This is a genomic window from Streptomyces flavidovirens DSM 40150, assembly GCF_000429085.1.
Lineage (GTDB): Bacteria > Actinomycetota > Actinomycetes > Streptomycetales > Streptomycetaceae > Streptomyces > Streptomyces flavidovirens.
On record NZ_AUBE01000017.1, the window covers coordinates 1 to 57,359 of the forward strand.

Here is a 57,359-nt window from a genome sequence, read left to right on the forward strand (position 1 = left end):
AGATCGGACCGGAATATGGTCCGCTGTTCTCAGCGTCCTCGCTGTGTTCGCCCGGGCCGTCACACGTGACGACCCAGGACTTTTCAAAGGAACCACCAACCCATCAAAGATGGGTCGGGGTATCAACATATCTGGCGTTGACTTTTGGCACGCTGTTGAGTTCTCAAGGAACGGACGCTTCCTTTGTACTCACCCACAGAACATCGTCTGGGGCTTTCCTCCGGGCTTTCGTTCGGTATTTCGTGTTTCCGACTCTATCAGACTCTTTCGTGTCCGACTTCCTCGGCGCTTTCCAGTTCTTCGCTTTCGCGTTTCCCTTTCCGGCGATTCCGACTCTATCAGTCCTTTTCCGTTTCCCTGACCAACGTTCTGCGGGCACGCTGAACATCGGATCCGAGATAAGGTCTGGACTTGACGGAAGCTGCCGACCCACGACCCACGATGGAGTGCGTGGTGGTCTCAGGCAGGACTACGAGAGTACATCGCTCCCGGAGACGAGGCAAACCGTTGCCGGTGCACCCCTAGGTCCGCCAAGCAGCAGCTCTCGTGCGGAACCGGGACTTCTAGTGACTTACCCTTCTCAAACAGTACGCCGTCCTGGACAGGTAGTGGCGGCGGCACACGAACTCTCCACCCCTGGGAGGCCCTATGACCAGCGTGACGTCCCCTCTTGCTGGACGCGCCATCGGACTCGCCGCAGTCCCCGACCCGGTGTTCTCCGGTGCGATGGTCGGTCCCGGCACCGCGATCGACCCCGTACGTGAGCCGTCGGAGGCTGTCGCCCCTGTTGCCGGTGTCATCGTCTCCCTGCACCCGCACGCTTTCGTCGTCGTCGACGCCGACGGGCACGGAGTCCTGACGCACCTGGGCATCGACACGGTGCAGCTCAACGGTGAAGGCTTCGAGCTGCTCGTGAACAAGGGGGACACCGTGGCGCGCGGCCAGGCCGTCGTGCGGTGGAACCCGGCAGCCGTCGAAGAGGCCGGCAAGTCGGCCGTGTGCCCGATCGTTGCTCTCGAGGCCACGGCCGACTCCCTTGCCGACCTCGTCGAGGACGGCGACGTGAAGTCCGGCGACGCGCTCTTCAGCTGGCAGTGACGTCGGCGCCGTAATGGCGGCCCGCGGGTACGACATCCATCGCGGGGGGACTGGACAGGGTCCCGCCGCAACTATCGGAGACGGTGAAATGGAGACAACGCTGCGAGGCGTCGGCGTGAGCCACGGTGTGGCGATCGGCGAGGTCCGGCACATGGGCACGGCGGTTCTGGAGCCGCCGGCCAAGCAGATTCCCGCGGAGGAGGCGGAGCGCGAACAGGGGCGCGCCCGCCAGGCCGTGGAAGCTGTTGCGGCCGACCTGATTGCGCGTGGCAACCTGGCCGGCGGCGAGGCACAGCACGTGCTTGAGGCGCAGGCCATGATGGCGCAGGACCCCGAGCTCATGGCTGATGTCGATCGCCGCATCGCTGTGGGAAGCACGGCCGAGCGTGGGGTGTACGACGCCTTTGCCGCCTACCGGGCTCTGCTGGCGAATGCCGGCGAGTACCTGGCGGGTCGTGTCGCGGACCTGGACGACGTGCGGAATCGTATCGTCGCCCGTCTGCTGGGCGTGCCGATGCCCGGTGTGCCGGACAGCGACGAGCCATACGTGCTGATCGCGCGGGACCTCGCTCCCGCCGACACGGCGCTGCTCGACCCCACGCTGGTTCTGGGCTTCGTGACCGAGGAGGGCGGGCCCACCAGCCACAGCGCGATTCTGGCGCGGGCTCTGGGTGTGCCCGCTGTGGTGGCTCTGCCGGGTGCCGGTGAGCTGGCCGAGGGCACGGTCGTCGCGGTCGACGGCAGCACGGGCGAGATCTTCGTCGAGCCCACCGCCGAGAAGCGGGCCGAGCTCGAGGCCGCTGCCGCTGAGCGCAGGGCTGCGCTCTCGGCTTCGACGGGTCCCGGTGCGACGTCCGACGGTCACAAGGTCCCGCTGCTCGCCAACATCGGCGGTCCCGCCGATGTACCGGCCGCGGTCGAGGCCGGCGCTGAAGGTGTCGGTCTGTTCCGTACGGAGTTCCTCTTCCTCGACGACAGCAAGCAGGCGCCTTCGGAGGAGAAGCAGGTTGAGGCGTACCGCACGGTTCTTGAGGCTTTCCCCGAGGGCCGCGTGGTCGTGCGGGTGCTGGACGCCGGCGCGGACAAGCCGCTCGACTTCCTGACTCCGGCCGAGGAGCCGAACCCGGCGCTCGGTGTGCGGGGGCTGCGGTCGCTGCTCGAGCACCCCGACGTGCTGCGGACGCAGCTGACCGCCTTGGCGAAGGCAGCCAAGGGGCTGCCGGTGTACCTCGAGGTCATGGCGCCGATGGTCGCGGACCGTACGGACGCCAAGGCGTTCGCGGACGCGTGCCGTGCGGCCGGGCTGCAGGCGAAGTTCGGCGCGATGGTCGAGATCCCGTCCGCCGCGCTGCGGGCGCGCTCGATTCTGCAGGAGGTCGAGTTCCTCTCGCTGGGGACGAACGACCTGGCCCAGTACACGTTCGCCGCCGACCGGCAGGTCGGTGCGGTGTCGCGGCTCCAGGACCCGTGGCAGCCCGCGCTGCTCGACCTGGTGGCGGCGTCGGCCGACGCCGCCAAGGCCGAGGGCAAGAGCTGTGGCGTGTGTGGTGAGGCTGCGGCCGATCCGCTGCTCGCCTGCGTAATGACGGGTCTGGGTGTCACCTCCCTGTCGATGGGCGCGAAGGCTATTCCTTATGTCCGGGCGACGCTGGCGAAGCACACGCTCGCCCAGTGCGAGCGGGCTGCCGCGGCGGCGCGTGCCACGGACACCGCCGACGAGGCGCGGGCGGCCGCGCAGGCGGTGCTGTCCGGCGAGTGACCGGCGGACGCCGGATCGACCGAGGGGCTCTTGGCCAGGTGGCCGGGAGCCCCTCGGGCGTTCAGTGATGGGTGTCGGGCTCCTCGATCTCGAAGCCCGGGCAGTATTCGACGCCGGGCTCCGGGGATACCGGTTCGCCGGTGTCCGCGTCCGTGCAGTAGGCGCTGAAGACCTCACCGGCGGAGAGTGCGATCAGGCGGCCCCGGTGGAGTCGCCAGCCGTGGAGGCGGTCCGGGGCTCCGGGCTCGGTGGTCCTCAGTACCACTCCCCCGGTGCTTTCCACGGCGATACCGGCTGCGAGGACGGTCACGAACTCTGCGCCTTCGGCCTCGGTCAGGTGCACCGGCTCGCCGGCGGTGCGTTCCGCGTGGAGCACGGCGAGGAGTTGTTCCTCCTCGACGGGGACGCTGCAGACGAGGTGGTGGCTGCCGGGGCCGGCTTGTTCGAGCAGGCGTGTGACGAGGCGCGACGCCCGGTCGAGGGACTCACGGCCGATGTCCTCGCCGCATTCGGCGCAGTTGCCCAGCCGGGCCAGGAGCAGGGTGGCGTACTCCCAGGTGGCCCGGCGGACCGCTTCGTTGATCAGCAGGGGCACGAGGCTGTCCATGGGCTGGCCGGTATAGGGGAGGGAGGCGCCGCAGGTCGCGACTTCGGCGGTGAAGCGGGTCCGGCTCTCCGCCGTGTCGGGGTCGATGCCTGTGGCCCGGCAGAACTCCAGGAAGTCTTCCGGGTCGAAGAGCGCGACGGTGGTGTGCAAGCCCTGGGCCGCCAGGGCTCGTAGCAGCCCGTCGACCTGCTGGAGGTACGCGGTGTGGTCGTCGAAGGCGAAGGTGCCGTAGCCCGTCATGAGGGCGAAGTCCTGCTCGTCGGCCAGCAGGCCTACGGTGCTGGGTGCTTCGCGGCGAAGCGTGCGGCGCATCGCCTTGCTCTTGTGATGCTTCGTGGACTTGGTGCGCGCCATGATTCCCCCTGAGCGCAGTCGATCATTGCTCACTCACCGTAACCGACTGCACTGACAACGCACTCTCCGTGAGGCAGGGGGGGCCGCTCGTCAGCGGCGGGAGCGGGCCAGGGCCTCGTAGAAGCGCAGGAGTTCGAGGTTGTCGACCGAGCCCGGATTGACCGCCTTGGTGAGTGGGGTGCCCTGGAGAAGGCGCTTGACGGGTACCTCGATGCGCTTGCCGGTGAGGGTGTGCGGGACGCCGGGGACCTCGATGATCTCGTCGGGAACGTGGCGCGGGGAGAGTTCGGTGCGGATGGCCTGCTTGACGCGGTCGCGCAGGGCGTCATCGAGCGTGGCGCCCTCCGCGAGGTGGACGAAGAGCGGCATCCAGTAACCCCCGTCGGGCTCTTCGAGGCCGATGACGAGGGACTCCCTGATTTCCGGAAGACGCTCGACCACCTCGTAGATGTCCGCCGAGCCCATGCGGACGCCCTGGCGGTTGAGGGTGGAGTCGGAGCGGCCGTGGATGACCACGGAGCCGTGGTCCGTGATGGTGATCCAGTCGCCGTGCCGCCATACGCCGGGATACGTGTCGAAGTAGCTGTCGTGGTAGCGGCTGCCGTCGGGGTCGTTCCAGAAGTGGACCGGCATGGACGGCATGGGGTTGGTGACGACCAGTTCGCCGACTTCGTTGGTGAGCGGCTTGCCCTGGGGGTCCCAGGCCTGGAGGTCGGTGCCCAGGCAGGCGGCCTGGAGCTCTCCGATGTGGACGGGCAGGGTCGGGACCGCGCCGGCGAAGCAGCTGCAGACGTCCGTGCCTCCGGAGACCGATGCGATCCAGAGGTCGGACGCGACCTCGTCGTGGAGCCAGCGGAAGCCGTCGGGCGGGAGCGGCGAGCCGGTGGTGGCTACGCATCTGACGCGGGACAGGTCGTAGTCGCGCGCGGGGTGGACCCCGGCCTTGGCGCAGGCCATGACGTACGCGGCCGAGGTGCCGAAGAGGGTCGCCCCGGTGAGTTCGGCGACGCGCCACTGGGCGCCGGTGCCCGGATAGCCGGGGCTGCCGTCGTACAGGACGACCGTGGTGCCCGTGAGGAGGCCGGAGATGAGGAAGTTCCACATCATCCAGCCGGTGGAGGTGTACCAGAAGAAGCGGTCGTCGGGGCCGAGGTCGCAGTGCAGGCCGATTTGCTTGAAGTGCTCCAGGAGGATGCCGCCCTGGGACTGCACGATGGCCTTCGGGAGGCCGGTCGTACCGGAGGAGTACAGGACCCAGAGGGGATGCTCGAAGGGGACTTGCTCGAAGACCGGTTCGGTGTCGGCCGAGGTGAGGGCTGACCAGTTCAGGGCGCCTTCGGGTGCGTCGGTGCCGAGGAGTGGGATGTGGACCACGGCGCGCAGGGTGGGCAGCTCGCGGCGGAGTTCGGCGACGGTGTCCGTACGGTCGTGTTCCTTGCCGCCGTAGCGGTAGCCGTCGACGGCGAAGAGGACGACGGGCTCGACCTGCTGGAAGCGGTCGAGGACGCTGCGGGCGCCGAAGTCGGGGGCGCAGGAGGTCCAGACTCCGCCGACGGCGGCGGTGGCGAGGAGGGCGATGGTGGCCTGGGGGATGTTGGGGAGGTAACCGCTGACGCGGTCTCCGGGGCGTACGCCGAGGGCGCGCAGTTCGGCGGCGAGTGAGCCCACCTGGCGGCGCAGCTCGGACCAGCTCACCGATGTGGGCGCGTGGGTCTCGTCGACGTACAGCAGGGCCGGGTCGTCCGCGCGGGACGGGTCCTCGGCCGTTCGCAGGGCGTGCTCCGCGTAATTGAGGGTGGCTCCCGGGAACCACTGGGCGCCCGGCATGGAACGGTCGGCGAGGACCGTTTCGTACGGGGTGGAGAAGCGCACGTCGAACCAGTCGGCGACGGCCTTCCAGAAGGTGTCGAGCTCGTCGACGGACCAGCGGTGCAGCGCCGCGTATCCGCCGTCGGCGGGTGCTCCGTACCGCTCGGCCGCCCAGCTCTGGAAGCGGGTGACAGCGGCGGCGGCGATACGGTCCGCGTCCGGCTGCCAGAGGGGCGCGGTGTTCGCTGCTGAGGACATGGGGCGGCTCCCAGGGCTGTACGCGTGGTGTGCGTGTGTCGCGCGCACGTGCGGAAGGGTGTGCGCACGAGGCGGCTGACAGGGACGATGCCACGTGATCGTCTCGCGCACCAGGGCGGGCTCCCCACAGTCGGGGATCAGGTCATGTGCGCGCACCACGGGTGAACGGCAGTTGAACGCGCCCTGTGCGTGTCCGGCCGGGTGGCAGGGTGAGCCGCATGGACGGTCATGACCTGGTGCGCTCGGTGAAACTGGTCGGCACGGTGCGGGGGCTGCGCTTCGCGGGCTCGGCGTGGCGGCATCGTCGTACGGATGCCCGGGGGTTGCGGCAGCGGGGACCTGAGCGGGCCCGGGTGCCCGGTGCGGTGACGGGCGCGGAGCCGCAGCCGGGTGGCGGGGTGCTGCGTTTCGCCCGCTCCGAGCTGCGGGTGATGGTCGCGGTGGGAGGGGCGGTGTTCTGGGGCTGGGACGGCGCGGAGCCGGAGCCCTCGTACGCGCTCGCGGGTGCGTGCCCGGAGCCCGACCCCAGGGCGGAGCTGGAGCCCGACAAGGACGGCGGCTGGCAGGTGGTGTCGCAGCGGCTGACGGTCGCCGTCTCGCGGCACGGTGCCGTCGAGGTCCGTACACCGGGCGGCATGGTGCTCCGCCGGGACCTGCCGCCGCGCTGGTGGGAGCCGGTCGGGGGAGGGACCGGGCGGTGGCTGCAGCGCGGCGAGGTGCCGGCGGACGCGCGGTTCTTCGGTCTCGGCGGGCGGTCTTCGGGGTTCCGGCTGCGGGACGGCACGTACGCCCTGTGGAACTCGGGTCCGGGCGCGCGGCTCGATCCGGGCGGGCGGCTCGATGCGGGCGGGCGGCTCGAGGCGGGCGGCGGGCCGCTGTTCACTGCCATGCCGGTGCAACTGGTCGTTTCCGACGCCGGCACACATCTCGTCTTCCACGACACGACCTGGGAAGGGCGGGTGACGCTGCGGGAGGGCGAGGAGGGGGCCGGATCGGGCCACGACCGGCCGGGCACGAGTGAGCTGCGCATGGACGGCGGGCCGCTGCGTTGCTGGGTGGTGGCGGGGACGCCGGCGCGCGTGCTGCGGGGCTGGTCCGCGCTCACTGGTGCGCCCGTGCTCCCTCCGTCGTGGGCGCTGGGTCGGCAGCACGCGTGGCGGGGGTCCGGCGGCGAACGGGAGGTGCGGCGGATCGTCGCCGGTTTTGGCGAGCGGGGGATGCCCCTGTCCGCGCTGCACCTGGATATGGACATGGGCCGGGCCGACGGGCAACAGGGCGCCGTCGCCGGGCCTGAGCGGTTTTCCCGGATTGCCCGGCTCGCCGCGGATCTCGGTGAGTCGGGGGTGCGGCTGGTCCCGGTCGTCCGTCCCGCTGTCAGAGCCGAGCCGGGGAGCGGGTTGTACGACAGCGGAAGGGCCGCGGGGGCGTTCGTACGGGACGCACACGGGAACGAGGTACGCGGAGCTTTTCGGTCCGGGAAGCACGTGTTTCCGGATTTCACCGATCCACGTGCTCGTGCCTGGTGGGCGTCGCTGCACGAAGAGCGCCTCGCTCAGGGTTTCTCCGGTGTCTGGCACGAAATGAGCGAACCGGCGGCCCTCTCCCCCTTCGGTGATCCGTCGTTGCCGCGCTCCGCACGGCACGATCTGGAGGGGCGCGGTGGCGATCACCGGGAGGCTCGCAATGTCTACGGCCTGGGGATGGCGCGTGCCGGTTACGAGGCACTGCGGAACCGGGATTCCGGGGAACGGCCGTTTCTCTTCTCGGATTCCGGCTGGGCCGGCATACAGAGGTACGCCGGCACCTGTTCCGGGGATGTGCCGACGGGCTGGCCGGGGCTGCGTGCCTCGCTCTCCCTGGTGCTCGGTCTCGGGTTGTGCGGAGTGCCGTACTCGGGAACCGATGTCGGAGGGCTGAGCGGCACACCTTCACCCGAGCTGTATCTGCGCTGGTTTCAACTGGGCGCCCATCTGCCACTGTTCCGTACGCGTGCGGCTGTTCCCTCGTGCTCCGGTGAGCCGTGGGAGTTCGGTCCGCGGGTGCTCGAACACGCGAAGGCCGCGCTCGCGGAACGGGAGCGGCTGCGGCCGTATTTCGTGACGCTGTCCCATCTGGCCCGCCTCACCGGTGCGCCTTATGTACGTCCCGTGTGGTGGGGTGCGCCTGAGGACCGGGCGTTGCGGGACTGTGAGGATGCCTTCCTGCTCGGGGACGCTCTGTTGGTCGCTCCCGTACTGGAGCGCGGCGCGGACCGCAGAGCGGTGCGCTTGCCGCACGGCCGGTGGTACGACACGGCTACCGGCAAGGCCTACGAAGGCCAGGGCCAGGTGCTGCTGGAGGCGCCACTGTCGCGCATCCCTGTGCTGGCTCGGGCCGGTTCCGTGATTCCCGTGCGCGGTGACGACGGCGGGTTGACGCTGGAGGCGTGGGCGCCGGCTGCCGGGCGTACCGGAGGAGGGCTGGTCGTGCGGGGCGCGGGAGACGGTGGGGAGCGGGCGGAGGTCGAGCGGTTCACGACGCGGGTGAACGGTGGGCGGGTGCTGGTGGAGCGGGAGGGTGGCGGGGACGTGGGGCTCCCGGTGCGGGTGCGGGGCTGCTGAGGTGGGTGCGGTCCGCTGGGGCGGGTGCGGTCGGCTGGGGCGGGACCGGGGAATGGTTACGTCGTGTGGCTGTAGCTTCCCGCGAACCATCGGCGTACCGCTTCGGTGTGCAGCGGAAAGGCCAGCTCGGCGGGTGCGCGCAGGACGTGCCGGCCTGTCGTTTCCGTAGTGGGGGCGGAAGGCGGCAGGTCGGTGGCGGCGCGTTCGGGGAGCAGCCCGAAGAGGAGCAGGTGGCCGGCGGGGGAGCTCAGCGCGTCGGCGAGGCGCACCTGTCCCGCCGGCGCCTGGATGCCCGTCTCCTCGCGCAGTTCGCGTACGACCGCTTGCCGCCAGTCCTCGCCGTGGTCGATGAAGCCGCCGGGCAGCGCGGTCCCGCCGAGCTGAGGTTCGATGGCACGGGTGAAGACGACGAGTCCGCCACCCTGGTCGTCGCGTACGGGCAGCAGGGCGACAGCGACGGGCAAGGGGTTGCGGTAGGCCGTGTCGCCGCAGACGGTACAGACGCGGGGCCAGTCACCGGCCGGCCGGTACGGCGCTCCGCAACTGGGGCAGTGGGAGTCCCGGACGGGCTTCTTCGAAGGTGCGGCCACGCGCGGACTGTATCCGATGCCCCTTCCCCAGGGGCGGTTGACCTGATAGACGGAGGCCCATGACACGACTTGCCTCCGTACTGCGCGCCCTGGCCACCGCCGCGGTCGCCCTGCTCGCCGTCACAGCCGCCTCCTCCGCGGCGCAGGCGAAGCCCGAGCCGAAGGCCCCCGGGGAGTTCGTGTCCCTGCGGTCCGTGGACTCGACGATCACTCAGGAGATGCGCTACACGACGGCGCACAATTTCGTGGGTGTGCCCGTGGACGGCTATCGGCAGCCGGTCTGCATCCTGACCAAGCCCGCGGCGAACGCCCTGCACAAGGCGCAGACGAAGCTGTTGCGGCGCGGCTATTCGCTCAAGGTGTACGACTGCTACCGGCCGCAGCGGGCCGTCGACCACTTCGTGCGGTGGGCCAAGGACCTCGACGACGAGGCGATGAAGGCGGAGTTCTATCCGCATGTCGACAAGACGCGGCTGTTCGCGGACGGTTACATCGCGGAGAAGTCAGGGCACAGCCGTGGCAGCACGGTTGACCTGACGATCGTGAAGCTTTCCGCGAAGGCGACCAGGCCGTACGTCCCCGGCGAACAGCTCGTACCGTGCTACGCGCCCAAAGCTGAGCGTTTTCCTGACAATTCAGTCGACATGGGGACCGGGTATGACTGCTTCGACACGCTGTCCCATACGGACGACCCCCGTATCCAGGGCACCCAGCGCGCCAACCGGCAACTGCTGAAGGGACTGCTCAGTGAGGTCGGTTTCGTGAATCTCGCCGAGGAGTGGTGGCACTTCACGTACAAGCCCGAGCCCTTCCCGGACACGTACTTCGACTTCCCCGTCGCCCGCAGGTCGGTCGCCGGGCACTGACCTCAACGCTCAGGTGGACGCCTTCTGGCGCCGGTCCGCGGAGCGGGCCAGTGCGTGCTCGACCACCGCGATGAGCACCTCCTTGACCGTCTCGCGGTCCCGCGCGTCGCACAGCAGCAGGGGCACGCCCTCGTCGAGGTCGAGTGCCGCGCGTACCGTTGGGGCCGGATACCGGTCGGCGCCTTCGAAGCAGTTGACGGCCACGGCGAAAGGGATGCCCCGGCGCTCAAAGTAGTCGATGCCGGCGAAGCAGTCCTCCAGGCGGCGGGTGTCGGCGAGTACGACCGCGCCGAGGGCTCCCTGTGCCAGCTCGTCCCACAGAAACCAGAACCGGTCCTGGCCGGGCGTACCGAAGAGGTAGAGCACCAGGTCCTCGCGGAGCGTGATCCGCCCGAAGTCCATGGCCACGGTGGTGGTGTTTTTGCTTTCGACGCCTGCGATGTCGTCGACGGGGCGGCCCGCCTCGGTGAGCGCCTCCTCGGTGCGCAGCGGCCGGATCTCGCTGACCGCGCCCACCAGGGTGGTCTTGCCCACCCCGAAACCACCCGCGACGAGGATTTTGAGCGTCACCGGTTCGACCGGTCGCTTGTTACGGCTAGAGCGCCCGAAGACCATTGATTACCTCGCGAAGGATGCTTTCGTCCGGCAGCTCGGCCGGAGGTACGGGTCGGGTCACGTGTACCAGCTCGTCCTCGACGAGGTCGCCGACGAGCACTCTGACCACCCCTACGGGGAGGTCGAGGCCCGCCGCGAGTTCGGCGATCGACTGCGGCGTCTCGCTGCACAGTTCGACGATTTCGACGTGCTCGGGAGCGAGCGTCTGGTCACGTCCGGGATCGTCGGCCGCGGGTTCGGGGACGACCAGCGCGATCAGGTCGAGCCGGTGCCGGCTCGCACTGCTCGTACGGCCACGCGTCATCGCGTACGGGCGTACTACGGGGCCCGCTTCGTCGTCGAACCAGTGCGGCGATCCCTGCTGGCCTGCGGCGCTCATCTCAGCCCACTCACCCTCCGGCGGGCAGACCGGAGCGTGGTGCGGTCGTCAGGTGGACGCCGACCCGCTTGACCATCAACGTCATCTCGTACGCCACCTGTCCGACATCGGAGTCGGAGTCCGACAGCACGGCGAGACAGCTGCCGTCGCCCGCCGCGGTGACGAACAGGAAGGCGTCGTCCAGTTCCACGACGGTCTGCCGGACCCGGCCCGCGTCGAAGTGGCGGCCGACGCCCTTGGCAAGGCTGTGGAAGCCGGAGGCGACGGCGGCGAGGTGTTCGCCGTCCTCGCGCGTCAGGTCCTTGGACGTGCCGGTGGGGAGCCCGTCGCTGGAGAGCACCAGGGCATTGCGGATGCTGCCGACGCGGTCGACCAGCTCGTCGAGGAGCCAGTTGAGCTCTCCGGAGCCCCGGACTGTGGTGTCGTGTGCTGTGGCGTTCGGTGCGGTCATCGACCGTCCCTCTCTGGTGTGGTTCCTGGTGCTGTCCCGCCGGTGCCCGGCTCGTCCTCGGCGTTCTGCCGGCGGCCGCGCTGCCAGCCGCGCTGGAGCGAAGCCATACGGCTGCGTACTTCCTGCGCCTCACGCTCGGCGTCCTGCTCGGTGGCCGGTACGTCGTCGGCGGGTTCGGTGCGACCGGTGGTGGCCACGCGCAACTGCGGGGCGAGACTGGCCTGGCGGACACGGCGGGGCAGTCCGCCCGGCGGGAGGCCCTGAGCCTCGTCCGCGGGGGCGGGTCGCCGTGCGGGTGTTGCGTGGGGTGCGGGTGTTGCGTGGGGTGCGGTGCGTGCTGATTCGGATGGTGCTGTGCGCGCGTTGGGTGCGTGCCCCCGACCGGTCACGCGGCGGCCGTTGTCGGCTACCAAAGTCGGAGCGTTGCGGCGGGGCAGCGGGACAGGGGCACCGGGACGTACGTTCTCGTCGCTCCCGGCTACGTGGTCGGACGCCTGCTGGTGCTGTTCAGCGGCGGCTTCACGGGCACGGTCGGCGCGGGAGCGGGCCCGGGAACGGTCGCGGGCCCGGAACAGTCCGCCGCGTTCGCTCTCGGTGTCCTCGATGTCCGCGATATCGGCGCCGCCGCCGAGCGGGCCCGCGAGGCCCAGTGCGCCCAGGGGCGGTTCGAGTTCGACGGGGCCGTCCAGCACGGCCTGGGCGGCGAGTTCGGCGGGCAGGCGCGAAACCGTCGTCAGGGACTTGCGGCGTCCGCTCTGTCCCGCCTCCCCGGTGCCTCGTTCGCCGGCCGCGTACTTGCGGTCGAGCCGGAAGCCGGTGCCGTTCGTCTCGGGTGCGTCCGTGAGCAGGGCGGCGGGGATGAACACGACGGCGGTGGTTCCGCCGTACGGCGACTGCTGGAGCGAGACCCGGACGTTCTGGCGCTGGGCCAGCCGGCTGACCACGAACAGACCGAGCCGGTCGGTGTCCGACAGCTCGAACTCGGGGGTCTCGGCGAGCCGGAGATTGGCGTCGAGGAGGGCTTCGGGTGTCATGCCGAGGCCACGGTCGTGGATTTCGAGGGTGAAGCCGTTGGCGACGCGCTCCCCGTGCACCTGGACGGCGGTGTGCGGGGGCGAGAACACCGTGGCGTTCTCCAGGAGTTCGGCGATCAGGTGGGTGACGTCGGCGACGGCCGGGCCCGCGACGCCGACGCGGGCCAGGCGGCGTACCTCGATGCGCTCGTAGTCCTCGACCTCGGCGACGGCCGCCCGTACAACGTCCATGAGCTGGACGGGCTTGCGCCACTGCCGGGACGGAGCCGCGCCCGAGAGGATCACCAGGCCCTCGGCGTGGCGTCGCATTCGGGTGGTCAGGTGGTCGAGCCGGAACAGGTCGGCGAGCTCCTCGGTGTCCTCGGTGCGGCGTTCCATGGTGTCGAGGAGTGTGAGCTGGCGGTGGAGCAGGACCTGGTTGCGGCGGGCCAGGTTGACGAAAACCTCGGAGACGCCGCGGCGCATGTCGGCCTGCTTGACGGCCGATTCGACGGCGGCGCGCTGCAGGGTGTTCAGGGCCTGGCCGACCTGGCCGATCTCGTTCTTGTCGTACTCCAGCCGGGGGGCCTCGGTCTCCACGTCGACCTCCTCGCCCGCGGCGAGCCGGCGCATGACGCTGGGCAGCCGGACGCCGGAGATCTCGTGGGCCTCCTTGCGCAGGCGGGAGAGGTCGCGGATGAGGCTGCGGCCGATCCGTACGGAGAGGACCAGCGAGACGATCAGGGCGAGGAAGCCGAGTACACCGGCGGCGCCCGCCTTGATGAGGACGCCGAAGGCGACGGGCTCGACGTTGTCCTGGTAGCGCTCCCCCGCTTCCTTGCCCTCGTGGGCGAGGTGGTCGAGGACGCCGGTCGCGGCGTCGTTCCAGCTCCTGGCGGTGACGGCGCGCGGATCTCGGGTGGCGCCCGCGGTGATGAGGCGTTCCTCGGCGGTACGCAGTGGCTCGGTGGCCGGGCTGTCCCAGTAGTCCGCGAACGCGTGGCGCTCGGTGGCGGGGAGGACTTCGAGGTTGACGTCGTACAGCAACTCGCGGTTGGCGGCCAGTGCCGAGATCTCACGGAGCTCGGGCGCCTTGAACTGCCCGGCGACGAGGCCGGACGCGATGAGTGCGTCTTCGCGGGAGAGCATCTCGCGGGCGCGGGTGAGGCCGACCAGCGCGCGCCCCTGCTTGTCCATCTCCACGTCTTCGAGGGCGTGGAGGGTGGTGAGGAACGAGTAGCAGGGGTCGATGAGCCGGTTGTAGCGGTCGAGTGCCTGACGTCGGGTGACGGTGCTGTTCTCGACGGAGGCGCGCAGCGTCTGGATGTCTTCGAAGGCTTCCAGGAGTGAGGCCAGGCGCTTAGCGGCCGAAGGGCGCAGGTCGTCGCGTACTGCGGAGTCCTGTGCGCGAGCCTTGATCTTCGCGACGGACTCGTCGGTGGCCGCGCGCTCGCGGCTGAGGGTGGCGAGGGCGTCGGAGGCGCGGGGGTCCGCCAGGTAGATCAGTGTCTGCCGGCGCTCGCGCTGGATGACCTCGACCGTGTCCTGGATCGGATGGCCGACCTGCTCGACGATGTGGGCGACATCCAGGAGCTGGTTGGCCTCCCGGCCGGTGAGCACGGTGGCGAAGCCCCACAGCGAGGTGAGGGACACGAGCGGCACCAACAGCAACGCCACGATCTTCCTGCGGATGGACTTTCCGCGAAAGCGCATGGCCTCCCCCAGCTCGGCCCCCGCCGGACGGGGGTGGTGTTCCGTCAACAAACGGCGTGAGCCTACTACTGTCACTCGCGCAACTCGAAGGCACGTCCGGACGATTTTCAGCCGTACCGAGGTGCGTGGATCACCAGTTGTCATGGAATTCCGGGAGTTGACGGGCGCCGTTGTGGCAAAGGACACCTGCGCGTACGCCCGTCGGCCAATCGGGGCAGATGGCTTGAATTCTCCCTTTCGCGGGAATCTTCGGAGCCGCCCATTCGTCCAGTTGTACGGGGAGCGGACCGGATGAGGCCGTAGGCGTCACATCCGGCTCGCGGGGCACAGCGTAAAAGGGCGGAAGGCGGGCAGCCACTCCTGAAGGGCAGATGTCCGCGCCCGAGTTGAGGGGCACGCAGGCGGCGGTGGGGAGTGAAGGTTCGATGGACACGGAAGAGCGCGGTACTGCGTCGCCCGCGGCGCCCGTAGCGTTCGAGGTTGCCGGCGATTCGCGGGATCGGGCGACGGCCGGCGCGCAGCGGCAGTTGTGGGTCGAGGAGCCGGCGGTACGGCCGCGGTTGCCCGATCCGGTCCGTACAGCCGCCGTCCGCGCCGTCATCCTCACGTCGCTGACGATGATCCAGGCGATAGTGGCCTACCTCTGCACGCTCGCGGGGTCGTGGCTGGCGTTCCCGATGGTGCTGAGCAGCGTGGGCAGCACGGTGGTCGCGACCTGGGGGGTGCTGGACGTATGGGTGACCCGCCAGGTGTGGAACCAGCGCCATGGCGTGGTGTCCGTCCCGAGCAGTACGGCGCGCCAACTGCGCCGCGAGCGGCGGATGGCACGCCGGGCGGCCCGCAGGTCCGCCCGGACACGGCAACGGGAGGAGCGGACCCGGCGGGGCACGGGCCGGCTCTCCCAGGCCTGAGGCCGCCCGCCGCCCGGCAGGGTGGTCGCCGCTACTCGGCAGGCGCCGGCGTGCGTTTGAACATCCGCGTCGCCGTGATCTCGCCGTGTACGGTCTCGCCGTCCGGGTCCTGTTGCGGCAGGCCCGGCCGCAAGTGCTCCTCCACGCTGATGTACTTGAGGCCCGCCCGGAGGTCGGCGTCGTTGCGCAGCCGGATGACCAGCGGGAACTCGGCGAGTGCGGTCGTGTCGAACAGTCCGGTCGTATAGAGGAGCTGCACGCCGAGGGCGTCGGACACCGCACGCTGGAGCTCCAGCAGGTACGTGGCGTTGGCGCGGCCGATGGGGTTGTCGAGGAACAGCGTGCCCGCGTGCCGGTGCTTGTCGCGGCCCCGGTCGTTGCTGCGCAGCGCGGCCATCGTGCAGTACAGCGCGATCGCGGCCGTGAGCAGCTGGCCGCCCGAGAAGACGTCACCCATCTGCCCGACCGGCACGCGCTCGGCGCGCAGTACGGCGTCCGGCTTGAGGATCTCGACCGAGATGCCCTTCGGCTGCAGCGCGGCCTGAACGCCCCTCAGCAGCAGGGACATTCCGTCTCTGCGCAGGTCGGAGTTCTTCTTGACAGCGGCGCTGGTCGCCTCGTCGATGACCTCGCCGAGCCGCTCGACGAGCGTCGCCTGGTCCGGCTCCTCGAAACGGATCCGCAGGAACTCCTGTCCGGACCACTCCCCGAGGCCTTCCGGCAGCCGGGAGAGGCGCTGGGCGGAGCGGAGCGTCGCCAGGGCCGACTCCACGAGACCCCGGAGCCGGTCGACGATGCTGTCGCGGTTGCGTTCGAGCTGCGCCAGCTCGTCGGTGAGTACGCGCAGCCGGGGCTCGAACGCCGCCGCCCACGCCGCCGCGTGCTCGGGCAGTGCGGCGGCCGGCAGCTCGCGGATCTGCTGGCGGGCGGGGGTGCGTACCTGCTCGTACCGCGTGGAGTTGGCATGCCGTACGAGTACGTCGCTCGCCTCGCGCACCGACGCCTCGGCGGCGGACAGCTCGGCCGCGCACCCGCGCAGCAGGCGGCGGGACTCGGCGGCGGACTGCCGGGCTTCCTCCAGGCTGCCGGGGTACGGGCCGGGCTCCTCCGTACCCTCGTCGTCCTGGTGGTGGTCCCTGAGCAGGTCGCGCAGGAGCGCCGCCGTCTCGTCGAAGCCGCCCGCCGCGTCCTCCGCAGCGCGGTGTGCCCGCAGCAGCTCGGCGTGGGCGGCGCGGGCCGAGTCCAGCGCGTCGGTGCGGGAGGCGAGTTCGCAGGTGGCGGTGCGCAGGAGCGTCTGCGCGTGCTCCGCGTCGGCGGGCACGAGGTCGTCGGGCAGCTCCGTGTGCGCCGTACCGTCCTCGGGGGCGAGGCGCTCGGCCTCACCGCGCAGCCTGCCGAGCTGCTCGCTCGCGGCGGACGCCCGCGACTCCAGCATCTGTACGAGCGATTCGGCGCGGGCGACGGCGGCCTGGCGGGACGGACCGTCGGCGCCGTCCGTGCCCTCCAGCAGCAGGGCGGCCCTGGTGCGGACCTTGTTGCTGAGCCGGTTGAGCTCGGTCAGGGCGGCGCTCTCGTCGCTCTCCGCCCTGGCCTGTTCGGCGCGCAGGTCGGCGCCGACACCGACCTTCTCGTACAGCTGGGACGCGGCGCGGTACGCCTCGCGCAGCGCGGGCAGCGCGACACGCGGTGCGTCCTCGTCCGGCTCCGGCAGTGTCTCGGGCGCGCCGGCGATCTCGGCCCGCTCGGCGCGCAGGGTGCGCGCGGTCCTGTGTGCGTCGTCGGCGGTGCGCTGAGCGGCTCGGCGGTCCTCGTCGGCCGCCTTGGCACGCTCCAGGCACACCGCGGCCCTGGCCTCCAGCTCTGCGGCCTCTTCGGTCAGTTCACGTACCTTGACCAGCCAGCCTGCGCGTTCTCTCAGGCGGTGGGCGAGGCCTGCGAGGGCGTCGGCGACGCGGCGGGCACGCTGGGCGGCGTCCTGCCGCTCGTCCCTGATGCGGGCGGCGTCGGCCGCCGCCTCGTCGGCCTCGGCGCGGACCGTACGGGCCTCGGCGAGCACGGCTTCGGCCGCTTCGGCCGCTTCACCTGCCGTCCTGGCTGCCTGCGCCAGCTCCGCGAGCATGCCGGGCGGGCAGTCGGCGCGCCAGGAACCGAGGCGGGCGGCGAGCGTACGGTCACCGGTCAGCCGGGCGGCGAGCCTGCGGATCTCCTCGTCACGGGCGGTCGCCCTGGCACGCAGCGCGTGACGCTCCTCGTCGGCCGCGTGTTCGTCGTGCATCGCCGGGTTCGGCGGTACGAGGAAGACATCGGCGCGGTCGGACGGGGCGTCACCCGGCGCCGGTACGGGCGCCAGGAGCGCGGCGGCGGTGCCGACGGCGACGGCCGAGCGGGGCAGCAGCGCGGCGCCGGCGAGGGCTTCCCGGGCCCTGACATGCGCGTCGGGGTCGGTGATGACGACGCCGTCGACCAACTCGGGGCGGGCCGCGAGCACGGCGGCGTGGTCGGCGGGGGCGACGGCCTGCGCGAGGTAGCGCCAGCCGGGGAGGGCGGGGATGCCGTGCTCACCGAGGAACTCGACGGTGGCCAGGACGTCGGGGCCGGGGGGCAGCAGCCCTCCGTCGCCGAGCGCGCCGAGGATGCGCGCGTCGTCGGCGGCGGCGGTACGCAGCTCGAAGAGCTGCCGCTCGGCGGAGGTGACGGCCTGGTCGAGGAGGACGAGGAGGTCCTCCGCGTTTCGGTCCAGCTCCTCGACGGTGAGCGGTCCTTCGGCGGTACGCCGGGGCGTGGGGAGGGGGTGCGCGGACGCGGTGGAACGCCCGAAGGCATCCGTGCCGGTGGCGGCGCCTGCCGGGCCGGCGGGGTCCGGGTGCTCGGCGGCACGGTGGCCGGGGTTGCTTGCGCCGGGGTTGCTTGTGCCGGGGTTGCTTGCGCCGGTGACGGTGCCTGCGTCGGTACCGGTGCGCGTGTCCGTGCCGGAACGCACTTCCGTGCCGACGGCTGGTTCCTTGCCGGGGCGCTGTTCCGTGCCGGGGCGCTGTTCGGTGCCGGGGCGTGACTCCGTACCGGGGCGTGACTCCGTACCGGTGCCGGTGGACGGGTCGTCCGTCGCGTTGCTCTGCTCGGGGGTGCCTGGGTGGGCGGTGTCCGTGCGGTTACTCGTACGCGCGTCTGCCGCGCCGCCATGGCCGGTGCCGCTGCTCGGGCGGGTGACGGTCGCGCCGCCGGATCCGCTCGTCGGCCGGTCGTCCGCCAGGCGGTCGGCCCCGTCCTCCGTCCGGGCCGCATCCGTGTCCTCCGCCGGGTTCCCGACGGTGACGTGCACGCCCTGGCGCGCGGGACGGCCTTCCGCGCCGACGGCTCGCGCGGCGGACGCGCTGTCCGTCGCGGCCGTGCCCCGGCGCGGCTGCGGTACGGACGCGGTCGTGACCGGTGCCGACGGCAGACTGAGCAGTTCCGACAGGCGGTCCTCCGCCGCCAGCGATTCCGCGGCCCGGCGCTCGGCTTCGTACGCGTGCTCGGCGCCCTGCGCGGCGTCCGCCGCGCGGGCCGCCGCCAGTTCGGCGCGGGCCTCCGCGCCCGCGGCCTCCTTCGCCCGGTCGGCCGTCGCACGGGCGGCTTCGCGCGCCGTCTCCCAGGCCGCGACCGCCGTCTTCTCCGCGTCGGTCGCCGCCAGCGCCGCCCGTGCCGGGTCGGCGTCCGGAGCTGTGTCGTCGAGCCAGCCGGCGCGTACCGCCTCCGCCGTCTCCTGTTCGACCTCGGACAGGCGCTGACGCAGGTGCCCGGCCTCACTGCGGGCGCGCTGTGCCTGGGTCGCGGCCGTGGTGGCGTCGCGGTGCGCCGCCTCGCCCACCTCCTGGAGAGCGGCCGAGCGCTCTTCCTCCTCGGCGGCCACCCGCTCGCCGTCCTCGGCCGCCGCGTGCAGCGCCCGTACGAGCTCACCTGCGGCCGTGGCGCGGGCCGCCAGCGCCGGGGCGGCGTCCCGCTCGGCCTCGCGGATGGCGACGGCCACGCGCGCGGCGCGGTCGGCGGCGGCGCGGTGGCGCAGTACGGCCTCGGCGGCCTGCCAGGCGGCGTGCAGCGTACGGGCGTCGGCGAGCTCGCGGCGCTGGGCGCCTGCCGCCTTCTCGGCGGCGGCGAGGGCCAGCGAGGCGTGCCGGTAGGCGAGTTCGCCGGCGATCAGGGAGCTGCGGCCGCGTGCCTGTTCGGCCTCGGCGACGGCCTGCGCGGTGGCGGTGACCTGCTGGGCGAGCTCGGCGGTGCGGCCGCGCTCCTCGCCGGCGCGGGCGGAGAGCCTGCGGGCGAGCGTACGGGTCCTGCGCTCGGCGCCGGCGTGGACGTCGCGGGCGCGCACGCGCGTCTCGGCGGCGTCGACGATGCGGCCGAGCAGGTCGACGGAGCCTGCCGTGAAGTCGCGCTCGGCGGTGAGCTCGGCGCGGCGGCCCAGCTTGTTGCCGAAGCCGTGGACGAGGTCGGCGAGGCCGTCGGTGTCCCTGGTGTCGGTGACGGCGCGCAGCAGCAGGTCCGTGAAGTCGGAGTCCTTCTTGACCGCGAAGAGGCCTGCCGCCTCGCCCTCGTCGGCGTTCATCTCCCGCTGGTAGCGGAAGAGCTCGGGGTCGAGTCCGAGGTCGCCGAGGTGCTCGTTCCAGCGGTCGTGGATCTCTTCCCAGTGGACGTCGAGGTGCGGGTAGGCCTTGCCCGCGTCGGTGATCGCGTCGCGGAAGCCCTTCATGGTGCGACGACGGCCCTGCGCTCCGGAGACGCCCTCGCCGTACGGGCGGACGGCGGTGGACTCGGCGACAGGCAGCGAGTCGAGGCTGAGGCCGGGGCCGGGGCGGAAGGAGTACCAGGCCTCGGCGAACTTCCGCGGGTCGTTGGACACCTGCCGCCCGCGCCACTCGCTCACCTTGCCTACGACCACACACTCGCCGGTGAGCGTGTGCTGCCATTCGAGCGCGACGTGGCCGCAGTCGTCGGCGAGCAGGAACTTGCGCAGTACGCCGGAGCTCGCGCCGCCGAGCGTGTTGCGGTGGCCGGGCAGCATCACCGAGAAGATCAGCTTGAGCAGGACGGACTTGCCGCCGCCGTTCTCCAGGAAGAGCACGCCGGCGGGCGCGGGCCTGCGCGGCGGGCCGACCGGCTCCTCCTGGAAGAACTCCGCCTGTGTGGGGGCGGGGTGGGGCACGGGCTCGCCGACTCCGCGCAGGTCAAGCACGGTGTCGGCGTAGCGCGCACCGGCGGGCCCGATGGAGTAGAGGCGGACCCGGGACAACTCGTACATGGCGGCGGACTCTCGTCGTAAGTCGTGAAGCGGCAGGTGTGCGGCGGCTGGGGTGCGGCGGCCGGGTGCGGCTGTCGGTCTTCGGCGGCCGGTCTTCAGCGGCCGGCCGGGGGTCAGGCGTGGAAGGGCAGGCCGGCCTCGGCGGTCAGTTCGAGGTCGTCGGCGTCCGAAGGCGGCACCAGCGTCGGGGTGCCGTCGGTCACCGGCACCACGCCCAGTTCCAGCAGCTCGGCCATGGCCGCGCTGCCCGCCATGTCGCGGACCTGCAACTGGTAGCGGGCGGTGGTGCGGTACGCCCCTCCCGCGTCGTCACCCGTGCGGTGCAGGAAGCCGGATTCGGTGAGGAAGGCGACGGCCTTGCCGACGATGCCGGTGGTGGAACCGGCCAGCCGTCGCGCGTCCTTGGTGGCGCCGGTCGCGCTGCGGCGGGCGTAGATCCGCCAGGCCGCTTCGAGGCCGGGGGCCTCGGTGGCCGGGTCGGTGTTCTCCCCCTGCTCGTCGGCGCGCTCCTCCAGGCGGCGGCAGGCCTGGCGCACGAAGGCGTCGACACCGTTGACCGTTATGCGGCCGATGTACCCGTCGTCGGCGAGGTCTTCGGGGCGGGGGAACGCCAGTGCGGCGACGGCGAGGTGGGCGAGGCCGTGCAGGAACCGGTCGGCGGAGTCGGCCGAGGCCCGCCGGGCGTAGTCGCCCATCCGTACGGCGAAGACCGAGTCCTCCCCGGCGGAGACGGCCATGCCCGCGCGTGTGGAGACTTCCAGGACGACGAGTCCGAGGCCGGTCGCGACGGCGTCGGCGAGGCGCGCGAAAGCGGGCTCTTCGCGGTAGCGGCGGAGGAGGTCGGCGTACTCCACGTCGCGGGCAGGCAGCAGCTTGGGCTGGAGCCCGAAGGACACCAGCCGGGCGGCGTCGGCCGCGTCGGCGGGCGTGACCGCGCCGTGCGCGGCGGCAGCGGGAGCGGGCGCGGGCAGCTCGCCGGATTCGGCTGCGCCGCCAGCGGCGGCCGCGCCGGTCGCGGCGTCGGTGGGCCGCTCGCTCCACGCGTCGGCGTGCTCTGCGCGGTGGTCGCTCACGACTGCTGCTCCTCGGTACGGGAATTCTTGGATTCGGGTACGGACTCGATGGCGCGCACCGGGCCTGACGCGCCCGGAGTTCCGGCTGGTGCCCGCCCGGAGCCGCGCGGAGACGGTGTCGCCGTGGCCGGGCGCCGGGCAATCGGCGCACCGGTCGTGCTGGAAACGGACCCGATGCCGCGTCTCCTGGTCATGCCGCCTCCGTCCGGTCCGCGCTCATCCCGGCGGCGTCCAGCAGTGCCATGCCCACTATCAGGTCGGCGCCGCCGAACTCCGGGTCGTCGAGTTCGGTGCCGTCGTCCACGGCGAACAGCAGTTGCTTCTCGCCCTGCCGGTAAGCGGTGCCGACCGGCGGGCTCGCCGCGTGCACCGCGAGCAGCGCGACGAGGTACGGGAGCTCGGGGTCACGGCGCCGCGCGTCGGCCAGCAGTCCGGACAGTCTGCGCGGCGCGTCGTGCGGCAGGTCGAGCAGCTCCATGGCGCTCGCCAGCTGCTCCTCGCTGAACCGGCTGTCGTCCGGGGTGGCGATCAGGTCCGGCTCCGGCATCTCGGCGCCCAGGTGCTCCCGCTCCAGCGGCGGGGTCAGCAGTATGTCGACCAAGTCCCCGACCCGTACGGACACGGGCGTGCGCAGCCCGGCGCCGTGCGCGAAGAACGCGTCGGTGACGCGGATCGCCTGCTCCACCGGCAGGGGCAGCAGTGGCGCGACCAGCTGGCCGTACAGGTCGAGCCCGGCCCGCGCCGTGGGCGTGGCGAACGCCTGGCGGTCCTGCTCGGCGCGGAACAGGGGTCCGGCGTCCAGCAGCCGGGACTGCAGCTGCGTGTGCCTGCGGATGCAGTCCTTGACGATGTCGACGAGCTCGGCCGCGCGCCGCTTGTGCTCGGGTTCCACGGCTTCGTCCCGCGCCTTGCGGATGTTGGTGAGGATCGCGTTCTCGTGCCGGTAGCGGTCGGCGACGTGGTCGAGCGCCTCGGCGATCATGTCGGGCACCGCGTTGAGCCAGTCGACGGCGCGCACGTTGCGCCGGGTCGCCTCCAGGGTCCTGCGGAGCGTCTCGGCGTACTGCACGGTCCGGTACCGGGCCTGCTCGGCGGCGAGCTGGGCGTCGGCGAGCCGGCCGCGGCTGATGAGCACTTCGAGCTTGACCTCGGCGGCGATCTGCGCGCTGGTGACGTCCGTGTCGAGGGCGCCGACAAGGACGTTGACCGCCTCGTCGGTGGTCCGCAGGTAGACGCTGCCGCCGTACCCGGGGACCTCCTCGATGAGCTTGAAGTCGTAATCCCTGCGCACATAAGCACCATCGGGGCCGAACGTGCCATAAACCGCACGGAAGCCGCGGTCCACGCTTCCGACGTTGATCAGGTTCTCCAGGACCCAGCGTGCGACGCGCTCGTGCTCGGCGAGCGGGCGGTCGGGGGCCTGGGCCGCGACCCGCGGAAGCAGCCTGGCCACTATCTGCTCGTGGTCGGCGCCCGTGTCGAAGTCCATGTTGAGGGTGACGAGGTCGATCGCGGCGAGCGCGATCTCCGCCATCGCGTAGACCGAGTATTCGCCCGCGAGGTTCGCCTTGCGTACGTCGAGATCGTGCAGCGGCGCGGTGCAGGCGAGCGCGCGGAGCCGCCGCGCGAGCCCCTCGTCGGCGGCCGGGCCCTGTGCGGGCCGCGGCCCCGCGCTGAGCTGGGGCGGAACGAATTCCGTCGATGCAGGCGAAGTCACGTGGCACAGATTAGGTCCTCGCACTGACAACGGTCGAAACGGCGCAGAAGCGACCCTCACGCAGGACCGGATCAGCGGAGGACGGCCATGGGCCAAAAGCCCCTCATGTCCCCCAGTTTCCGGCCTCGATGTGGCGTGCGTACACCTCGACGAGCTGGGTTCGCGAGTCGTCCAGATAGTCGGCGAGGAGCTGTTCGCCGGCCGCGTTGTCGCCCGCCCGCAGGCGTTCCAGAATCTCCCGGTTCCGTACGAGATAAGGTTCGTGCAGCCGGCGCGGATCGGCCACCACGTGGAAGGCGAGGCGCAGTTCGGCCAGGACACCGCGCATCAGCTCGTCGGTGCGGGGGCTGGCGGCGAGGGAGACGAGTTCCCGGTGGAAGTGGATGTTGGCGGTCGATACGCCTTTCCACTCCTGCCGGCCGGCCGCCCGCTCGCCGTCACCGACGGCCTTGTCGAGGCCGCCGAGGGGGAAGGGCGGCGCGCCGAGCCCACGGACGACGGCGCACTCGATCAGCCGCCGAATGCGGTAAATGTCCTCTACGTCCTCAACGGCGAGGACGCGGACGAAGACTCCGCGGTTGAGCTGGTGGACGAGCAGCCGCTCATGGGTCAGCAGCCGGAACGCCTCGCGCAGCGTGTTGCGCGAGACGCCGAGCGCCTTGCCGATGCCGTCCTCCGAAAGGCGTTCGCCCGGCGGGAAGTAGCCCTCGGCGATGCGGGTGCGGAGGATGTCCGCGACTCGCTCCGCCGTGCTGGTGCGGCCCAGCAGCGGGCGGTCGTCGGCCAGCCCGCCGGCCTCGGACTCCGTCGTCCTCACAGCGCCTGTCTCCCTACTGCTCTCCCGCCGGCCCACTTGTCGCCGTGCGCGCGCTGCCCATCGTAGAAGCAAGAACGAACCGACATGACTCTTGTCGGATCGTTCAACAATCCCCTACGTTGGCGTCACCGCACGGTCTCCAGCGCACTCCTCCCCTTCCGCGAGGTGCAGATGAGTACCACCCAGACACAGTCGAAGCAGGACGAACTACCCGACGACAACGGCGCGTTCGCGTGGCTCCGCGCCCTCGGGCCGCGCGGCCGCCGCGCCTTCGGCGGCGCGTTCGGCGGATACGCCCTCGACTCCTACGACTTCTTCACCCTGCCGCTGAGCATGGTCGCGATCTCCGCGTACTTCAGTCTCAGCACCGGGCAGACGGGCCTCCTCACGACCGTCACGCTGGTGGTGTCCGCGATCGGCGGCGCCGTCGCCGGCATCGCGGCCGACCGCATAGGCCGGGTGAAGGCGCTGATGATCACGGTGATCACCTACGCGTTGTTCACCGTCCTGTGCGGGTTCGCCCCCAACTACGAGACGCTGCTCGTCTTCCGCGCGCTCCAGGGCCTCGGTTTCGGCGGCGAGTGGGCGGTCGGCGCGATCCTGGTCGCCGAGTACTCCTCGGCCAGGCATCGCGGCCGTACGCTCGGGGCGATCCAGAGTTCCTGGGCAGTCGGGTGGGCGCTCGCGGTCATCGTCTACACGGTGGTCTTCCAGTACCTGGACCCGGACACGGCCTGGCGTGTGATGTTCTGGACCGGTGCGCTTCCCGCGCTTCTGGTGATCTGGGTACGCCGCCATGTCAGCGACGCACCGGAAGCGACGCAGCGGCGTCTCGCGAGCAGCGACAAGGGGTCGTTCACGGCGATCTTCAAGAAGGACCTGCTGCGCACCACGCTCTTCGGTGTGCTGCTGTCCACCGGTGTCCAGGGCGGCTATTACACGCTCGCGACCTGGGTGCCCACCTACCTCAAGACGGAGCGGGGCCTCACCGTCGTCGGTACCGGCGGCTATCTGACGTTCCTCATCTCGGGCGCGTTCATCGGCTACCTCACCGGGGGGTACCTCACCGACAGACTGGGCCGTAAGAAGAACATCGCGCTGTTCGCGTTCCTCTCGGCCGCCTGCATCCTCGCCTACACCAACATCCCCTCCGGGGCGAACAACGTGGTGCTCGTCCTGGGCTTCCCGCTGGGCTTCTGTATGTCGGCCATTTTCAGCGGCTTCGGTTCGTTCCTCAGTGAGCTCTATCCGACGGCTGTTCGCGGGACCGGTCAGGGGTTCACGTACAACACGGGCCGTGCCGTGGGCGCTTTCTTCCCGACCCTCGTCGGCTTCCTGGCCGGGGGCTGGGGAGTGGGGGGCGCACTGATCTTCGGTGCGGTCGGTTACGGGCTTGCCGTACTGGCGCTGTTCGGCCTTCCCGAGACGCGCGGAAAAGAGCTCCAGTGAACGCCACTACGACTGGCAGAGCTTCGATCGATCTCAACGCCGACCTCGGGGAAGGCTTCGGACGCTGGCAACTGACCGATGACGAAGAGCTGCTGTCCGTCGTCACCAGCGCCAACGTCGCCTGCGGCTTCCATGCCGGTGACGCGGCGACCATGCGCCGCGTCTGCGACCTCGCGGCCGCGCGCGGGGTGCGGATCGGAGCCCAGGTCTCGTACCGCGATCTGGCCGGCTTCGGGCGGCGCTCCATGGACGTCCCCCCGGACGAACTCGCGGCCGAAGTCGCCTACCAGATCGGCGCACTGGACGTGTTCGCGCGAGCGGCGGGTTCACAGGTGTCGTACGTCAAGCCGCACGGTGCGCTCTACAACCGGGTGGTGCACGACGAGGAACAGGCAGCGGCCGTAGTCGACGGTGTGCTGCTGGCGGGCGGCGGCCGGCCGGTCCTGGGCCTGCCCGGATCGCGGTTCCTCGACCTCGCCGCGAAGGCCGGGCTGCCGGTCGTCACCGAGGCGTTCGCGGACCGCGCGTACACGGCGGAAGGGACGCTCGTTCCGCGCGGACACGAGAACGCCGTCGTGACCGACGCGGGAACGGTCGTTGAACGCTCCGTCTCCATGGCCCGGTTCGGCGTCGTCACCTCCCACTGCGGCAGCCCTGTCCCCGTGCGGGCCCGCTCGCTGTGCCTGCACGGGGACACTCCGGGCGCCGTGGGCCTTGCCCGCCGCGTACGGGAACGTCTGGAGGCCGCGGGTGTCCGTGTGGAGGCCTTCGTATGAGCGACATGAGGGCGCTGCCGGTCGGTGACCGCGCCCTGCTGGTCGAACTCGGCAGCGGCGAGGAGGCCGAGGCCCTCCACGCCGAGCTGCTGCGGCGCCGGGCCGAGGGAACGCTCCCCGCCGTACAGGAGATCGTGCCCGCGGCACGCACCGTTCTCCTCGACGGCCTCGACGATCCGGCGCGCTTCGCCAAGTGGCTGGCCGGCTGGGAGATCCCGCCGCTCGCGTCCGGCGCGCGGAGTGCGATCGAGATCCCGGTGCGTTACGACGGTCCCGATCTCGCGGCGGTGGCGGAGCTGTGGGGCGTACGGCCGGACGAGGTGGGGCGGATCCACTCCTCTACCGTGTTCCGGGTGGCTTTCTGCGGGTTCGCGCCCGGGTTCGGCTATCTGACGGGTCTCGCCGAGCGGTACGCCGTACCGCGCAGGGCCACGCCCCGCACGGCCGTCCCGGCGGGTGCCGTGGCGCTGGCCGGCGCGTACACCGGGGTGTATCCGCGCTCGTCCCCCGGTGGCTGGCAGCTCATCGGTTCGACGCGGGCGGTGCTGTGGGACCACGCGCGCGTGCCCGCCGCGCTGCTCACACCGGGCGCGCGGGTGCGGTTCGTACCGGAGGAGCTGTGACGGACCGGGCTTTCGCGGTGGTACGGGCGGGTGCGCTGACGTCCGTGCAGGACCACGGGCGGTCCGGCCACGCGCATCTCGGGGTGCCGCGCTCCGGTGTGCTGGACCGGCCCGCGAGCGATCTCGCGAACCGGCTGGTGGGCAATCCGGCGGAGGCGGCCGTCCTGGAGACGACTCTGAACGGCTGTGCGGTGCGGCCGCGTCGCGCCGTCACCGTGGCGGTCACCGGTGCGCCGTGCCGGGTCACCGTGGACGGACGGCCCGCGGCCTGGGGCGCGCCCGTGCGGGTGGCGGCGGGAAAGGTACTGGAACTGGAACATGCGACGGGCGGGGTACGGAGCTATCTCGCGTTCGCCGGGGGGATCGCCTGCGAACCCGTGCTGGGCAGCCGTTCCACCGATCTGCTGTCGGGGCTGGGGCCCGCCCCTCTGACCGACGGTGCGGTGCTGCCGCTGGGCGACCCGTCGGGACCACCCGTGTACGCCGATGCCGTGCCCTGGCAGGGCCCCCCGCGCGAACTGGTGCTGAGGGCCGGTCCGGGCCCGCGTGCGGACTGGTTCACCGCGCGGGCGCTGCACACCCTGGCCACAGCGGTCTACCGCGTCTCGGCCGCGAGCAACCGCATCGGGCTGCGCACGGAGGGGCCCCCTCTGGAACGCGCCGTACACGGCGAACTGCCCAGTGAGGGCATGGTCCTCGGCGCGGTGCAGGTGCCCCCGGACGGCCGCCCCCTGATCTTCCTGGCCGACCACCCCACCACGGGCGGATACCCGGTGATCGCGGTCGTCAGGGAGCGGGATCTCGGCGCGGCGGCGCAGGCCCCACCCGGTACGCCCATCCGTTTCGTTCCCACGAGGACGCGGTGAGGCCTCAAGAGGCTCGCAAGCCCGCCAGGAGCCCTCAGGAGCCGCCCGGTGTTCCGTACCCGCCCCCGCCCGGCGTCCGGATCTCCAGCACGTCTCCGGGCCCGACCTCGGCCGTGTCGCAGCCTGCCAGCCGCGCGACCGTGCCGTCGGCGCGCTCGACGAGGTTGCTGCCGGTCGCTCCCGGGCCGCCGCCCGCCATGCCGTACGGCGGGACACGGCGGTGGCCGGAGAGCAGCGCCACCGTCATCGGTTCCAGGAACCGGATCCTGCGCACCACCCCGCAGCCGCCCCTCCACCGGCCCTCTCCCCCGCTGCCCTCGCGTACGGAGAAGCCTTCAAGGCGCACCGGGTAACGCCACTCCAGCACCTCGGGGTCGGTGAGGCGCGAGTTGGTCATATGGGTCTGCACCGCGTCGGCCCCGTCGAATCCGTCGCCCGCTCCGGAGCCGCTTGCCACGGTCTCGTAGTACTGCACGCGGTCGTTTCCGAAGGTGACGTTGTTCATGGTTCCCGAGCCCTCGGCCTGCACGCCGAGCGCGGCGTACAGGGCGCCGGTCACCGCCTGCGAGGTCTCGACGTTGCCCGCCACGGTGGCCGCCGGGTAGACGGGCGCCAGCATCGAGCCGTCAGGGACCCGCACCTCCAGTGGTTCGAGGCAGCCGCTGTTGAGCGGGATCTCTTCGGCGACGAGTGTCCTGAAGACGTACAGAACGGCCGCCATGACCACCGACTTGGGGGCGTTGAAGTTCCCCTCCTGCTGGGGCGCTGTGCCGGTGAAGTCCAGCACCGCGCCGCGTGCCTCCCGGTCCACCCGCAGGGCGACCCGGATCACGGCTCCGCTGTCCATCTCGTAGCGGTACTCGCCGTCCCGCAGTCCGGCGACGATACGCCGCACGGATTCCTCGGCGTTGTCCTGTACGTGGCGCATGTACGCCTGGACCACATCGAGGCCGAACTGGGCCACCATGCGGCGCAGTTCGGCGATGCCCCTCTCGTTCGCGGCGATCTGGGCACGCAGGTCGGCCAGGTTGGTGTCCGGGTCGCGCGACGGATACGCGGCGGCGGCCAGCAGTTCGCGCGTCTCGTGCTCGCGCAGTCTGCCGTCCCTCACCAGAAGCCAGTTGTCGAAAAGGACGCCCTCTTCATGCACGGTACGGCTGAAGGCCGGCATCGAGCCGGGGGTGATGCCGCCGATCTCGGCATGGTGTCCGCGCGAAGCCACCAGGAAGCGCAACGGCCCGCCGCCGGTGTCGAACACGGGGGTCACCACGGTGATGTCCGGCAGGTGTGTACCACCGTGGTAGGGGTCGTTGATGGCGTACACGTCTCCGGGGCGCATGGCGCCCTCGTTGCGCCGCAGTACCTCCTTGATGGACTCGCCCATCGAACCGAGGTGTACGGGAATGTGCGGGGCGTTCGCGATCAGGTTGCCGTGCGCGTCGAAGAGCGCGCAGGAAAAGTCGAGCCGCTCCTTGATGTTGACGGAGTGGGCGGTGTTTTCGAGGCGTACGCCCATCTGCTCGGCGATGGCCATGAAGAGGTTGTTGAACACTTCCAGCATGACGGGGTCGACGTCCGTGCCGACCGCCGTTGTGCCGGGACGCGGGCGCACGCGCGTGAGCAGCAGGTGCCCTCGTTCTCCGGCGGCCGCCTGCCAGCCGGGGTCGACCACGGTGGTGGCGTCGTCCTCGGCGATGACGGCGGGTCCTTCGACGGTGTCGGCGGGCCGCAGGTCGTCGCGCCGGTACAGCGGGGTGTCCAGTCTCCGGCCCCCGGTGAACATCCGTACCGTCGCGCGCGGAGTCAGCCTTCCCGTGCGCGGACGAACTGGCTCGGCGTTCCCGGAAACATCCCCCGCCGTTCCCACGGCCTCGACCGAGACGGCTTCGACGACCAGCGGCTTGTCCATCGTGAAGGCGTACCGCGCGCGGTGGTCCGCTTCGAAGGCGGCCGTCATGTCCGGGACGCTGCCCAGTGCCACCGGCAGGCTCGCGTCCGTACCGGCGTAGCGGATCAGCACGCGCGCGTGCGTGCTGATCGCGGCGTCCGCGATGCCGTCGGCGCGCAGATCGGCGCGGCTACGTCCGGCCAGCCGGTCGCACAGTTCGCGTACGCGCCCGAGGGTCCCCTCGTCGAGTTCCGCCTCGACCGACTGCTCGCGCATGGCGGTGGCGTCGGCCAGCCCGATGCCGTACGCGGAGAGCACACCGGCCAGTGGCGGCACGATCACCGTGTTGACGCCCAGTGCGTCCGCGACAGCACACGCGTGCTGTCCGCCGGCCCCGCCGAAGCTGGTGAGGGCGTACCGGGTGATGTCGTGACCGCGTTGTACGGAGATCTTCTTGACGGCGTTCGCCATGTTGAGCACGGCGATGTCGAGAAAGCCCGACGCGACCTCCTCGGGGCTGCGGCGCACCCCGGTCGCTTCCGCGATGTCGTCGGCCAGCCGCGCGAACCGGTGGTGCACCGTCCGCGCGTCCAGAGGCTGGTCGCCGCGCGGTCCGAAGACGGCGGGGAAGTGTTCGGGCTGGACGCGTCCGAGCATCACGTTGGCGTCGGTGACTGTGAGGGGGCCGCCGCGCCGGTAACAGGCGGGCCCGGGGACGGCGCCCGCCGAGTCGGGGCCGACCCGGTAGCGCCGGCCGTCGAAGTGGAGCAGTGAGCCGCCGCCCGCCGCGACGGTGTGGATGTTCATCATCGGAGCGCGCATGCGTACGCCCGCCACCTGAGTGCCGAAGTCCCTTTCGAACGCGCCCGCGTAGTGCGACACATCGGTGGATGTGCCGCCCATGTCGAAGCCGATGACGCGCTCGTACCCGGCCTGCTCCGACGTACGGGCCATTCCGACGACGCCGCCCGCGGGGCCGGAGAGTACGGCGTCCTTGCCACGGAAGTGTGCGGCTTCCCGGAGCCCGCCGTTGGACTGCATGAACATCAGGCGCACGCCCTGGAGTTCCGTGGCGACCTCGTCGACGTACCGGCGGAGGATCGGTGAGAGGTACGCGTCCACGACGGTCGTGTCGCCGCGTAGGACGAGCTTGATCAGTGGACTGACCTCGTGCGAGCAGCTCACCTGGGTGAACCCGAGTTCACGTGCCACGGCCGCGACGGCGGACTCGTGCGCCGGATGACGGTAGCCGTGCATCAGCACGACGGCGGCGCTGCGAAAACCGTCGCTCCGCGCGGCGCGCAGTTTTTCGGTCACGGCCGCGAGGTCCAGTGGCCGTACGGTCGCTCCGTGGGCGTCGATCCGTTCCGGGACCTCGACGACGTGCTCGTACACCGCCTCGGGCAGGACGATGTGGCGGTCGAAGAGCCGGGGGCGGTTCTGGTAGGCGATGCGCAGGGCGTCCCTGAAGCCTTCGGTGATGACGAGCACGGTCGGCTCTCCGCGCCGTTCCAGGAGTGCGTTGGTGGCGACCGTCGTACCCATCTTGACGGCGTCGATCCGGTGGGCCGGGACCGGCTCGCCGGGCCCGAGCTCCAGCATCAGCCGGATCCCGGCGACGGCCGCGTCCCGGTAGCGCTCCGGGTTGTGCGAGAGCAGCTTGCGGGTGACGAGGCGCCCGTCGGGCCGCCGGCCCACCACATCGGTGAAGGTGCCGCCACGGTCGATCCAGAACTCCCAGCGCCCGCTCATTCCCCCATTCTGGCAAGGGGCGGGGCCGATACGGCGGCGAGCGCGGCCGAGAGCGCCTGCGCGGCACGCAGATCGAGCCGCGCGGTGGTGCCGCGTGCCCCGTGCCGTACCTCGGCGGCCGCCAGGCCGAGGAGTTGCGGCAGCAGGTCGGTGGAGCGGCGCGCCAGCCAGCCGGTGCCGGCCGTCAGGAGCCACAGGAGAGCGGCGGCGCGGGTGGGCGGGGGCCGCTCGGGTTCGTACCCCGGCGGCGCGCCTGCGGCGAGCCCCCCGGCAGCGAGCAGCGCGTGGAAGCGGGCGGCAATCAGCCGGTGCCCGCGCTCGCCGGGGTGCAGCCTGTCCGCGCTCCAGAGGCCTCGGTCGCTCACCCAGGGGCCCTCGGCGACGTGCAGGTGTACGGCGCCGTAGCGGGCGGACAGTGCGTGCACCACGGCGTTGACGGCGCGCTGTCTGCGGGCCAGCGGACGGGCGAGCGGAGGCGGCAGGCCGAGCATGGTGCCGGGGTCGGGCAGACAGGCCGTCAGCAGTACGGCGCCGCTCCTGGCCAGGTCGGCGCACACCGCGTCGAGCAGGACGGTGAAGTCGTGGATGTCGAAGGTGCGGCGGAGCGTGTCGTTGACGCCGACGACGACCGACGCGATGTCGGGGGCGTAGGCCAGGGCTTGCGGTGCCTGGCGTTCGGCGACATCTCGGGTGAGCGCGCCGCTGACGGCGAAGTTCCGGAACTCCGCCGTTTCGCCGCGGGGTGCGAGCCCGTCGGCCAGCAGCGCGGCCCAGCCGCGCCATCCGCCGTCCACCGGGTCGCCGACGCCCTCGGTGAGCGAGTCCCCCAGCGCCGCGAACCGGACGGCCCGCCCGGCTTCCGGGCCGGGCCGTGGCCGGTTGGCCTCCTCCCCGGATGCCGTACGCGCTGGGTGTCTGCGCAGGGGCTCCGTTCGAGGACCAGCCCGACGGGTGTCCAGGGGGCTGGGAGCCTGCCCGCAGGAGCAGGCGGCGTCGGCCCCGGTGCCGGGCTCCGGACCGGCCGTGGCTTCGACGCGGGCTTCGCGGGTCATGCGGTCACCTCCGGCGACCGCGCCGGCGCCTTCGCGTCGTGCGCGGCCAGGAACGCGGCCACCGCCGCCGGCCACCCGAAGAGTTCCGCACGTGCCCTCGCCGCCGCGCGGCGCGCGTCTTCCGGGCGGTCGAGCAGCTGCCGTACGGCGTGCGCGAACGCCTCACCGGAATCGGCGGCGGCCAGACCCGCGTCCCCGATGACCTCCGGCAGCGCCGAGGACGCGCTGGCGACCACCGGAGTGCCGCAGGCCAGCGCCTCCAGCGCGGACAGCCCGAAGGTTTCGGCGGGTCCGGGCGCCAGACAGAGGTCCGCCGCCGCCTGGAGGTCCGCCAGTTCGCCGCGGTCCGCCACATGTCCCAGGAACACGGCGGGCAGCCGCTCCGTGCGCGCCCTGCGCACCAGCCTGTCCCGCAGCGGCCCGTCCCCGGCGACCACCAGTGCCGCCCTCACGCCGTTCCCGCGAAGCGCCGCGAGGGCGTCCAGGGCCGTTTCCGGGTGCTTCTCGACCGACAGACGCGAGCACAGCAGGAGCAGTACGTCGTTCCCCCGCGCGTGCCGGGCGCGCAGCGCCGCACTGCGGCGTTCCGGGCGGCACGCGTGCAGATCGACGCCCAGGGGAGCGCGCACCACATTGCGCGCACCGATACGTACGAACTCGCGCTCCGCCCACTCCGTCGTGCACACGATCCGTGAGTACGCCCACGCCGTGCGCACGTTCAGCCGGTCCGCCGTGCGTCCGGCGACCGTCCGGGGCACTCCCCAGGTCCGCAGTACCCCGTCCGCGGTCTCGTGCGACACCATCACCGACGGCACCCTGCCGCGCCGCGCCCACTCCCCCGTCCAGCGCAGCGACGTACGGTCGGAAACCTCCAGCCGGTCCGGTGCGAGCGTCTCCAGGAGCGCGCGCAGTCTCCGGCGGCCCGCGAGGACGCGATAGCCGCCGGTCCCGGGAAGCACCACGCCCGGCAGCGTGATCACACGCCCCTGTGCGGTGAGTTCGTCGCTCTCGCGCTCGCCCGGTACGACGAGTACCGGCTCGTGGCCGGCGGCCAGGTATCCGCGGCCCAGTTCCCGCAGGGCGGTACGCAGCCCGCCCGACGACGGGGTGACGAAATTGGCCAGCCGTACGATCCGAAGCCCACCGCCGTTGCCGCCACCGCTCATGCCGCCACCGCTCATGCCGCCACCGCCGTCCGGTCGCGCAGTACGTCCGTGTAATGGCCGAGGAGCTGATCGCCGACGGCGGCCCAGGTCCTGCTCTCGACGGCCGCCCGGCCCGCCCGCCCGTAGGCAGCTCGCAGTCCCGCGTCGTGGGCGAGCGCCGAGACAGCGGTCCGTACGGCCGTCGCGTCACGCGGTTCGACGAGCAGCCCGGTGCTGCGGTGACGGACGAGGTCGAGCGGCCCGCCCGCCGCCGGAGCGATCACGGGAACGCCGCTCGCCATGGCCTCCTGCACGGTCTGGCAGAAGGTCTCGTACGGTCCGGTGTGCGCGAAGACGTCCAGGGAGGCGAAGATCCGGGCGAGGTCGTCCCCGGTCCTGCGCCCCAGAAACACCGCACCGGGCAGAGCGGCCCGCAGCGAGGGCTCACTCGGCCCGTCCCCGACGACCACGACTCGTACGCCCGGCAGCCCGCACACACCCGCGAGCAGCTCCACCTGCTTCTCGGGAGCCAGCCGCCCGACGTACCCGACGAGCAGCTCCCCGCGCGGCGCGAGAGCGCGCCGCAACGCCTCGTCCCGCAGCGACGGCCTGAAACGCGCCGTGTCGACCCCGCGCGCCCACAGCCGGACCCGCGGCACTCCGTGCTCCTCCAGGTCGCACAGCGCCGCCGTGGAGGGCGCGAGGGTGCGGTCGGCCGCGCTGTGCACGGCCCGTATGCGCCGCCAGGCCGTCCCCTCCCCGGCGCCCATGTACGTACGGGCATAACCGGCGAGGTCGGTCTGGTAGACGGCGACGGCCGGGATGCCCAGCCGCGCGGCGGCCGCCATTCCGCGCACCCCGAGCACGAAGGGGCTCGCCAGGTGAACGATGTCGGCCCGGTGGGCGGTGAGCGCGGCGGCCACCCTCCGGCTGGGCAGCGCCACCCGTACCTGCGGATAGCCGGGCAGCGGGAGCGAGGGCACGCGCACCACGGGGTACGGCAGTCCGCTGTCGGAGCCGGACGAGGAACCAGTGCCGGACCAGGAACCCATGCCGGACCAGGAACTGCCGGACCAGGAGCCGGAAGCAGCCCCCGCCGCCCCGGCCGGGGCTATGACGAGCGGGTCATGACCGCGGGCGGCGAGGTGCCGGGCGGTCTGCAGGGCGCAATGGGCAACGCCGTTGACGTCGGGCGGGAAGGACTCGGTGACGATGACGACACGCATACGCATAACCGTGTTGTCGTCGCGCCATGAGTGTCCCGGCCGACTTGGATCTTTCCGGGCGAGGAACGTCCTATGAGCGTTTGGCCCCCGTGCCCGTCACGCCGCCGTCACGCCACCCGCGGCGCCACCCCAGGCGCCGCTCCCGCGCCCGCTCAGACGGCCGGCGCGTCCGGCCCGATCCGGCTCCGTACGGCGGTCTGGACCTCGGCCTCCTCGGCCGGGTCGGCGGCGAGCCGCCGCAGCCTCTCCGCCACGCGCGCGTCACCGGTCTCGGCGTGCAGGGCGGCCAGTTCCCTAGTCGTTTCCTCGCAGTCCCACAGGCACTCGACAGCGAATCCGGTGGGGAACGAGGGGTCGGTGGCGGCCAGGGCGCGCGCCGCGCGGCCGCGCAGGTGCGAGGAGGCCGTCTCCCGGTAGACGTGGCGCAGTACGGGCGCCGCCGCGCAGATACCGAGCCGCCCCGCACCGTCCACGAGGGTCCACAGGAGCGGCGCGTCGGGCCCGTCGGCCCGTACGGTCTCCCGCAGCGCACCGAGCACGAGCGGGGCGTCCTGCGCCCCGCCCCGGCACGCGAGCACGCCGGCCGCCGACGCCCCGAGGGCGTCGGGACGGTGCACCCAGCCGCGCGCCCGGTCCACCGCGTCGGCGCCGCACATCCGCTCGAAGGAGGCGACGGCGGCGTCCGCGACGGTACGGGAGGGACTTTGCGCCGCCGCCTCGATGAGGTCGAGCACGACGGGGTCCCGTGATTCGGCGAGGTAGTGCAGTGCCGTGCAGCGCGCGCCGTCCTGACCGCCGCGTGCTGCCTCGACGATCGCGGGGCGGTCGGCGGGTCCCGCGACGGCCGTCAGGCACCTGGCGGCCGGCACGTGGAGCGGCGTACCGCGCTCCAGGCCCTGCTGGGCCCAGTCGAACACGGCCTGGACGCTCCAGCCGGGGCGCGGCCCCGTCGGCCGCATCTGCCGCTGCCAGCGGGTGAAGGAGCCCTGTTCCTGTGCCGCTCGTACGCGGGCACCGACGCTTACGCGCGGATCCTCGGACCACAGCCGCCACGGCCGGGGCTCGAAGGCGTCCCGTACGGCGGCGGCCAGCTCCGCCTCGCCCTCGGGGGTGGCGGGGAACCGGGCGAGAACGGGCGCGGCGAGAGAGCGCAGAGCGGCGTCCTCATCACGCAGGGCGAGCTCGTCGAGGGCCCACGCCCAGTTGGCGCCGGTCCTGGCGTACCGCCGCAGCAGCACGAGAGCGTCGTCCCTGCCGTACGAGGCGAGATGGCCCAGCACGGCGAGGGCGAGGCCGGTCCTGCCCTCGTCGTCGTCGAGGAGGTCCTCCGGGTCGAAGAGGTGCTGCTCGATCGCTTCGAGCCCGCCGTCGAGATCCAGGTAAAGACGCGCGTAGTACAGGGAGCGGTTCTCGACCTGCCAGTCGTGCCGGGGGTCGTCGAGAACGCAGTGGTTGAGGGCCGCGAGCGCTTCGGGGCGGGGCGCGGCGAGCGCGTGCAGCGTGCCGTCGCCCCGGCCCCTCTGCAGGAGGCCGGGCAACGTGCCGCTCGGCGCTATGACTGGATCGAACATGGAAAAAGCCTCACATCAAGCTGTCGACGCCACCGGGATACGTGCCTGTCTAGGCCGCGCGACAACATGCCGGGCCGTCCGCCGTCGACTCTTGCTCGCTGTAGACCATCTTCCTCTGCCTCTCGTCGGTGGGCCCGGAGCGGGCCCGCTCACATCCCCCGTGATCCGGCGACTTCTGCCCGTACCGCGCGCATGTGATTCCGACGTCATGATGACCCAGCCATTTCACCGACGCGACCACATTTACGACGCCCCGGTCACTGGGCCGCGAACAGCTCCAGCAGGTCCTTCTTGTCGAACATGCGCGCGGTGTCCACGGCGGACGGTGTTCCGGCGGCCGGGTCGGCGCCGCCCGCGACCAGCGCGCGGACCACCGCTTTCTCCCCCTTGAAGACGGCGCCGGCGAGCGGCGTCTGGCCCCGGTCGTTGGCCCGGTCGGGGTCGGCGCCACGGCTCAACAGGGCCTGTACGGCGGCGGCGTGGCCGTGGTAGGCGGCGAGCATCACGAGGGTGTCGCCCCGGTCGTTGGTGAGGTTCGCGGGCACGCCCGCGTCGACGTACGCGGCGAGCGCCTCGGTCTCTCCCTGGCGCGCCAGGTCGAAGACCTTGCCGGCCAGTTCGACCACCTCGGGATCCGGGGTTTCACTCATCGGAGGGACCACCTTCCTGCGCCGTTCACTGCTGTGACCTGTACGTACGGCACCAGCGCCGTACGAGTGAATCGACAGGGTACTGCCCGCTCACCGACATGACCCGGCCCGGCGGCGGCAAAGATCAGGGCGAACCGGACCTCCGGCCCGCACCCATGGGCCACACCAGTGAAAAAGCCGACAAGTAACCCATTTGCACCTTTTGCCGTATAGATACATGCTGTGAGCCTGGAAGAACTCATGGTGACTGTCCCCTCAACCAGGGAGAACCTCATGATCCTGTCCATCTCGGGCGTCGTGCTTCTCGGCATCATCGTCTTCCTCTTCTTCCGGAAAGACGGCCTCAAGGCGTCACACGCCCTCGTCTGCGCACTGTTCGGCTTCTACCTCGCGGGCACAGCCATCGCACCGAGCATCAAGGCCGGAGGCGCGAGCCTCGCCGGCCTGCTGGGCGGGATCAAGTTCTGACCTGCCGTAACCGCTTCAACACCACCCAGGAGACCGAAGTGGCCCGGCTTCCACTCCCCCGCGTTCTGAGCAGCGGCAGAGCCCCGATCATCCGCAGCCGCGAGATCGCCCGCACCGCGGCCGACAGCGCCACCGACGTCCTCCACCCGCTGATCACGCTCACCCGTGGCCTGCGGCAACTGGCCGCCGCAGGCCGGCGCAAGTGGACCAATACGCCCAAGGACCGGCGTGGTTCCGTGCTTTTCCTGGTGGCGGCCCTCGTCCTGGTGGTCGCGCTCATCCCGTACGGGCCGCTGCTCGCCCTGATCACGGTGATGGCCGCGGCCGCCTGGAAAGGACGGGACCGCTCTCCCGCCCAAGCCGGCCCCACCGAGGCCGAGGCGGACCGGCTCAGGGCCCTCTACGAGGCTCTGGTGCCGTACTTCTCGGTGGCCGAGGACCCCACCCCGCTGTTCGCCCACGGCGGCGAGTGGGACAAGGCGTTCCCCGAGTACGCATTCGACGACGGCCGGCTCGTCCGCCTCCTGGTGCGCTACCCGGCGTACTTCACCGACGGCGAGGCCGCCTCGCGGGCCCGTGTAGAGCAGCTCCTGCACACCAAGTCGGGGCGCGGCCGCGAGTACCGCTTCGACTGGGACGAGGAGGGCAACCAGCTCGTCATGACCGTGCTCCCGCCGCTGCCCACCTCGCTCGCCGCCCAGCGCTTCGTCACCGCCCCCGGCGAGACGGTGCTGGGCTTCACCGACGCCGACGCCGTCCAGCGGACCGTGCCGGTCACGGAGGGCGCCAGGACGTACGACGCTCCTCCGGTGATCTGGCGGACGGGCACCCGCTCCACGGAGCCGCATCTGCTCGTCGTGGGACAGCCCGGAAGCGGTACGAGCAGCCTGCTGCGCTCGGTCGCGTTGCAGGCGCTCCAGCACGGCGACGTGGTGATCGTCGAAGGCAGCGGCACCGGCGAGTACGCGTGCCTCACCGGGCGGAGCGGCGTACTGGCCGTCGAATGCGGCCTGCCGGGAGCGCTCGCCAGTCTGGAATGGGCGGCGCACGAGACCGAGCGACGGCTGATCGCCGCGAACCGCGCCCGGCAGGCCGGCCATCCGGCGCCCGAGGACACCAGGCGCCCGCTGTGGATTCTGCTGGACCGCCCGAGCGTCTTCGGTCATCTGGCGGCCGCCGAAGGGCGCCCCGATCCGCAGCAGCTCCTCCAGGTGCCACTGCGGCACGGCAGGGCGGCGAACGTGACCGTCGTGGTGGCCGAGCAGTTCGACGCCATGGACGCGCTCAGCGAGACCGTACGGTCGCACACACGCGCGCGCGTGGTGCTCGGTGCGGCCCTTGCCGCGCAGGTCGAATACGTCCTCGGGGAGCCGCCGCACACCACGCCCACACGTGACACCCCGCCCGGCCGCGGTTACGCACGGCTCGGTACGGGCCCCGTGATGCGGCTCCAGGTTCCGGCGACGCCCGATCCGTACGACGACGCGACGAGCGAGGCGCACCGGCAGGCAGTCATCGAGCTGCTTCCCGAGCGTGTTCTCCCCCCGGAGGCGGCGCCCCCGGCACAGGCCCGGATCCAGCCCCCGGCGCAGGAGCCGGAGCCGGTGCCCGCCGAGGGCTGATGCCGCAGGAGCGGGGAAGTCCCGTCAGGCGACGAACGTCCGCGGAGCCTCGGTACCCGAGGTCGCTCCGCTCTCCACCAGCCTCGCCGCCGCGGCCAGCCGCACCGCCGCCTCGTCCGCCACCGGACCGCCGACCGTGAAGGGCAGCCGTACGTATCCCTCGAAGGCCCCGTCGACCCCGAAGCGCGGCCCCGAAGGGACCCGTACACCGACGCGCTCGCCCATCTCGGCGAGCCGCGAACCGGACAGCCCTCCGGTGCGGACCCACAGCGTGAGCCCACCGCTCGGGACGTCGAACTCCCAGTCGGGCAGCTCCCTGCGGACCGCTGCCACGAGCGCGTCGCGGTTGTCGCGGGCCTGCGTGCGGCGGATCTCCACGGCCTCTTCCCAGCCCCCGGTGCTCATCAGCCACGTCACGGCGAGCTGCTCCAGAACGGGCGTACCGAGGTCGGCGTACGCGCGGGCCGCCACCAGGCTGCGGATCACATCGGGCGCCGCCCGCACCCAGCCGATGCGCATGCCCGCCCAGAACGCCTTGCTCGCGGAGCCCACCGTCAGCACCGTGCTGCCCGACGGGTCGAAGGCGCAGACCGGCCTCGGCATGACGACGTCCGCGTCCAGGAACAGCTCGGTCATGGTCTCGTCCACGACGAGCACCGTCCCGGCCGAGCGCGCCGCGTCGACGAGCCCGCGCCGCTGGTCCTCGTCGGCCAGGGCGCCGGTCGGGTTGTGGAAGTCGGCGACGACGTACCCGAGTCGCGGGGCGGCGTCGCGCAGGACCTGCCGCCAGCGCGGCAGGTCCCAGCCCGTGAGCCCCTCGGCCATCGCGACGGGCACCAGCCGGGCGCCCGCCTCGCGCATGAGCTGGAGGATGTTGGCGTACGACGGCGACTCCACGGCGATACGTTCGCCGCGCCCCGCGAACAGATGGCAGATGGCGTCGATCGCTCCCATGGCGCCGGTGGTGACCATGATCTGCTCGGGCATGGTCGGGATGCCGCGTGCGGTGTACCGGTCGGCGAGCATCTGCCGCAGCGCGGGCAGGCCCGCCGGGTAGTCGCCGTGGGTGTGCGCGTACGGCGGCAGCTCCTCCAGCGCGCCCTGTACGGCGCGGGTGAGCCACGGCTCGGGGGCGGGCAGGGAGGCACAGCCCAGGTCGATCACGGAGCCGAGGGACTCGGGCGGCAGGGGCTCCAGGCCGCGCGCGGGCAGCGGGTTGCCGGCGGGCACGGCGGTCCAGCTTCCGGCTCCCCTGCGCGACTCCAGGAAGCCCTCGGCGCGCAGAGCCTCGTACGCCGCTGCCACGGTGGTACGGCTGACGGCCAGGGCGACCGCGAGTTCGCGCTCGGCGGGCAGCCGCGCGGCGACCGGCACACGCCCTTCGAGGACCAGCAGCCTTATGCCGTCGGCGAGGGCGCGGTAGGCCGGCGGCTTGCGCGTGCCGGGGCCCTGGGGGCGGGCCTGCTGGGCATTGAGCTGCCTGGCGAGCTGCGCCGCACCGACCGCCGAAGTCCACTGCGCCATGATTTCCAGTCCACCTAACTCGAATTGGCCATGGATAACATGTTCTGCCAAGCCACAGGGTGTCATGCGGCGGTCCACTATCGCCACTACCTCTCTCCAGGGAGCACCACTTGTCCAGGGAACTCACTCGTCGGCTGCTGCAGCTCTACGCGGGTCTCGCGCTGTACGGAGTGAGTTCGGCGGTGCTGGTGCGCGCGGGACTGGGCCTCGAACCCTGGGGGGTGCTGCACCAGGGCCTCGCCGAGAGGACCGGGCTGACGATCGGCGTGGTCTCGATCATCGTCGGCGCCGTCGTGCTGCTGCTCTGGATCCCGATCAGGCAGCGACCCGGTCTCGGCACCGTGTCCAATGTCGTGGTGATCGGCGTCGCGATGGACGGCACGCTCGCTCTCCTGCCCGGCGTACACGGCCTGGCGGGCCAGATCCCGCTGATGCTCGCCGGCATCGTGCTCAACGGCGCGGCGACCGGCCTGTACATCGCCGCCCGGTTCGGGCCGGGCCCGCGCGACGGGCTGATGACCGGGCTGCACCGGGTCACCGGGCGCTCCATCCGGCTGGTGCGCACCGCGATCGAAGTGGCCGTCGTCGCCACCGGCTTCGCCCTGGGCGGCTCGCTCGGCGCCGGCACCGTCGTCTACGCCCTGGCCATCGGACCGCTCGCGCAGTTCTTCCTGCGCGTCTTCGCCGTCCCCGCGCCGGAGATCGGCAGCACCGTCGTCGCCGGCCGTACACGGGACCGGGCGATAATCCCCCGGTGAACCGCGACCGCGTACGCCATCCCTACCTGGACCACCCGGCGCCGCTCGCCTTCGCCCATCGCGGCGGGGCGGCCGACGGCCTGGAGAACACCGCGACGGCGTTCCGGCGCGCCGACGCGGCCGGGTACCGCTACTTCGAGACGGACGTGCACGCCACGGCGGACGGCCGCCTCGTCGCGTTCCACGACGCGACCCTGGACCGGGTGACGGACCGGCGGGGCAGGATTTCGGCGCTTTCCTGGAACGACGTCAGCCGTGCGCGGGTGGCCGGGAAGGAACCACTGCCTCTCTTCGAGGAGCTGCTCGAAGAGTTCCCCGAGGCGCGCTGGAACGTCGACATCAAGGCCGAGTCCGCTCTCGCCCCGCTGGTCGGCCTGATCCGCAGGACCGGAGCGTGGGACCGGGTCTGCGCCGGGTCGTTCAACGAGAGCCGGGTCGCCAGGGCGCAGCGCCTGGCGGGCCCCCGTCTCGCCACCTCCTGCGGCACCACGGGCGTCCTGGGGCTGTGGCTGCGGGCGCGCGCTCTGCCCGCCGCCGTGCGCCGCAGCGCGGTGTGCGCCCAGGTTCCGGAGGTCCAGAACGGCATAAGGGTCGTCGATCACCGTTTCGTACGCACGGCACACGCGCTCGGCCTCCAGGTCCACGTCTGGACGGTCAACGATCCGGGCCGGATGGCAGCGCTTCTCGATCTCGGTGTGGATGGCATCATGACGGATCACATCGATACGTTGCGCACGGTCCTGACCGAGCGGGGCGCCTGGGCCTGAGCCCACGCCACCGCGCCCCGTGACCCGCGACGGCACGGGGACGAGCGAGGGGGCACCCGGTGAGCGCTGGCACCGTGGACCGTACGGACGGCACGGAGGGGGCGGGCGGTCCCGGCGAAGCGACCGGCCGAAGGCGCGAGCAACGCGGCTGGTACTTCTACGACTTCGCGTGCTCCGTCTACTCGACGAGTGTGCTCACCGTGTTCCTCGGCCCGTACCTGACGACGGTCGCGAAGGCCGCGGCGGACGCGGACGGCTTCGTTCATCCGCTGGGCATCCCGGTACGGGCCGGCTCGGTGTTCGCGTACGCCGTCTCCGTGTCCGTCGTGGTGGCGGTGCTGGTCATGCCCCTGGTGGGCGCGGCAGCGGACCGTACGGGCCGCAAGAAACCGCTGCTGGCGGCCGCCGCGTACGTCGGGGCGGGCGCGACGGCGGGCATGTTCTTCCTGGACGGGGACCGCTACCTGCTCGGCGCGTTCCTGCTGATTGTCGCGAACGCCGCGCAGTCCGTCTCGATGGTGCTCTACAACGCGTATCTGCCCCAGATCGCCGAACCGCACGAGCGCGACAAGGTCTCCTCGCGCGGCTGGGCCTTCGGCTACACGTCCGGCGCCTTCGTTCTCGTCCTCGACCTGATCCTCTACTCGGGCCACGAGAGCTTCGGACTCTCGGAGTCCGCAGCCGTACGGATCTGTCTCGCCTCGGCGGGCCTGTGGTGGGGCGCCTTCACGCTCGTGCCGCTGCGCCGGCTGCGCGACCGGCGGGTGGCGGCGGGCGGCGCGAGCGGCAGCCACGGTCCGGGCAGGGTCGGTGCGGGGTGGCGTCAACTCGTCGCCACCGTCAAGGACATGCGCCGCCATCCGCTGACGCTGTCCTTCCTGCTGGCCTATCTGGTCTACAACGACGGGGTCCAGACGGTGATCTCGCAGGCGTCGATCTACGGATCCGAGGAGCTGGGCCTCGACCAGACGACCCTCATCACGGCCATCCTGCTGGTCCAGGTGCTCGCGGTCGCCGGGGCGCTCGGCATGGGCCGGCTGGCCCAGCGGTTCGGCGCGAAGCGCACCATCCTCGGTTCGCTCGCCGCCTGGACACTGACGATCGGCGCGGGCTACTTCCTGCCGGCCGGGGAGCCGGTCTGGTTCTACGGGCTGGCGGCGGCGATCGGGCTGGTTCTCGGCGGCAGCCAGGCCCTGTCCCGCTCCCTCTTCTCGCATCTGGTGCCGCGCGGCAAGGAGGCGGAGTACTTTTCGGTCTACGAGATGAGCGACCGTGGCATGAGCTGGCTGGGACCGCTGGTTTTCGGGCTCGCCTACCAGCTGACCGGCAGCTACCGGGACGCGATCATCTCGCTCGTGGCCTTCTTCGCGCTCGGATTCGCCCTGCTCGTACGGGTGCCCGTACGGCGGGCCGTGGAGGCTGCGGGAAACCCCGTACCGGAGCGGATTTAGACCTTGAAGTGAAAGGCCGGTAGTGTACGCCTTTGGCCTGCCAGGCGGACCGTTACTGCGCGCTCGGGAATCGACAACGCTGGGTGACATCTGCTGCCATAAGTGACAAACCGGGCACTGGTGGGTACCCAACTTTTGGGAAAAAGCAGCGGCACGACGGGCGACGCATGACCCGCAACGGGAATCTTTACCGCCGACCGGACGTTGACCGGATGACGACGACAGCGACACCTGTCCTGTGGGCGACAAGCCCGGGAGGCACGATTCATGAGTGAGCGAGCTCTCCGCGGCACGCGACTCGTGGTTACAAGCTACGAGACCGACCGCGGCATCGATCTGGCCCCGCGCCAGGCGGTGGAGTACGCATGCCCGAACGGACATCGATTTGAGATGCCGTTCTCGGTAGAGGCCGAAATTCCGCCGGAGTGGGAGTGCAAGGCGTGCGGCGCCACGGCACTCCTGGTAGACGGCGACGGGCCTGAGGAGAAGAAGGGCAAGCCCGCGCGTACGCACTGGGACATGCTCATGGAAAGGCGCACCCGCGAGGAACTCGAAGAGGTCCTGGCCGAAAGGCTTGCGGTACTGCGATCCGGCGCCATGAACATTGCCGTGCACCCGCGGGACAGCCGCAAGTCCGCGTAACGCCCCGGCGTTGCGCCTGACGGCAGTCAGTACAACGGGCAAGAGCCGCGGGGGTGTGACACAGCGAGTCTGTGTCACACCCCCGCGGCTCTTGTCGTTCCACCGGGCCGGGCGGCCCGGTCAGGGGGTCAGCGGCGGCTTCGGGCCGTCGTCGCGCCCGGGCGCCGGCGGCGCGTCCTGCCTGATGACCTCACCCTGTACGACCTTGCCGTCCGGGCGGTGCATGCGAGCCTGCTGGAAGGCGTCGCCGAGGCTGCCCGTACCCGCCCCGCTCATCCTGCGTTCCAGGGAACGCTCGGCGTGCCGTCCCAGGAACGACCGGACGGGCGGTACGAGGAGCAGCAGCCCCGCCACGTCCGAGACCATGCCGGGCAGCATCAGCAGCAGGCCGCCGAGCATCAGGAAGCCGCTGCCGCTGCCCAGCCGGCGCTGCGCGGGCGTCTGTCCCGCCTGCTGCCGCTGGAGCGTCTCGGTGAGGTTCTTGAACGCGCGCCGGCCCGCCCGCTTGATGACCACGGCGCCGAGCACGGTGCCCGCGACCAGCAGCAGGAAGACCGCGAAGCCGCCGGCGGCTTCGGCCACGACGGTCAGCAGCCAGATCTCGAGCACCAGCCAGGCGGCGACGCCAAGAGGTACGAAGGTACGCGCGCGTGAACGCTTGGGAACTGTCGGGGGCGGTGAGCCGGTCGTCATGCCCCCAGTGTGCCTGTACGGGCGCCTGGACGGCGTAAAGGGGAGATCAGGAGGGCTTGCGCCCCAGCAGCTTGTTCGCCCGCGAGCCGACGCCCCAGGCCGTTACCCGCCACAGGGCCTCGACGACGATGTCACGGCTCATCTTGCTGTCGCCCAGCTCCCGCTCGACGAAGGTGATGGGCACCTCGACGACGTTGTAGCCGGCCTCGACCGCGCGGCGGGCGAGGTCGACCTGGAAGCAGTACCCCTGCGAGGCGACGTCTTCCAGACCGAGGCCTTCCAGGGTCTGCGCGCGGAAGGCCCGGAAGCCGCCGGTGACGTCGCGGATCGGTACGCCGAGGAGCACCCGCGAGTACGTGCTGCCGCCACGGGAGAGCACCTCGCGGTGCTTGGGCCAGTTGACGACGCGTCCGCCCGGCACCCAGCGCGAGCCGAGAACCAGGTCGGCGCCCTTGAGCGCGGTCAGCAGGCGGGGAAGCTCCTCGGGCTGGTGCGAGCCGTCCGCGTCCATTTCCACGAGTACGCCGTAGTCGTGCTCGATGCCCCAGCGGAAGCCCGCCAGGTAGGCCGCGCCGAGCCCTTCCTTGCCCTTGCGGTGCAGGACGTGGACCTGATCGTCGACGGCCGCGATCTCGTCGGCGATCTTGCCGGTGCCGTCGGGGCTGTTGTCGTCGGCGACCAGGACGTGCGCGTCGGGCACCGCGGCACGCACGCGGGAGACGACCGGCTTGATGTTCTCGGCCTCGTTGTAGGTCGGAATGATCACCAAGGCTCTGCCGAGCGGGCCGTAACGCCTCTGACCGCCGTCGTTCACTGCTTCCCCTTAATGTCCGTACACCATTGCCCCACCGTTGCCCCACCATAGCGAGCGTGGTCAGCGGACCTGCACGGATGTCGTCCGGAGGAAGCGACACGTCGTTTCTGCGGGTCGGGGCCCGGTGTCCTTCGGGCCGGCCCCGGGCCCGCCGGCTGCGGGTCGGCCGAGAGCCGTTGTCTACTGAACGTCCGGGCCCCACCCGGGTCCCACCTGCCGGCCGGCTGAAACCTTCCCTCGCCCCCGAGGCGCGGGCGCTGAACCTGGCTCCGAGTGCTGGTGCGCCGGTGCGGCACACCACCCCATGACCCAGCGGCGTTCGACGACTGCGTGGAGGTCTGCCGGTCGGACGTCTGCGGTGGACCCGCCGAACCTACCCGCCGGTGGCCGCTTTCTGTCAACAGTCGCTCGACCTGGGGTGTTTGTTCAAATCACCAGGTCAGCGCGGAAGACACGCCGTCGGCACGAGGCCGCGCGGGAACACCGATCGGCGGTACGCGGCCGGCGCACATCACCCGTTCGGCCGCTCGTAAACAGTTTGTCCGAAGACCACGGTCCGCAGGCAGACGGGGAGTTCGGCGCCGGGCGTGAGGTCCGGCAGGCCGGGCGTGCCCGAGCGCGGGTCGGTCGACCAGCGGGCGACCCGGTCGTCGGGCGCCTGCACCACCAGTTCACCGGCGCGCCAGAGGGCGTAGTCGGCGGGTGCGCCGGGGACCAGGGTGCCCGCGTCGTCACGGCCCACGGCCCGCCAGCCGCCGCGCGTGTGGGCGGTGAAGGCGGCGCGTACGGAGACGCGGTGCTCGGGGGTGCGGTGGAACGCGGCGGCGCGGACCGTGCCCCACGGGTCGAGCGGGGTGACCGGGCTGTCAGAGCCGAAGGCCAGCGGCACCCCGGCGCGCAGCAGGGCGGCGTACGGGTTGAGCGTACGGGCCCGCTCGGCGCCCAGGCGCTGCGCGTACATCCCGTCCTCGCCGCCCCAGGCGGCGTCGAAGGCGGGCTGCACCGAGGCGGTCAGGCCGAACTCGGCGAAGGCGGCGATGGTGGCGGGAGTGAGCATCTCGGCGTGCTCGACGCGGTGGCGGGCGGCGCGGATCCGGGCGAGGCCGAGCTTCTCGGCGGCGGCGCGCACCCCGTCGACGACCGAGGTGAGCGCGGCGTCGCCGATGGCGTGGAAGCCGGCCTGGAGCCCGGCCTCGGTGCAGGCGGTGACGTGGGCGGCGACTGCGGCCGTGTCGAGGTACGCGGCGCCGGTGTGGGCTGCGTCGGCGTACGGGCTGTGGAGGCAGGCGGTGTGCGAGCCGAGGGATCCGTCGACGAAGAGGTCGCCCGCCGCGCCGGCCGCGCCGAGTTCGCGCACGCGTGCCGCGTCCTTCGCATCCGCGACCTGTTCGGCCCAGTAGCCGAAGACGCGCGGGCCGGGCCGCTCGGCCGCCAGCTTCAGCAGGCCGGTGAAGTCCTCCTCGGAGGAGATGCCGGGCCCCGCGCACTCGTGGACCGTACCGATGCCGAGCGAGGCGGCGTGCGCGAGGGCCGCGCGCTGCGCCTCCGCGCGCTGCGCAGGGGCGACGGCGCTGTGTGCCGCGGCGCGTACGGCGTGATGGGCGGCGGCGGTGAGCGGGGCGTCCGGGTGGTAGCCGGCCAGGCCGGTGACGCCGGGGACCAGGTCCAGGAGGGCCGTGGTGACGACGGCCGAGTGGACGTCGATCCGGGGCAGGTACAGCGGCTGGCCGCCGGCCGCCTCGTCGAGTTCGGCGCGGGACGGGGGCCGCTGTTCGGGCCAGCGCGTGGCGTCCCAGCCGTGCCCGAGGAGCATCCGGCCCGCCGGGGCGGCGGTGGCGTGCGCCCGTACGAGCTCCAGCGCACCGGCGAGACTCCGCGCGCCGGAGAGGTCGAGGCCGGTGAGCGCGAGGCCGGTGGAGGTGGTGTGCACGTGTGCGTCCGTGAACGCGGGGGTGACCAGAGCCCCTTCGAGGTCGATCACCTCGTCGACGCCGGTGGCGAAGGCGTCGGCCGCCCCTTCGGAGCCCACCCAGGCGACATGTCCGCGCTCGACGACCATCGCGGTGGCGAAGGGGTCGGCGGGGCTGTGGACCTCTCCGCCGCGCAGCAGCACGGTGCGGTGTTCGGCCTGGGAGGTGGGGGCGTTGTGCGCGGTCATGGTGAACAGTCTCGCCCCTCGCGCGGGACGTGCCGTGCGCGGGGGCGGAGCCGGGACGTCAGACCTGCGGCGGGCGGGCTTCGTACGGTGTCGAGAGAACCACCGTCGTACGCGTCGACACACCGGCCAGGGAACGGATCCGGGTCAGCAGGTGCTCCAGTTCGAGCGGGGTCGCCACGCGCACCTTGAGGATGTAGTTCTCTTCGCCCGCCACGCTGTGGCAGGCCTCGATCTCGGGAACGCCCGCGAGCCGTTCCGAGATGTCGTCGGGGGCGCTGGGGTCGAACGGTTTCACCGAGATGAAAGCGGTGAGCGGCAGCCCGACGGCCTCGGGGTCCACCACCGCGGCATAGCCGCGGATGACACCCCGCTGCTCCAGCCTGCGCACGCGCTGGTGCACGGCCGAGGTGGACAGGCCCGTGGCCTTGCCCAGGTCGGTGTAGCTCATCCGCCCGTCCTTGACGAGCAAATCCACGATCTGACGATCCAGCTCCTCCATAGCGGATCAACCTATGCCCCGGAGGGGCTCAGGCACAGCCGGGAGCCCTCCGGAGGGGCACCTGCGGGGGGCATGTGACGAACGCCACAGGCTTGCGGCCGTGTCCGTCGGGCATGCGCGATTACCGCGCGTGCGCGACGGGAAGTGCTTGCTGTGGTCGAGGTCGCAGCGCCTTGTCGGCCCACCCGAGGGGGAGTGTCTCCATGCAGAGCCTGAAGCGCACCGGACGTACTGAACCGGAGCCTGTTGAATCCGTCGACGACGACGATCTCGAAGATTTCGACGCCTACGACACCTTTGAGATGTTCCGGGTGATCTGCCCGGACTGCGCCCAGCCGATCGCGCTGCTGGCGGACGAGAACGTCCTGCCCGAGCACGCCAAGTGCCCTACTCCGTGGAACCCGTTCGGGCTGACGGCGTGCGAGGGCACCGGCCGCCCGGCGGCGGACGCCGGCCCTGCCGACGAGACGCTGGAGGTCCATGAGCAGGAAACAGCCCTGCTGTTGACGCTCCCTCAGGGACTCGACTGGCGTACGCAGCCGTTCTCGCACGTCGGCGGTCCGGGCTCGCGTCCGCTCAAGGTGTCGCAGCTGCGGCGCGCCGCCTAGGCCATCGCGTCCGGGTCCTCAGGGGCCCGGACCCGGGGCCGTACGCGCGTCCCCGACCGGGACACCGCGGTTCACCGCGCGAACGGACGCCCGAATGGGGTCGGCGATAACCTGGGCGGCCTTGCGGCTGTTGGCCCGATATGACCCTGCAGTACACACAGATCAGCGACGGACGCCGACGTCTCGCTCCTTCGCCCTCAGTCACCGGAGAATCGGTTCCGCATTCCGCGGATCCGCCCCTCTACCGGGCGCTCATGCGTCAGTGGCACAGCCGCGGCCGCACCCTGCCGGGACGCCGCGACCCGGAGTGGTCCCGGCTCGTGGCGTCCCCCGCGTGGCCGGAGGCGGGGCGGCTCAGCGCGTCTCGGGACCCACGAGATGGCGGGCGATGACCATGCGCTGAATCTGGTTCGTACCCTCGACGATCTGGAGCACCTTCGCCTCGCGCATGAAGCGCTCGACGGGGAAGTCCAGCGTGTAGCCATAGCCGCCGAGCACCTGGACGGCGTCGGTCGTCACGCGCATCGCCGCGTCCGTGCAGAACAGTTTCGCCATGGCGGCCTCCCGCGAGAACGGCCGCCCGGCGTCCCGCAGGCGCGCCGCCGCGAGGTACAGCGACCGGCCGGCCTCGATCTGCGTGGCCATGTCGGCGAGCATGAAGCGCAGCCCCTGGAAGTCGGCGATCGGCCGGCCGAACTGCTGCCGTCCGGTGGCGTACGAGACGGCCTCGTCCAGGGCCGCCCGGGCGACCCCGATCGCGCAGGCGGCGATCCCGAGCCGCCCCGAGTCGAGCGCGGACAGCGCTATGGCGAAGCCCTGCCCCTCCTCGCCGATGCGGCGGGAGTCGGGGATCCGTACGCCGTCGAAGTTGAGCTGGGCCGTGGGCGAGCCCTTCATGCCCATCTTCTTCTCGGGCGCCGCGGCGTTCAGCCCCTCGGCGTCGCCGGGCACCAGGAAGGCCGTGATGCCCCGTGCGCCCTCCTCGCCCGTACGGGCGAGGACGGTGTAGAAGTCGGCGACCCCGCCGTGCGTGATCCATGCCTTCGTACCGGTGATGACCCAGTCGTCGCCGTCGCGCACGGCCTTGGTGCGCAGCGAGGCGGCGTCGGATCCGGAGGAGGGCTCGGAGAGGCAGTAGGCGCCGAGCAGGCCGCCGCCGAGCATGGCGGGCAGGTGCGTGGCCTGCTGTTCCTTGGTGCCGTAACCGGCCAGAGCGTGGCAGGCGAGGCTGTGGACGCTGACGCCGAGGCCGACCGTGAGCCGGGCCGCGGCGAGCTCTTCGAGGACCTGGAGATAGACGGCGTACGGCTGGTCTCCGCCGCCGTACTCGGCGTCGTACGGCAGACCGAGCAGACCGGATCGCGAGAGCAGCGTGAAGATCTCGCGCGGGAAGTGCCCGGCGTCCTCCTCGGCTGCGGCCCGGGGCGCGATCTCGCGCTGGATCATGTCGCGCACGAGCGCGAGCAGATCGCGGGACTCCTCGGTGGGCAGCTGACGTTCCACCGGCTGCGGGGCGCGGTCGGACATTGCGGCGCTCTCCTCCCTGTCGGGCGCTGCGGCGGTCGCGCGCGCAGGGTGTGGCGGCGCCGCCGGGTCTTGCCGCCTGGCCGCCGGCACTCCTCCGGGTCACGGAAGTCGCTGGCCAGCGGCTGTGGCGCGTTGAGTATGCCCGATGGAATGTCTTCCGTCACGGGGTCGTGGACGGCGCGGGGCAGCTCGGTTCCAGTTCCTCGATCGTACGGAGCGTGGCGCGCAGCAGCCTGGTGAGCAGGGCGCGGACGGCGGCGCGGTCGAGTTCCTGATGTCCCAGCCAGTCCAGCGTGATCCCTTCGACGCCAGTCATCCAGCCGATCAGGGCCAATCGGGCGGTCAGCGGGATGTCACGGCGGCCGTACGCGCCCTCCGCCGGCCCTAGTCTCCAACTGCCACAGGATCTCCGCAGTATGGCAGACCTGCGCGAACTCCCTTCCTGCGTCGTCCTGTAGGCGATCAGCCACGCACTTCCCCTGCGCACCGCAGCGACGTACGGGAGGAACAAGTGAGCGCAGCCAAGCATCAGCCGCCTGCCGAGGGCAGAACGGCATGGAAGAAGACAGCGGTCGTCGCGATGCCGGCGGTCCTCTCGGTCGGGGCGATGGCGTCGATGATGGGCCAGGGAGCGCTGGCCGCGTCGTTCGCCGTATCGGGTACGAGCTTCCAGGTGGCGTCGGGGAAGCTGACGAGCCAGGGCCTGTCCAGTTACGTGCAGACGGACCGGTCGGCGGACGGCAAGGGGCATCCCGTCGCGCTGCTCGGCATCGGCGACGCCAGGCTCAGTGACATCTGCCAGGCCGCCGAGATCGCCACCCCGGTCGGCAAGGTCGTCTTCAGACTGACGGCCGGCGGCAAGGCCGGTGAGGTGACGGCCACCAGCCTGGTCATCGACGCCGAGGACCTCGTCGGTGACGCCCGCTTCGGCACGGCGCAGATCGGCCGCGACGCGTCGACGCTGGACCAGGTGGCCGGGATCAAGGGCGAGGCCGGGAAGTTCGGCCTCCAGGCCGGGGACATCGAGGTCGCGGGCGTGAAGTCGCACGCCTGGTCCGCGACCGGCGGCAACTTCCGGCTGAAGGGGCTCAGCATCGACGTGAGCCTGGACGGCGAGAAGTGCTTCTGACCCGCCGCCGCCGTCCGGCGAAGGGATGGCCGGCGGAGCGGCTGCCGTACCCGGACGCGCGGCGCAGGCTGCGGGCCTGGCGGCGGACCCGGCCGTTCTGGGGCGGGCTGCTGCTGGTACTCGGCGGCACCGAGCTGCTGCTGGTGCCGCTGTCGCCGCTGACGGTGCTGGTGAGCCTCGGGCTCGGCGGTCTGGCGGCGATCGGGATCGGGCTCGCGCTGGTCACGGCGGGCCTGTTCCTGTGGTTCCTGCCGCACACCCGCCACTACGTGAGCGTCAACGCGCTGCTGCTGTCCGTCCTGTCCTTCGCCGCGACCAATCTCGGCGGCTTCGTGGTCGGCATGGGGCTCGGGATCGCGGGCAGCGCGATGGGGTTCGGCTGGACGCCCGTACGGGCGCAGGAGGAGGGGGCCGAGGGCTCGCCGCTGCCGGACGGGCAGGGGCCGCGGACGCTGGCGGCCGCGCTGCCGGTCGTGCTGCTCGCGGCGCTCGGGCAGGGCCCGGCCCTGAAGGCGCCGGATACCGGGCCGGTCCTCGCGGCCCGTACGCCGCCGACCGTGACCACCACGCTCTTCGCGCCGCACGGTTTCCTGGTCGCGGGGGTGCGGGAGGTGCCGACCGCAGGCGGTCCGGTGAAGGCGATGGTGCTGAAGATGCGGTCCGCCTCCCTCACCGACTACCGCCTCAGGACCCGCGACGGCCGCGACGAACTCGCCCTGGGGGCCGACACCCTGGACCTGAGCGGCGATGTGACGCTCTACCTCACCAAGTTCAGCGGCTGCCTGGAGGGCATCCTCTGCCTCACCTTCACCCCGGACGGCCTGCCGGTGCCGCCCGTGGTGCCGCCGTTCGTCTTCATGACCGATGTCAGCGCCGAACAGGCTCTGGTCACCTCGGACCTGATCGTCACGGACGGGCTGACCCTGGAGGCGTCGTGACCGGCCCCAGGGGTGGATGACGTACGTTCGCCACACCCCCGAGGCCGGCCGGTGGGATCAGCGGACGCCGACGGCGGCGAGGGCGCGCCGCTGGGCGGGTGTGGGGTGAGCGGGCCAGTAGAGATAACAGACGCCGCCCGTGCCGGACACCACTTTCCCGCTCGCGTTGTAGCGCTTCGTACGAAGCCAGATGTTCTCCCACTCGCGGCGCTGGTAGACGCGGCGTACGGCCTCGTTGTCCGGCGAGGCGGGGTCGTTCGCGATCACGTCGCCGTCGGGTGTGAAGCCGATGACGGTCATGAGGTGCCCTGCCGTGCCGTAGCCCGCACCGGTCAGCTCCTCCTGGAGGAAGGACTGCGACGTGATGGCGGGGATACCCGCGCGGATCAGGGTCTCCAGGTCGGTGAGCGAGTGGAGGCGGGTGACGACGGCGCTCATGTCCTTGTACGTCGCGGCGTACGCGGCGTTGAAGGGCCAGTTGCCGCATCCGCTGTACTGGTAGTCGAACGTGAAGCGCGCGGCGTGGCAGACCTGCGGGTCCTCGAAGGCCGGATCGACCCACGCCAGGTCTTCGGCGCTGGGCCCGCGGCCCCAGTACTCGATGATCATCTGCGAGGAGGTGGGGCTGCACCAGGCCTCGCCGCCGTTGTCGTACTCGGGGTACTGGCCGATGTGAGTGTTCTGCGAGTAGCGCGGTACGGCGAGCTCACGGGCGACGCGGGGCTGCGAGGCGGGCACGGTGAAGCGGTCGGGGATGTCGGACGCCATCGCGCCGAGGCGCCAGACCGTGGGGGTCAGGTCGGTGCCGGGCTTGCGGTGGAGCGTCAGACGCAGGCGGTACGAGGCCAGGCGCAGGGACCCGGCCGAGCTGTTCATGGACAACGTGTCGGTCCAGACGCTGCTGCGGCCGTCGCTCTGGTCGTCGACGGAGGTGCGCTTGATGTCGGCGTCGCCCGCCGCCCAGCGGCCCATCACGTACCAGGGTGTCGTGGTGCCGTCCGAGTAGGTGCCCTGCAGCTCGACCGAGAGCCAGGTCCCGGGCGGGGTGTGGGCGTTCCAGCAGGCGATGACCTCGGTCGCCGGGACGGTGGAGCGGTGGACCGGTGAGGTCCAGGTCGCGCTCTCCCAGGTGGCGGTGGTGCCGGTGTGCGGGTCGATGTAGTCCGTGCGGCCCGACGGCGTACCGATGACCAGTCCTGGCCTGCGGCCCGCCACGGTTTGGGTGCCGGCGGCGGTGCCGGAGCGCCAGTCCTTGGCACAGGACCAGAAACGGTTGTCCACGAGGCGGGGCGGGGCGGCGGCGCGGGCGGTGACAGCGGCGGCGGGGGACGTGGATGCTGCGGTGGCGCCTACCGCCGCGGCGATCGCGGCGGTCAGGACGGTGCGGCGGGAGGTGGGTCTGGTCATGGTCATGGCCCCCGAGTCGGATGTGGATGCGCGGGCAGGTGCACGACAGTGCGCCAACTATGGCCGGTGGGAGCGGGCTTCTGCCAGCACTTGGGACCGCGTCGCCGCACCAATATTGGCGTGAACCGGTGGCACGGGCCGGGCCGCTGCGCGGGGCCTAGGGTGGAGGCGTGGAACGTTTCGATCAGCTTGCCCGCTGCCTGCGCGCGCTGCCGCCCTCGTGCGGCCCCGTGCGGCTGGTCGCCGTCGACGGGCACGCCGGTTCGGGCAAGAGCACCTTCGCCGCCCGGCTCGCGGCGGCGCTCGGCGGAGCGCCCGTACTGCACCTCGACGATCTGGCCACCCACCAGGAGCTCTTCGAGTGGACCGGACGGCTGCGCGAGCAGGTGACGGGTCCGTTCTCGCGCGGGGAGAGTGCGCGGTACGCGACGTACGACTGGACGCTGCGCCGCTTCGGGCCCGCGTGCCCGCTGGAGCCCGCGCCCGTGGTGCTGATCGAGGGAGTCGGGGCCGGGCGGGCCGCCGTACGGCCGGATCTCGCGCGGCTGCTGTGGATGGATCTCGGCGCCCGCGAGTCGTGGGCGCGCGGGCGGCGCAGGGACGGGCCGGCGCAGGCGGAGTTCTGGGACGGCTGGACGGCGGCGGAGATGCGCCATTTCGCCACGGACCCCTCGCGGCCGTACGCCGATCTGCTGGTACGGCAGTGTCACGAGGGGTACGAGTGGCGTCCGGGACCTTTCGCGACAGCGTTTCCGAACCACTCCGTCACGGTAGGTGACCACCTGGCCCCGCCCTCCGAAACGGCCGGAAAACCTCCCCGGTGAGTGCCTCAACTCCGCTTGACCCGGGGGCCGTACAGGTCTTACGTTCTCAATGTGCGGCTTTCCGAAGCCGCCGCAGACGCGAAGCCCCCGGTTGTTCCCCCGTGATCGGGGGCTTCGTTCTGCCCACAGCACCCCTCTCCGGGTGGCGGTGACGCCATTCGCTCACCCTGGGTCACCGGTCATTCCCGCGCCTGCGGCACCCTTAAGCCCGGACCGCCCTCCCAGGTACGATGCCCTTCGGTGCGGTCAATTCCCGTGCGCGACACGGCGGTTCTGAGGCCTGCTGACGGGCGCCTGCCCGGTGGCACATCACAGGGGGCACGGTTTCGTGGGGAACGTGACGGAATTCGGCACGCAGGGCGTCAACGCCCCGGCCGACCTCGCCTGGCTGCGTGGTGTCGACGCGTACACGATGGGCGCGTATCCGCAGGCCGAAGAGGAATTCAGGGCCGCGGTACGGATGGATCCCGGCATGGCCGACGGCTGGCTCGGCCTGCACGCGCTGCGCGTCGACACCACCACCGCGCTGCTGCGCATGTACCGCCACCGCGAGCGCTTCGGCGAGCAGCGCGCCCGGCACCGGCGGACCCTCAACTCCTGGTACTGGCTGGGCTGGTGGGTGCAGCCCGTCCTGGAGAAACCGCGCGACCTGCTGCTCGCGCACGCCTCCCACTGGCTCGACGGCCGCCAAGTTCCCGAGCTGGACCGGGCGCTGGCCGGGCTGCCGCCGGTGGACGCCGATCCGCAGGTGCGGTTCCTGCACGCCTGCCGGGCGTACCTGGTCAAGGACTGGGAGCAGCTCGTACGCCACACCGATCCGCTCGTCGACGACCCGCTGCTCGGCATCGAGACCGGGCTCTTCGGCGGCATGGCGCGGGTGCGCCTGGAGATGTACGGGCAGGCCGAGCCGATGCTGTCGGCCGCCCTGATGCGCTGCCGCAGCGAGCAGCCGCAGCGCAAAGAGCTGCGCTACTGGCTGGCCCGCGCGCACGAGGGCACCGGGCGCAGCGCCGCCGCGCTGCCGCTCTACCGGGCCGTGCACCGGGTGGATCCGGCCTTCATGGACACCTCGGCGCGGCTCGCGGCGATCGCCGAGGGGGACGGGTACGAGGACTCCGCCGGCTTCGCCGCCGTGTCGCTGGCCGGGATCGGCCAGGACGCGGCGGACGCGGCGGGCGACACGGAGAGCCTGGCGGGACCCGAGGTCCCGGAGGGGGTCCGGGACCTGCTGTTCGGCGACGGGGGTCAGCCGCCGCTCGGTGGCGGTCCGGCGGCGGTGGCCGGGGGCAGCGGCGTACGGGAGAAGGCTTCCGTACCGCCCGGACCGAAGGCGGGGCAGGCCTTTCCGGCCGGCCCCTCCGATCCCGCGCTGCTCGCCGAAGCGCTGGCGGAGCTGGAGCGCATGGTCGGCCTCGAACCGGTGAAGCGGCAGGTCAAGGCGCTGTCCGCGCAACTGAACATGGCCAGGCTGCGGGCCGGGCAGGGCCTTCCCGTACAGCCGCCGAAACGCCACTTCGTCTTCTCCGGCCCCTCCGGCACCGGCAAGACCACGGTCGCGCGCATCCTCGGCCGGGTGTTCTACGCGCTCGGGCTGCTCGGCGGCGACCATCTGGTGGAGGCTCAGCGGGCCGACCTCGTGGGTGAGTTCCTCGGCCAGACCGCCGTCAAGGCCAATGAGCTGATCGATTCGGCGATCGGCGGGGTTCTCTTCGTCGACGAGGCGTACTCCCTCTCCAACTCCGGTTACAGCAAGGGCGACGCGTACGGCGACGAGGCCCTCCAGGTGCTGCTGAAGCGCGCCGAGGACAACCGGGACCACCTCGTCGTGATCCTCGCCGGCTACCCGGAGGGCATGGACCGCCTGCTCGCCGTCAACCCCGGCCTGTCGTCCCGCTTCACGACCCGGGTGGACTTCCCCAGTTACCGGCCCTCCGAGCTGACGTCCATCGGCGAGGTGCTGGCCGCCGAGAACGGCGACGCGTGGGACGAGGAGGCGCTGGACGAGCTGCGCAGCATCAGCGGGCACGTCGTCGACCAGGGCTGGATCGACGAGCTGGGCAACGGCCGCTTCCTGCGTACGCTGTACGAGAAGAGCTGCGCGTACCGGGACCTCCGGCTGTCCGGTTACGCCGGCACACCGACCCGCGACGACCTGGCGACACTGCGCCTGCCGGACCTGATGCAGGCGTACGGTGAGGTCCTTTCGGGGCGCGGCCCGGCGAGTCGCGGGCGGCAGGAACCGCCCGCGCTCTGAACGCGCGGACGGCCCGCCCGTCACCCCACCAGCGCCGCCGTTTCGTCCGCCGCCGTCGCCGCGTCGTCCGGCAGCCGGGGCAGCACCACCCGGTGGGCGGGGTCGCGTACCTCACCCACCAGCATTTCCAGTACGTCCTCCAGCGCGACCAGGCCGAGCACGCGCCCCGCGCCGTCCGCGACCTGCGCCAGATGTGTCGCGGCACGGCGCATCACGGACAGCGCGTCGTCCAGGGGCAGTTCGGCGCTCAGCGTCGCCATCGGCCGCCAGACCTGCTGCGGAACAGCCCGCTCCCGTTCCTCCAGGTCGAGTACGTCCTTGACGTGGACGTACCCCATGAACGCGCCGCCGCCGACGCACACCGGGAAGCGGG

47 protein-coding genes (1 of these 47 running past the window's edge) are annotated in these 57,359 nt (G+C 71.9%); 20 read left to right on the forward strand and 27 right to left on the reverse strand.

The genetic code is table 11. The features are described 5' to 3' along the window. Positions 1-648: 648 nt before the first annotated feature. Together G412_RS0122155 and ptsP are read left to right on the forward strand one after the other, a co-directional pair. Positions 649-1,098: a PTS sugar transporter subunit IIA gene (locus G412_RS0122155; RefSeq protein WP_028813994.1), complete on the forward strand. Its 450-nt coding sequence runs from the start codon at positions 649-651 to the stop codon at positions 1,096-1,098. 88 nt (positions 1,099-1,186) lie between these two features. Beyond that, positions 1,187-2,857, forward strand: a complete 1,671-nt coding sequence (gene ptsP / locus G412_RS0122160; RefSeq protein ID WP_028813995.1) for a phosphoenolpyruvate--protein phosphotransferase — start codon at positions 1,187-1,189, stop codon at positions 2,855-2,857. A 61-nt stretch (positions 2,858-2,918) separates the two neighbouring features. Here ptsP and G412_RS0122165 read toward each other — a convergent pair whose 3' ends face one another. Both G412_RS0122165 and G412_RS0122170 read right to left on the reverse strand, forming a co-directional pair. Beyond that, entirely contained in the window at positions 2,919-3,818 is a 900-nt protein-coding gene (locus G412_RS0122165; protein WP_028813996.1) for a hypothetical protein, read from the reverse strand. Positions 3,819-3,908: 90 nt separating this feature from the next. After that, positions 3,909-5,885: an acetoacetate--CoA ligase gene (locus tag G412_RS0122170; protein WP_028813997.1), complete on the reverse strand. Its 1,977-nt coding sequence runs from the start codon at positions 5,883-5,885 to the stop codon at positions 3,909-3,911. Between the two features lie 218 nt (positions 5,886-6,103). Here G412_RS0122170 and G412_RS0122175 point away from each other — a divergent pair, with 218 nt between their 5' ends. Next, positions 6,104-8,485, forward strand: a complete 2,382-nt coding sequence (locus tag G412_RS0122175) for a glycoside hydrolase family 31 protein (protein WP_028813998.1) — start codon at positions 6,104-6,106, stop codon at positions 8,483-8,485. Between the two features lie 56 nt (positions 8,486-8,541). On the opposite strand, the gene G412_RS35560 is transcribed toward G412_RS0122175, so the two are convergent. Continuing rightward, positions 8,542-9,075 (reverse strand): NUDIX domain-containing protein, encoded by a 534-nt coding sequence (locus G412_RS35560; protein ID WP_244283183.1) that lies wholly within the window; start codon positions 9,073-9,075, stop codon positions 8,542-8,544. 59 nt (positions 9,076-9,134) lie between these two features. On the opposite strand from G412_RS35560, the gene G412_RS0122185 reads away from it, so the two are divergent. Then, positions 9,135-9,941: a M15 family metallopeptidase gene (locus G412_RS0122185; RefSeq protein WP_028813999.1), complete on the forward strand. Its 807-nt coding sequence runs from the start codon at positions 9,135-9,137 to the stop codon at positions 9,939-9,941. Between the two features lie 9 nt (positions 9,942-9,950). Here the strand turns inward: G412_RS0122185 and G412_RS0122190 are convergent, their stop codons facing one another. Genes G412_RS0122190 through G412_RS0122205 form a run of 4 tightly spaced genes read right to left on the reverse strand, consistent with a single transcriptional unit; the run spans position 9,951 to position 14,112 of the window. Beyond that, on the reverse strand, positions 9,951-10,556 hold the full coding sequence (locus G412_RS0122190) for a GTP-binding protein (protein WP_028814000.1): 606 nt from the start codon (positions 10,554-10,556) through the stop codon (positions 9,951-9,953). After that, positions 10,537-10,935, reverse strand: a complete 399-nt coding sequence (locus G412_RS0122195; protein WP_028814001.1) for a DUF742 domain-containing protein — start codon at positions 10,933-10,935, stop codon at positions 10,537-10,539. Before G412_RS0122195 ends, G412_RS0122190 begins: the two co-directional genes overlap by 20 nt. A 10-nt stretch (positions 10,936-10,945) precedes the next feature. Next, positions 10,946-11,386, reverse strand: coding sequence for a roadblock/LC7 domain-containing protein (locus G412_RS0122200; protein ID WP_028814002.1), 441 nt, complete (start codon positions 11,384-11,386; stop codon positions 10,946-10,948). Then, positions 11,383-14,112 carry a nitrate- and nitrite sensing domain-containing protein gene (locus tag G412_RS0122205; RefSeq protein ID WP_028814003.1) on the reverse strand — a complete coding sequence of 910 codons (2,730 nt, stop codon included), beginning with the start codon at positions 14,110-14,112 and terminating at the stop codon, positions 11,383-11,385. Before G412_RS0122205 ends, G412_RS0122200 begins: the two co-directional genes overlap by 4 nt. 425 nt (positions 14,113-14,537) lie before the next feature. Between G412_RS0122205 and G412_RS0122210 the strand changes: the two genes are divergently transcribed. After that, a complete protein-coding gene (locus G412_RS0122210) occupies positions 14,538-15,023 on the forward strand; it encodes a hypothetical protein (RefSeq protein ID WP_028814004.1) in 486 nt (161 codons plus the stop codon). 31 nt (positions 15,024-15,054) lie between these two features. On the opposite strand, the gene G412_RS0122215 is transcribed toward G412_RS0122210, so the two are convergent. The 5 genes from G412_RS0122215 to G412_RS0122230 form a co-directional block, all read right to left on the reverse strand. Further along, positions 15,055-20,298 carry a hypothetical protein gene (locus tag G412_RS0122215; RefSeq protein WP_028814005.1) on the reverse strand — a complete coding sequence of 1,748 codons (5,244 nt, stop codon included), beginning with the start codon at positions 20,296-20,298 and terminating at the stop codon, positions 15,055-15,057. Between the two features lie 113 nt (positions 20,299-20,411). Then, a complete protein-coding gene (locus G412_RS0122220; protein ID WP_028814006.1) occupies positions 20,412-21,371 on the reverse strand; it encodes a hypothetical protein in 960 nt (319 codons plus the stop codon). Further along, positions 21,368-21,565: a hypothetical protein gene (locus G412_RS39770; RefSeq protein WP_157839149.1), complete on the reverse strand. Its 198-nt coding sequence runs from the start codon at positions 21,563-21,565 to the stop codon at positions 21,368-21,370. Before G412_RS39770 ends, G412_RS0122220 begins: the two co-directional genes overlap by 4 nt. Next, positions 21,562-23,088, reverse strand: coding sequence for a hypothetical protein (locus G412_RS0122225; RefSeq protein ID WP_028814007.1), 1,527 nt, complete (start codon positions 23,086-23,088; stop codon positions 21,562-21,564). Before G412_RS0122225 ends, G412_RS39770 begins: the two co-directional genes overlap by 4 nt. Positions 23,089-23,191: 103 nt before the next feature. Further along, a complete protein-coding gene (locus tag G412_RS0122230; RefSeq protein WP_028814008.1) occupies positions 23,192-23,905 on the reverse strand; it encodes a GntR family transcriptional regulator in 714 nt (237 codons plus the stop codon). A gap of 171 nt (positions 23,906-24,076) precedes the next feature. Here G412_RS0122230 and G412_RS0122235 point away from each other — a divergent pair, with 171 nt between their 5' ends. The 4 genes from G412_RS0122235 to G412_RS0122250 are packed head-to-tail and all read left to right on the forward strand — an operon-like array spanning position 24,077 to position 27,619. After that, entirely contained in the window at positions 24,077-25,354 is a 1,278-nt protein-coding gene (locus tag G412_RS0122235) for an MFS transporter (protein ID WP_028814009.1), read from the forward strand. After that, positions 25,351-26,130, forward strand: a complete 780-nt coding sequence (locus G412_RS0122240) for a LamB/YcsF family protein (protein WP_028814010.1) — start codon at positions 25,351-25,353, stop codon at positions 26,128-26,130. The genes G412_RS0122235 and G412_RS0122240 overlap by 4 nt, the downstream gene beginning before the upstream one ends. A 5-nt stretch (positions 26,131-26,135) precedes the next feature. Beyond that, positions 26,136-26,753: a 5-oxoprolinase subunit B family protein gene (locus G412_RS0122245; protein WP_028814011.1), complete on the forward strand. Its 618-nt coding sequence runs from the start codon at positions 26,136-26,138 to the stop codon at positions 26,751-26,753. Next, positions 26,750-27,619, forward strand: coding sequence for a 5-oxoprolinase subunit C family protein (locus G412_RS0122250; RefSeq protein ID WP_028814012.1), 870 nt, complete (start codon positions 26,750-26,752; stop codon positions 27,617-27,619). Before G412_RS0122245 ends, G412_RS0122250 begins: the two co-directional genes overlap by 4 nt. 34 nt (positions 27,620-27,653) lie before the next feature. On the opposite strand, the gene G412_RS0122255 is transcribed toward G412_RS0122250, so the two are convergent. The 6 genes from G412_RS0122255 to G412_RS0122280 form a co-directional block, all read right to left on the reverse strand. Beyond that, entirely contained in the window at positions 27,654-31,259 is a 3,606-nt protein-coding gene (locus G412_RS0122255; RefSeq protein ID WP_028814129.1) for a hydantoinase B/oxoprolinase family protein, read from the reverse strand. Continuing rightward, complete coding sequence (locus tag G412_RS35565; protein ID WP_078607261.1) at positions 31,256-32,311, reverse strand: SGNH/GDSL hydrolase family protein; 1,056 nt, start codon at positions 32,309-32,311, stop codon at positions 31,256-31,258. Before G412_RS35565 ends, G412_RS0122255 begins: the two co-directional genes overlap by 4 nt. After that, positions 32,308-33,492 carry a glycosyltransferase gene (locus tag G412_RS35570; protein ID WP_051338544.1) on the reverse strand — a complete coding sequence of 395 codons (1,185 nt, stop codon included), beginning with the start codon at positions 33,490-33,492 and terminating at the stop codon, positions 32,308-32,310. Before G412_RS35570 ends, G412_RS35565 begins: the two co-directional genes overlap by 4 nt. Beyond that, positions 33,489-34,682: a glycosyltransferase family 4 protein gene (locus G412_RS0122270; RefSeq protein ID WP_028814013.1), complete on the reverse strand. Its 1,194-nt coding sequence runs from the start codon at positions 34,680-34,682 to the stop codon at positions 33,489-33,491. The genes G412_RS35570 and G412_RS0122270 overlap by 4 nt, the downstream gene beginning before the upstream one ends. Before the next feature lie 152 nt (positions 34,683-34,834). Beyond that, positions 34,835-36,253, reverse strand: coding sequence for a HEAT repeat domain-containing protein (locus tag G412_RS0122275; RefSeq protein WP_028814014.1), 1,419 nt, complete (start codon positions 36,251-36,253; stop codon positions 34,835-34,837). A 257-nt stretch (positions 36,254-36,510) separates the two neighbouring features. Continuing rightward, positions 36,511-36,903, reverse strand: coding sequence for an ankyrin repeat domain-containing protein (locus G412_RS0122280; RefSeq protein WP_028814015.1), 393 nt, complete (start codon positions 36,901-36,903; stop codon positions 36,511-36,513). Positions 36,904-37,176: 273 nt separating this feature from the next. Between G412_RS0122280 and G412_RS0122285 the strand changes: the two genes are divergently transcribed. Both G412_RS0122285 and G412_RS0122290 read left to right on the forward strand, forming a co-directional pair. After that, positions 37,177-37,371 carry a hypothetical protein gene (locus G412_RS0122285; RefSeq protein ID WP_028814016.1) on the forward strand — a complete coding sequence of 65 codons (195 nt, stop codon included), beginning with the start codon at positions 37,177-37,179 and terminating at the stop codon, positions 37,369-37,371. A 38-nt stretch (positions 37,372-37,409) separates the two neighbouring features. Then, positions 37,410-38,993, forward strand: a complete 1,584-nt coding sequence (locus G412_RS0122290; RefSeq protein ID WP_028814017.1) for an ATP-binding protein — start codon at positions 37,410-37,412, stop codon at positions 38,991-38,993. Positions 38,994-39,017: 24 nt separating this feature from the next. On the opposite strand, the gene G412_RS0122295 is transcribed toward G412_RS0122290, so the two are convergent. Next, a complete protein-coding gene (locus G412_RS0122295) occupies positions 39,018-40,517 on the reverse strand; it encodes an SCO1417 family PLP biosynthesis transcription factor (RefSeq protein ID WP_028814018.1) in 1,500 nt (499 codons plus the stop codon). A gap of 110 nt (positions 40,518-40,627) precedes the next feature. On the opposite strand from G412_RS0122295, the gene yczE reads away from it, so the two are divergent. The 4 genes from yczE (at position 40,628) to G412_RS0122315 (ending at position 44,135) form a co-directional block, all read left to right on the forward strand. After that, positions 40,628-41,275 carry a membrane protein YczE gene (gene yczE / locus G412_RS0122300; RefSeq protein ID WP_028814019.1) on the forward strand — a complete coding sequence of 216 codons (648 nt, stop codon included), beginning with the start codon at positions 40,628-40,630 and terminating at the stop codon, positions 41,273-41,275. After that, complete coding sequence (locus tag G412_RS0122305) at positions 41,272-42,042, forward strand: glycerophosphodiester phosphodiesterase family protein (protein WP_028814020.1); 771 nt, start codon at positions 41,272-41,274, stop codon at positions 42,040-42,042. The genes yczE and G412_RS0122305 overlap by 4 nt, the downstream gene beginning before the upstream one ends. Before the next feature lie 59 nt (positions 42,043-42,101). Beyond that, complete coding sequence (locus G412_RS0122310; protein WP_028814021.1) at positions 42,102-43,493, forward strand: MFS transporter; 1,392 nt, start codon at positions 42,102-42,104, stop codon at positions 43,491-43,493. Positions 43,494-43,760: 267 nt separating this feature from the next. Next, positions 43,761-44,135 carry an RNA polymerase-binding protein RbpA gene (locus G412_RS0122315; RefSeq protein ID WP_014044757.1) on the forward strand — a complete coding sequence of 125 codons (375 nt, stop codon included), beginning with the start codon at positions 43,761-43,763 and terminating at the stop codon, positions 44,133-44,135. A gap of 120 nt (positions 44,136-44,255) precedes the next feature. Here G412_RS0122315 and fxsA read toward each other — a convergent pair whose 3' ends face one another. The 4 genes from fxsA to G412_RS0122335 form a co-directional block, all read right to left on the reverse strand. Next, entirely contained in the window at positions 44,256-44,828 is a 573-nt protein-coding gene (fxsA, locus tag G412_RS0122320; protein ID WP_028814022.1) for an FxsA family membrane protein, read from the reverse strand. A 46-nt stretch (positions 44,829-44,874) separates the two neighbouring features. Further along, a complete protein-coding gene (locus tag G412_RS0122325) occupies positions 44,875-45,642 on the reverse strand; it encodes a polyprenol monophosphomannose synthase (RefSeq protein WP_028814023.1) in 768 nt (255 codons plus the stop codon). Between the two features lie 511 nt (positions 45,643-46,153). Further along, positions 46,154-47,800: an amidohydrolase gene (locus tag G412_RS0122330; RefSeq protein ID WP_028814024.1), complete on the reverse strand. Its 1,647-nt coding sequence runs from the start codon at positions 47,798-47,800 to the stop codon at positions 46,154-46,156. Between the two features lie 58 nt (positions 47,801-47,858). After that, positions 47,859-48,299 carry an Lrp/AsnC family transcriptional regulator gene (locus G412_RS0122335; protein WP_028814025.1) on the reverse strand — a complete coding sequence of 147 codons (441 nt, stop codon included), beginning with the start codon at positions 48,297-48,299 and terminating at the stop codon, positions 47,859-47,861. Between the two features lie 203 nt (positions 48,300-48,502). On the opposite strand from G412_RS0122335, the gene G412_RS0122340 reads away from it, so the two are divergent. Beyond that, positions 48,503-48,907, forward strand: a complete 405-nt coding sequence (locus G412_RS0122340; protein ID WP_028814026.1) for a hypothetical protein — start codon at positions 48,503-48,505, stop codon at positions 48,905-48,907. Positions 48,908-49,261: 354 nt separating this feature from the next. Here the strand turns inward: G412_RS0122340 and G412_RS0122345 are convergent, their stop codons facing one another. Next, positions 49,262-50,434, reverse strand: a complete 1,173-nt coding sequence (locus G412_RS0122345) for an acyl-CoA dehydrogenase family protein (protein WP_028814027.1) — start codon at positions 50,432-50,434, stop codon at positions 49,262-49,264. A 160-nt stretch (positions 50,435-50,594) separates the two neighbouring features. Continuing rightward, positions 50,595-50,750 carry a hypothetical protein gene (locus tag G412_RS39775; protein ID WP_157839150.1) on the reverse strand — a complete coding sequence of 52 codons (156 nt, stop codon included), beginning with the start codon at positions 50,748-50,750 and terminating at the stop codon, positions 50,595-50,597. Between the two features lie 264 nt (positions 50,751-51,014). On the opposite strand from G412_RS39775, the gene G412_RS0122355 reads away from it, so the two are divergent. Further along, a complete protein-coding gene (locus G412_RS0122355) occupies positions 51,015-51,563 on the forward strand; it encodes a DUF6230 family protein (RefSeq protein ID WP_244283191.1) in 549 nt (182 codons plus the stop codon). Beyond that, positions 51,554-52,501 (forward strand): DUF6114 domain-containing protein, encoded by a 948-nt coding sequence (locus tag G412_RS0122360; protein ID WP_425274501.1) that lies wholly within the window; start codon positions 51,554-51,556, stop codon positions 52,499-52,501. Before G412_RS0122355 ends, G412_RS0122360 begins: the two co-directional genes overlap by 10 nt. A gap of 57 nt (positions 52,502-52,558) precedes the next feature. Here the strand turns inward: G412_RS0122360 and G412_RS0122365 are convergent, their stop codons facing one another. Continuing rightward, positions 52,559-53,908, reverse strand: a complete 1,350-nt coding sequence (locus G412_RS0122365) for a peptidase C39 family protein (protein ID WP_028814030.1) — start codon at positions 53,906-53,908, stop codon at positions 52,559-52,561. A gap of 170 nt (positions 53,909-54,078) precedes the next feature. Here G412_RS0122365 and G412_RS35580 point away from each other — a divergent pair, with 170 nt between their 5' ends. Together G412_RS35580 and G412_RS0122375 are read left to right on the forward strand one after the other, a co-directional pair. Next, positions 54,079-54,732, forward strand: a complete 654-nt coding sequence (locus G412_RS35580; protein WP_037649575.1) for a uridine kinase family protein — start codon at positions 54,079-54,081, stop codon at positions 54,730-54,732. A 328-nt stretch (positions 54,733-55,060) separates the two neighbouring features. After that, a complete protein-coding gene (locus G412_RS0122375) occupies positions 55,061-56,986 on the forward strand; it encodes an AAA family ATPase (RefSeq protein ID WP_028814031.1) in 1,926 nt (641 codons plus the stop codon). Between the two features lie 20 nt (positions 56,987-57,006). On the opposite strand, the gene G412_RS0122380 is transcribed toward G412_RS0122375, so the two are convergent. Then, positions 57,007-57,359, reverse strand: partial view of a hemolysin family protein gene (locus tag G412_RS0122380; protein ID WP_028814032.1) — the 3' portion only. It continues 742 nt past the right edge of the window; the window shows 353 of its 1,095 coding nt (coding positions 743-1,095); the start codon falls outside the window, past its right edge; the stop codon is at positions 57,007-57,009.

Excerpts from the sequence above, each read along its gene's own strand:
- G412_RS0122200 (WP_028814002.1), bottom strand. The coding sequence starts at position 11,386 with ATGACCGCACCGAACGCCACAGCACACGACACCACAGTCCGGGGCTCC.
- G412_RS0122155 (WP_028813994.1), top strand. The coding sequence starts at position 649 with ATGACCAGCGTGACGTCCCCTCTTGCTGGACGCGCCATCGGACTCGCC.
- G412_RS39770 (WP_157839149.1), bottom strand. The coding sequence starts at position 21,565 with ATGACCAGGAGACGCGGCATCGGGTCCGTTTCCAGCACGACCGGTGCG.
- G412_RS0122365 (WP_028814030.1), bottom strand. The coding sequence starts at position 53,908 with ATGACCAGACCCACCTCCCGCCGCACCGTCCTGACCGCCGCGATCGCC.
- G412_RS0122245 (WP_028814011.1), top strand. The coding sequence starts at position 26,136 with ATGAGGGCGCTGCCGGTCGGTGACCGCGCCCTGCTGGTCGAACTCGGC.
- G412_RS35570 (WP_051338544.1), bottom strand. The coding sequence starts at position 33,492 with ATGAGCGGTGGCGGCATGAGCGGTGGCGGCAACGGCGGTGGGCTTCGG.
- G412_RS0122295 (WP_028814018.1), bottom strand. The coding sequence starts at position 40,517 with ATGGCGCAGTGGACTTCGGCGGTCGGTGCGGCGCAGCTCGCCAGGCAG.
- G412_RS0122270 (WP_028814013.1), bottom strand. The coding sequence starts at position 34,682 with ATGCGTGTCGTCATCGTCACCGAGTCCTTCCCGCCCGACGTCAACGGC.
- G412_RS0122170 (WP_028813997.1), bottom strand. The coding sequence starts at position 5,885 with ATGTCCTCAGCAGCGAACACCGCGCCCCTCTGGCAGCCGGACGCGGAC.
- G412_RS0122355 (WP_244283191.1), top strand. The coding sequence starts at position 51,015 with ATGCCGGCGGTCCTCTCGGTCGGGGCGATGGCGTCGATGATGGGCCAG.
- G412_RS0122190 (WP_028814000.1), bottom strand. The coding sequence starts at position 10,556 with ATGGTCTTCGGGCGCTCTAGCCGTAACAAGCGACCGGTCGAACCGGTG.
- G412_RS0122210 (WP_028814004.1), top strand. The coding sequence starts at position 14,538 with ATGGACACGGAAGAGCGCGGTACTGCGTCGCCCGCGGCGCCCGTAGCG.
- G412_RS0122215 (WP_028814005.1), bottom strand. The coding sequence starts at position 20,298 with ATGTACGAGTTGTCCCGGGTCCGCCTCTACTCCATCGGGCCCGCCGGT.
- G412_RS0122345 (WP_028814027.1), bottom strand. The coding sequence starts at position 50,434 with ATGTCCGACCGCGCCCCGCAGCCGGTGGAACGTCAGCTGCCCACCGAG.
- G412_RS0122255 (WP_028814129.1), bottom strand. The coding sequence starts at position 31,259 with ATGAGCGGGCGCTGGGAGTTCTGGATCGACCGTGGCGGCACCTTCACC.
- G412_RS0122315 (WP_014044757.1), top strand. The coding sequence starts at position 43,761 with ATGAGTGAGCGAGCTCTCCGCGGCACGCGACTCGTGGTTACAAGCTAC.
- ptsP (WP_028813995.1), top strand. The coding sequence starts at position 1,187 with ATGGAGACAACGCTGCGAGGCGTCGGCGTGAGCCACGGTGTGGCGATC.
- G412_RS0122335 (WP_028814025.1), bottom strand. The coding sequence starts at position 48,299 with ATGGAGGAGCTGGATCGTCAGATCGTGGATTTGCTCGTCAAGGACGGG.
- G412_RS0122205 (WP_028814003.1), bottom strand. The coding sequence starts at position 14,112 with ATGCGCTTTCGCGGAAAGTCCATCCGCAGGAAGATCGTGGCGTTGCTG.
- G412_RS0122195 (WP_028814001.1), bottom strand. The coding sequence starts at position 10,935 with ATGAGCGCCGCAGGCCAGCAGGGATCGCCGCACTGGTTCGACGACGAA.
- G412_RS0122175 (WP_028813998.1), top strand. The coding sequence starts at position 6,104 with ATGGACGGTCATGACCTGGTGCGCTCGGTGAAACTGGTCGGCACGGTG.
- G412_RS0122340 (WP_028814026.1), top strand. The coding sequence starts at position 48,503 with ATGCAGAGCCTGAAGCGCACCGGACGTACTGAACCGGAGCCTGTTGAA.
- G412_RS0122285 (WP_028814016.1), top strand. The coding sequence starts at position 37,177 with ATGATCCTGTCCATCTCGGGCGTCGTGCTTCTCGGCATCATCGTCTTC.
- G412_RS0122275 (WP_028814014.1), bottom strand. The coding sequence starts at position 36,253 with ATGTTCGATCCAGTCATAGCGCCGAGCGGCACGTTGCCCGGCCTCCTG.
- G412_RS0122280 (WP_028814015.1), bottom strand. The coding sequence starts at position 36,903 with ATGAGTGAAACCCCGGATCCCGAGGTGGTCGAACTGGCCGGCAAGGTC.
- G412_RS39775 (WP_157839150.1), bottom strand. The coding sequence starts at position 50,750 with ATGACTGGCGTCGAAGGGATCACGCTGGACTGGCTGGGACATCAGGAA.
- G412_RS0122235 (WP_028814009.1), top strand. The coding sequence starts at position 24,077 with ATGAGTACCACCCAGACACAGTCGAAGCAGGACGAACTACCCGACGAC.
- G412_RS35565 (WP_078607261.1), bottom strand. The coding sequence starts at position 32,311 with ATGACCCGCGAAGCCCGCGTCGAAGCCACGGCCGGTCCGGAGCCCGGC.
- G412_RS0122330 (WP_028814024.1), bottom strand. The coding sequence starts at position 47,800 with ATGACCGCGCACAACGCCCCCACCTCCCAGGCCGAACACCGCACCGTG.
- fxsA (WP_028814022.1), bottom strand. The coding sequence starts at position 44,828 with ATGACGACCGGCTCACCGCCCCCGACAGTTCCCAAGCGTTCACGCGCG.
- G412_RS0122185 (WP_028813999.1), top strand. The coding sequence starts at position 9,135 with ATGACACGACTTGCCTCCGTACTGCGCGCCCTGGCCACCGCCGCGGTC.
- G412_RS0122165 (WP_028813996.1), bottom strand. The coding sequence starts at position 3,818 with ATGGCGCGCACCAAGTCCACGAAGCATCACAAGAGCAAGGCGATGCGC.